Below are 56,757 nucleotides of genomic sequence, written 5' to 3'. Positions count from 1 at the left end.
ACGCCTACCCCGCCGGCTACGACCCCAACCAGGCCTACGCCCAGCAGGGGTACGACCCGAACCAGGCCTACGCCCAGCAGCCGTACGATCCGAACCAGGCCTACGCGCGCTACCCGCAGCAGGGCTACGACCCGAATCAGGCCTACGCGCAGCAGGGCTACGACCCGAACCAGGCCTATGCGCAGCAGGGCTACGACCCGAACCAGGCCTACGCGCAGCAGCAGGGGTATGATCCGAACCAGGCGTATGCGCAGCAGGGGTACGATCCGAACCAGGCCTATGCGCAGCAGCAGGGCTGGGCAGGGCAGGACCCGAGCGCCTACGCGCCGCAGCCCGCCGCCGAGCCGGAGAACCTGCACCTCAGCTCGGACGACATCGACATCCCGGCGCTGAGCGAGCCCGCGCCGTGGATGGCGCCCGCCGCGACGCCCGAGGTCAGCGCGCCCGCCTCTGACGCCACCTCTTTCGAGGACGTGCTGGAGGTCTCCGAGGCGGAGGTCGCGTCGGGGTCCGAGGCGGCGACGCCCGTGGAGGTTCCGACGAGCGCCGAGGATGACTTCAGCGCGCTGGGTGGCGCGGAGGAGCCCGCGGCCGCCGCGCAGGCGCCCGAGTCTTCGCTCGAGTCGTCCTTCGCCGACCTCTCCCTGGAGGTCGAGACGACGCCGGACATCGCCGAGACGCCGGTGCTGGAGGCGCAGCCCGTCGAGGAGTCCTCGCTCGAGTCCTCCGATGTGGAGGTTCCCTCGTCCGAGGTCGAGCTGCTCGATGCCTCGGCGGAGAGCGAGCCGGTGCTCGCGGAGGACCTCTCGTCGGCCCCCGTGGACGAGGCGTGGGCCTCGGCTCCGCTGGCGGTGGATCCACTCGAGTCCTCGCCGACGGAGGTCGCCGACGCGAACGACATCATCGATGTCGGCGCCATGGAGTCCGCCGAGCCCATCGCGCTCGACGCGGGTGATGTGGCGGAGGAGTTGGTGCTCGAGGCCTCGGAGGTGAGCGACGCGTCGTCCTCCACCGTGGAGCTCTCGGCTGGGGACGTCGATGCGGGCACGGCCGAGGAGATCTCGCTCGACGCCTCCGACGTCAGCGAGGTGTCCGCGTCCACGGATGACACGGCTGCCTCGACGCAGCCTGAGCCCACGCAGGAGGCGACGGACGCCGAGGTGTGGATGGCCTCCACGGCCACGCAGGCGACCTCGGGCGAGGACGGCACATCCGCGGGCGAGTCGCCCACGCTCGACGTCGCGGAGGTTGGAGCGGAGGCGGTCTCGACGACGCCGCTGCCCTTCAGCTCGAGCACGGTTCCCTCGTTGGAGCTTCGCTCCGTGCAGGTGGGACCCGACCTCCAGGCGGACACCATCGAGGTCGACACGGAGGCCGCGCCCGCGTCGCAGGATGCGTTCGACCTGAGCGGCAGCCCCGAGGAGGCCGTTCCCCTCGCGACCGCGGGAGACTTCCTGGAGCCCGGGCAGTTCACCGCCTCGGCGGAGCGCAGCCTGGACCTTCCGGCCTACGGCGGCGCGGAGGAGGACTGGAGCACGCAGTCGAGCGAGCTGGAGCCGCTGGCCAGCAGCGCGGGCATGGCGTCACAGACGACGGGCGGCGCGGAGTGGTCCTCCGGCGAGGCGCCGGCCGAGGGTGGTTCCGCGGAGTGGAGCGCGGAGGCGCAGGGCTCGGAGGTCATCGAGCTGCAGCCGGAATGGGCTTCGGCCAACGCCGAGGCCGCGCAGCCCACCTGGGACGCGACGGGAGAGCAGACGGCGGAGGCCGCATCGACCGAGTGGTCGACGTCCGAGGCACAGCCCGAGTGGAGCGCGACGAGCGAAGGCGCTTCGGCGGGCGAACTCGCGGCGACCACGTCATCGGAGTGGTCGACGGGTGAGGCGGGAGCAGAGGCCCCGGCGACCGACGCCGCGGCGGACGCGACCTCGGCCGCGTGGAGCGCGTCCGAGACGGAGCAGGCACACGACACGTCGGAGAACACCGCCGCGCAGTCCGAGTGGGCCGCCGCGGAAGAGCTTCCTGCTGACGCCGTGCAGACGGATGAGTCCGCGCCCGTGACGGAGTCGCCTGGAGCGCAGCCCGAATGGATGGCGGCCGAGGAGCTTCCCGCGGACACCGTGCAGTCGGAGTGGTCTGCGTCCTCCGCGCAAACGCCAGATACGCAGGCTGAGTGGGCGGCCACGCCGGAGATTGCTCCGGACGCGGTGCAGACCGACGGGTCTGCCTCATCGACGGAGACGCCTGCCGCGCAGCCCGAGTGGGCCGCCACGGAAGAGCTTCCCACCGATGCCGTGCAGGCTGAGTGGTCGGCCACGTCGACGGAGACGCCCGCCGCGCAGCCCGAGTGGGCCGCCACGGAAGAGCTTCCCGCCGACGCGGTGCAGTCCGAGTGGTCTTCGTCCACGACGGAGGCACCTGCCGCTCAGCCGGAGTGGGCTGCTACCGAAGAGCTTCCCGCCGATGCGGTGCAAGCCGAGTGGTCCGCCACCTCAACGGAGACTCCCGCCGCTCAGCCCGAGTGGGCCGCCACGGAAGAGCTTCCCGCCGATGCGGTGCAAGCCGAGTGGGCCGCCACGTCGACGGAGACGCCTGCCGCGCAGCCCGAGTGGGCCGCCACGGAAGAGCTTCCCGCCGACGCCGTGCAGTCCGAGTGGTCGGCCACGTCGACGGAGACTCCCGCTGCGCAGCCCGAGTGGGCCGCTACGGAAGAGCTTCCCGCCGATGCCGTGCAGGCTGAGTGGTCTGCCACGTCGACGGAGACGCCTGCCGCGCATCCCGAGTGGGCCACCACGGAAGAGCTTCCCGCCGACGCGGTGCAGGCCGAGTGGTCTGCCACGTCGACGGAGGCGCCTGCCGCGCATCCCGAGTGGGCCACCACGGAAGAGCTTCCCGCCGACGCCGTGCAGGCCGAGTGGTCTGCCACGTCGACGGAGACTCCCGCCGCTCAGTCCGAGTGGGCCGCTACGGAAGAGCTTCCCGCCGACGCCGTGCAGGCCGAGTGGTCTTCGTCCACGACGGAGGCACCTGCCGCTCAGCCGGAGTGGGCTGCTACCGAAGAGCTTCCCGCCGATGCGGTGCAAGCCGAGTGGTCCGCCACCTCAACGGAGACTCCCGCCGCTCAGCCCGAGTGGTCCGCCGCCGAAGAGCTTCCCGCCGATGCGGTGCAAGCCGAGTGGGCCGCCACCTCGACGGAGACGCCCGCCGCCCAGCCCGAGTGGGCCGCCACGGAAGAGCTTCCCGCCGACGCCGTGCAGGCCGAGTGGTCCGCCACGTCGACAGAGACTCCCGCCGCCCAGCCCGAATGGGCCGCCGCCGAAGAACTCCCTGCGGATGCGGTGCAGGCCGAATGGTCTTCGTCCTCGACGGAGACGCCTACCGCGCAGTCCGAGTGGGCCACCACGGAAGAGCTTCCCGCCGACGCCGTGCAGGCCGAGTGGTCCGCTTCCTCGACGGAGACTCCCGCCGCCCAGCCCGAGTGGGCCGCCACGGAAGAGCTTCCCGCCGACGCCGTGCAGTCCGAGTGGTCCGCGACAGAGGCGAGCGCTCCGCAGCCCGAGTGGGAGGCGACGCCGGAAGTTGCCCCGGACGCCGTGCAGGCAGAGTCATCCTCCTCGACAGGTGTAATTGCCGCGCAGCCCGAGTGGGCGACCACGCCGGAGATTGCCCCGGACGCCGTTCAGACGGAGTGGACTGCGTCATCAACGGAGACGCCTGCCGCGCAGACTGACTGGTCTGCCGCGGAAGAGCTTCCCGCGGACGCGGTGCAGGCCGAGTGGTCTTCGTCCACGGCGGAGCCCCCTGCGGCGCAGCCTGAATGGGCCGCCACGGAAGAGCTTCCCGCAGATGCAGTGCAAGCCGAGTGGTCCGCCACCTCGACGGAGACTCCCGCCGCTCAGCCCGAGTGGGCTGCCGCCGAAGAGCTCCCCGCGGATGCCGTACAGACTGACTGGTCCGCGACCTCCGCGGAGACTCCAGCCGCGCAGCCCGAGTGGGCGGCCACGTCGGAGCTTGCTCCAGACGCGGTGCAGACCGACTGGTCTGCCTCGTCGACCGCCCCGCAGCCCGAATGGGCCGCCACCGAAGAGCTTCCCGCGGATGCCGTGCAGTCCGATTGGTCCGAGACCTCCGCGGAAACTCCCGCCGCGCAGCCCGAGTGGGCGGCGACAGAAGAGCTTCCCGCTGACGCCGTGCAGACCGATTGGTCCGCATCCTCGACGGAGGCGCCTGCCGCGCAGCCCGAGTGGTCCGCCGCCGAAGAGCTTCCCGCGGATGCGGTGCAGCCCGAGTGGTCCGCCACGGAAGAGCTCCCTGCGGACGCCGTGCAGTCCGATTGGTCCGCAGCCTCGACGGAGGCTCCTGCCGCTCAGCCCCACTGGTCCGCCACCGAAGAGATTCCCGTGGACGCGGCGCAGCCCGAGTGGGCTTCCACGCCGGAGATTGCCCCAGATGCTGTGCAGACCAACTGGTCTGCCTCGTCAACTGCCGCGCAACCGGAGTGGGCCTCCACGACGGAAGAGCTTCCCGCGGACGCCGTCCAGGCCGAGTGGTCCGCCAACGCCACGGCGGCCCCCTCCGAACAGTCCCAGTGGTCCGCGACGCCGGAGATTGCGGCGGACGCCGTGCAGACCGATTGGTCCGCGTCGGCCGCAGAGCCCCCCACCGCTCAGCCTGAATGGGCTGCCACGGAAGAGCTCCCCGCCGACGCCGTCCTCTCTGAAGAGCCCACTGCTTCGACCGAGCCCCCCACGGCTCAGCCCGAGTGGTCCGCCACCGAAGAGCTCCCTGCCGACGCCGTCCAGGCCGAGTGGTCCTCGACCGACGCGCCCCACACGGCTCAGCCCGAGTGGTCCACCACCGAAGAGCTCCCGGCCGACGCCGTCCAGTCCGAGTGGTCCTCCGCCCAGGACTCGTCGACCTGGAACAACACCGCCACCGAGGAGCTGTCCAACGCGCAGGCCGAGTGGAGCGAGGCCCCGGTCGACGTGGAGCCGATGGTCGAGCTCTCCGCCACCGAGCAGCTCCCGGCCGAGCCCATCCAGGCCGAGGAGGTCTCCTGGGCCGAGGAGCAGCCCGCCGCGCCCGCCTCTTCATGGCAGGCCCAGAACGGCCACGCGTTCGGCGCCCCCGCGACGGACCTCTCCGCCTCCATCGAGGAGGAGGTCCCCGTCGAGCTCGAGCAGGAACAAGAGCAGGAGCTCGCCGAAATCGAGCTGGTGGAAGAGGCCCCCGAGCCCACGCCGACGCCCGCCACCGCCGTGGCCGCCGCGGCGATGAGCGCGGCCCTGCGCTCGCCCTACCCCGCGCGAGCCACGCCCTCCCTGGCCGCGAGCCCGCAGCCGCTCGCCGCCGTGAGGGAGCCGCTCTTCGCCGCCGCCGTGCCCCTGCACGCCGACTCCATCACCTCGTTCATCGAGGGCGAACACCGCGTCATCATCCACACCGTGGAAGGCCAGGTGAAGCGCGGCACCATCCGCGACGCGGACCTGCTCGACGAGGTCATCTCCCTGGAGCAGCAGAGCGGCTTCGCCCCGGAGCAGATTCCCGGCAAGCGCGTGAAGGCCATCTTCTTCATGCTCCCCGCCGGCGCGCGTCAGCCCCAGGCCGAGGGCCAGAAGATTCGCGTCACCTTCAACGACGGCCGCCAGGTCGCGGGCTTCTCCCAGGACTTCAAGAGCACCACCCCGGGCTTCTTCGTCGTCCCCGCCGACCAGCGCACCAACACCGCGCGCATCTTCATCTACCGCGCCAGCGTGCAGGCCGTCGCCGAGGGCTGAAGCCCTCCACGAAAGCCACACCCGAGGGGCCCCACCACCGTGGCGGCCCCTCTTTCATTTCCACGCGCGCGCCGACACGAAGCGCCCACGCACGAAACGAAGAAGGGCCCCCACACCGTGGAGGCCCTTCATTCACTTCAGTCGCTGTCGAGCGACCCGCGGACTACTTCTTCGCGGGGGCGGCGGCGTCCGCCTTCTTCGTCAGGGACAGGTCCAGGTTCACGGTGACTTCCTCACCCACCGCCACGCCGCCCGTCTCCAGCGCCGTGTTGTAGGTCAGGCCGAAGTCCTTGCGGTTCAGCTTCGTCGTGGCGGACACGCCCGTGCGGGTGTTGCCCCAGGGGTCCTTCGACTCCTTCGACGGGCCCGTGACGTCCAGGACGACCGGCTTGGTGACGCCGTGCATGGTCAGGTTGCCGGTGACCTTCAGCTTGCCCTCGCCCGCCTTCTCCACCTTCGTCGACTTGAAGGTGATGGTGGGGTACTTCGCCGTGTCGAAGAAGTCCGGCGCCTTCAGGTGCTCGTCACGCTTGGCGTTGCCCGTGTTCACCGTCGCCGCGTCGAGCGTGGCCTCCACGGTGGACTTGGTGATGTCCTTGTCGTCCAGGTTCACCGCGCCCTGCTTGATGTTGAACGAGCCCGTCACGTTCGACACCATCATGTGCTTCACGGTGAAGCCCGCGCTGGAGTGGGCCGGGTCCACGTCCCACGTGGCGGCAAAGGCGAGTGACGGCAGGGCCACCAGCAGGGCAATCGCGCTCTTCAGGGTCGTCTTCATAGGGGTGTGCTCCTCGAATGATGAACTGCGGGTTCAGGCGCGCAGCGCGAAGCTGCGCATGGACAAGGTTCCGTGATGGAAGCCCTCGAACACGGGGGTGATGCGGTCTTCGGGGAGGGCGGCTCCGAGGACGAAGTACAGCGGCAACAAATGCTCGGCCCTTGGATGCGCGAGCGTCGCATTGGGTGCATCCAACCATGATTGAAGCCCCGTGAAGTCGCGCGCCTCCAACTTGTTCGCGACCCACGTGTCGAACGACTGCGCCCACGGCTCCGGGGACGCATCCTTCTCTCGGAAATTCACCCGGCGCAGGTTGTGGACGATGCCACCACTGCCCATCAGCAGCACGCCTTCTTCACGCAGCGGCCGCAGCACCTCGCCCATCCTCGCGATGTCCGCCGCGCGCGCGCCCAGCGGCATCGACACCTGCACCACCGGCAACGTCGCGCGTGGAAACGTGTGGAGCAGCGGTACCCACGCGCCATGGTCCAACCCGCGCTCGCCGTCCGCGACGGCCTCGAGGCCCGCGGACTTCAGCCGGCCCACCACGTCCGTGGCCAGCGCGGGCGCTCCCGGCGCCGCGTAGCGAAGCTGGTACAGCGCGCTCGGAAAACCGTGGAAGTCATAGACGAGCGGCGGCCGCTCGCTGGCGGTGACGCGCACCTCGCCGGGCGTCTCCCAGTGCGCGGAGACGACGACGAGCGCCTTCGCCGTGGACACGCCCTCACCGAAGCTCTTGAGCGCCCGCGGGTACGCGTCCGTGTCCAGCGCCACCATCGGCGAGCCATGGGAGACGAAGAGCGCCGGGGCCTTCGCCTGCCCGCTCGCGGAGCCCGTGCCCAGGGCCCCCGCCACCCCGGCCGCCGCCATGCCCTGCAGCACTCCTCGCCTGTCCAAGCCGCCTCCCATGATGGCGCCTTCTACTGCAACCCCAGGACCAACGTCCCCGGGATTCCAACCCCCTGAAATGACTCCCACCCCACAACCTGTCGTGCAGGAAACATCTCAAAACGATAGAGAGAGGCATCACTTTGGAAGGAGCGGGACACCGTGGCGGGTCAATTCGAGCTGGGGCTGGGCGAGCTCTTGTCCTTCGAACCGGGGGGCGGGCTCATCCACTTCGCGGGGCAGCGGGTGCTGCTCATGGACCCGGTGGCGCTGGGACTGCTCCGCAAGGAGCTGGTGAACCTGATGGGCATGACGGCCGCGCGGGGCATCTTCACGCGGCTGGGCTACGCGCACGGCTGGCGCACGGCGGAGGCGATGAAGGGGGCGGTGCCCTGGACGGATGAGTCCCTGTGGCGCCGCGCGGGCGGGCGGCTGCACACGCTGCAGGGCCAGGTGCGGGTGGAGCGGATGGAGCGCAAGCCCGAGGAGGGCCCGGAGCCCTTCGCCGAGGCGCAGTGGCGCGACTCGTACGAGGCCGAGCAGCACCTGTTGCACCTGGGCCGCGCGGACCACCCGGTGTGCTGGAGCCTCACCGGCTTCGCGTCCGGGTACATGAGCTACGTCAACGGCCGGGAAATCTACTGCACGGAGCTGCGCTGCGTGGGCCAGGGGGACGCGGCGTGCCACATCGTCGGCCGCCCCTCGGAGGAGTGGACCACCGAGTGCAAGGAGGTGCTGCGCTTCTACGAGACGCAGTGCATGGAGGGCGTGCTCGCGCAGGTGACGGACGCGCTGAAGCAGGCGGAGCGCAAGCTGCGCGCCAAGCGCCAGTCGCTCGCGCGGGTGGGCGTGACGGAGGACCCGGCCGGCATGGTGGCGCGCGCGGAGGCCATGCAGCGGGTCATCAACCTGGGCCGCCGCGCGGCGAAGGTGGACTCCACGGTGCTCGTCACCGGCGAGAGCGGCGTGGGCAAGGAGAGAATCGCCCGCCTCATCCACGACGAGTCCACGCGCGCGCACAAGGCCTTCGTGGCCGTCAACTGCGCGGCCGTCACCGAGAGCCTCCTGGAGAGCGAGCTGTTCGGCCACGTGAAGGGCGCCTTCACCGGCGCGACCCACGACAGGCCGGGCCTCTTCGAGGCCGCGCACGGCGGCACCCTCTTCCTGGATGAAGTGGGCGAGGTGCCGGCCTCCATGCAGGCCAAGCTCTTGCGCGCGCTGCAGGAAAAGGAGGTGCGGCGCGTGGGAGAGAACACCAGCCGCAAGGTGGACGTGCGCGTGGTGGCCGCCACCAACCGCGACCTGAGCGAGGAGGTGAAGTCCGGTCGCTTCCGCCAGGACCTCTACTACCGCCTGCGCGTCATCGAGCTGCGCATCCCCCCCTTGCGCGAGCGGCGCGAGGACATCCTGCCCCTGGCCCGGCTGCTGCTCGCCGAGGCCGCGGAGCGGCTGGGCCGCAAGGTGTCGGGCCTGTCACCGGACGCGGCCGACCAGCTCCTGCGCTACGAGTGGCCCGGCAACGTGCGCGAGCTGGGCAACGCCCTGGAGCGCGCGGTGGCCCTGTGCGAGGGCAGCCGCGTGGAGCGCGAGGACCTGCCGGAGGAGGTCCGCGCCGCGCCGCCCAGCCTCATGCCCAGCGGCAACCCGCGCAGGCTCGAGGACATGGAGAAGGAGTACATCCTCGCGGTGCTGGCGCAGAACGCGGGCAACCGGGCGCGCACCGCCGAGCAGCTCGACATCGGCGTGGCCACGCTCTACCGCAAGCTCAAGCAGTACGGCCACCCGGAGGCGGCCCACTGAGCCCTTCGGCTCAGTTCAGGTACTGGTCGCGGTCCGGCTTGTCCTTGTTCCTGCCCACCACGTGCAGGTGCTTGGAGCGGTCCTTCAGCTGTCGCTGCAGCCGCCAGTGCTGCAGCTGCAGCATGAACCGCTTGGGGCTGGCGCCCTTGACGTAGGCGAACACCAGCAGCAGCGCGACGACGTGCGGCAGCTGGCTCAAGAAGCCCGCCGTCAGCACGCGCAGCACCACGAAGCCCGCGCCGATGCCGGCGAACGCGTTGCCCGACAGGGGGATGCCCCAGAAGTTCGTCTGCCCCTTGCCGATGACCAGGCCGTAGGCGACCCACAGCACCGAGCCCATCACCCAGCCGCCCTGGTAGCCCGCCGGCAGCGGCATGAAGAGCCCCACCACGCCCAGCACGAAGCCGGCGAGCGCCGTGCAGCCCACCGCCACCATCAACAGCCGCTTCGAGCCCCAGTAGCTCTCCAGCCACCCGCCGATGGACCACAAGAGCAGCGCGCCGAAGAGGATGCTGAACGGCTCGCTCTCGATGAAGGCGTAGGTGAAGGGCTGCCAGAGGAAGAGGTTGCCGAAGACGGTATTGGGCGACAGCAGCAGGAGCAGGCTGTTGCCCGCGCCCTGGTAGCGCAGCACCAGGAAGAGCACGGAGCCCGCCACCAGGCCCACCGCCAGCTTGGACGCCGTGGTCTCCAGGCCGGGGACCCCACCACCGCCACCCCGGCCGCCGAAGCTGCGCATCGGTCGCATTCATTCCTCCACTACGGGCTCGACAAGTCGACCAAAGGTGGTGGAACCCCGCCGGCTTCGCAACCCCAAACGACGAAGGGCGCCCCACCCGGTCCCGGGAGAGCGCCCTCGTACGTCGACGTCCAGCGTCGAGAACCGCCGAATCAGGCCGTCTTCGCGCGGTAGAAAATCGTGATGGTCAGACAGTGGAACTCCTTGTCCGAGGACTGGGTCACCACCTTGTCCACCACCTCGATGTTGACCAGATTCTCCTTGAGCCACTTGGTGATGTTCTCACCCATGTTCTCGCGATCACGCGCGAGCGTGGTGGAGAACACCTTGACTCCCGTGAAGCTCGTAACGCCCATTCCGACCCTCGTCTCAAGCTGAGATTCTGGACGTTTACCCCGAGACGATTCCGCTATCAAGAAACGGGCCCGATTTACCGGCCTTGAGCGGTCCTGGCGGCCCCACCCCGCCCCCGCGTGGCGCCAGGGCTCCCACCGTCACGCAGTCGACAACGGGTGGCGGCGCTGCGGGCGAGGGCCTCGCGCGGGTGGACGCCCCGCCAGGCCCCGTGTCGGGTCACGGGCGCGAGGCGGCGGCCCGGCGGTTCTGGCAGGAGACCTCGTCCTTGCAGGCCGGGCCGATGCCCTCCGGGTGGGCGGTGAGGGGCGTCTTGTCGCTCTCCTCCACGCCGCACACGACGCACTTGCGCTTGCGGTTGCGGCGCTCCGCCCGACGCTGCTCGGCGATGGCCTTGGCCCGCTCGCGGGCCGTCTTCGCATCCACCTCGTTCGTCATCTCGCGTCCCGGTTGGAAGTCGTGTTCGGGCATCAGAGCGCCTCGACCAACACGGCGATGCCCTGACCGCCCCCGATGCAGGCGGAGCCGATACCATAGCGTCCACCGCGACGCTTGAGCTCATAGACGAGCGTCGTGGTGATGCGCGCGCCGGACGCGCCCAGCGGGTGGCCCACCGCGATGGCGCCGCCGTTGACGTTGGTCTGCTCGCGCGGCAGCCCCAGCTCCTTCTCCACCGCCAGGTACTGGGGCGCGAAGGCCTCGTTCACCTCGAACAGGTCCACATCGGAGAGCTTCGCCTGCGCGCGCTCCAGCAATTGGCGGATGGCGGGCGCCGGGCCGATGCCCATCACCTTCGGGTCACACCCGGACACGCCCCAGTTCACCAGCCGGGCGATGGGCTTCAGGCCGTGCTTCTGCACGAAGCTGCCCGTCGCCATCACCATGCTGCCGGCGCCGTCGCAGATGCCGCTGGCCGCGCCCGCGTGCACCACGCCGTCCTTCTTGAAGACCTTGGGCAGCTTGCGCAGGCCCTCCACCGTGGTCTCCGGGCGGTTGTGCTCGTCCTTGGAGACGACGACGTCGCCCTTCTTCCCCTTGAGGGTGATGGGCGCGATTTCATCCTGGAAGCGGCCCGCCTCCTGCGCGGCGGCGAAGCGCTTCTGCGTGAGCACCGCGTACTCGTCCACCTGGTCCTGGGTGAGCGCGTAGTCCACCGCGAGCTGCTCGGCGGTGAGCGCCATGGGCTGGCCGGTGTAGCTGTCCGTCAGCGCCGTCCACAGCATGTCCTCCAGGCTGCCCTTGCCCAGCGGCAGGCCCCAGCGCGCGCCGCGGATGACGTGGGGCGCCTGGCTCATGGACTCGGTGCCGCCGGCCAGCACGCAGCTCGCCTGCTCGGTGAGCATCAGCTCCGCCGCGGTGACGAACGCCTGGAAGCCGGAGCCGCACAGGCGGTTGACGCCCAGGGCCGGCACGGGGACGGGCACGCCCGTCTTCAGGCCCACGTGGCGGGGCAGGTAGATGGCATCCGCGCTCGTCTGCACCACGTTGCCGTACACGACGTGCTGCACCAGCTCCGGGGACACCTTCGACTGGGCGAAAGCGGCCTTCGCGGACTCCACGGCCAGGTCGGTGGCGCTCAGGTCCTTCAGGCTGCCGCCATAGGTGCCGAACGGGGTGCGCTTGCCGGAAAGAAAGAAGATTTCCTCGGTCTTGGACACGCTCTTCATGGTGCTCGTCTACCTACTCCCAAGGGGCGCGCGGTGCACGCGCGCAGTGATGGTCCTGGCGGGGTTTCAGGCCGCGCGCCGTCCCAGGAAGGCGCTGGCGACGATGGCAAGCGCCATCACCGTCCACAACAGCCCTTGCAGGTTCTGCCGGCGGATCTCCTTCCGGCCGAGCCCGCGATACCAGGAACGTCCGGCCTCCACCCGACCTTCCCACGAGAAGTCGCTGGCGGGCGTCAGGCCCTCCATGCGGCGCAGGTGGGCGCGCAGCAGACGCTCCGGTGGAGCGTCCTCCAGTGAACCGCTCCGGTAGACGCCGGGCACATCCAGGGCGGGCCGGCGATAACCGGCGGTGATGACGAAGCCTTCCGGGGCCAGGGGGGTGAGGAAGTAGAGCCGGGGCTCGCCGTCCGCCGTCTGGTACACGGTGGCGAAGACGCGCTCGGTGGGGTGGGCCCAGTCGTAGGAGCGCGTGGCCTTCTGGAGCGGCGGCTTCTCCTCGTGGCTGCCGAGCGCCACGAAGCCCAGGGCCTGCAGGTGGATGGAGACCTGCGCCAGCTCCAGGGGCAGGTCCATCTGGTCGGCGGGCGCCTCGGGCTCCACGCGGACCGTGTGGGGGAAGAGGAACAGCACGGCGCGCCAGAAGTTGAGCGCCAGGAGGACGATGGCGAGCACGAGACCCGCGACGACGATGCCCAGCTCGGCGAGGACGTTCATTCGGTGAGCACCTGGAGACGTGGCCCGCCCCTGGGGCTTGGGCCAGCGGGGCACCCTAGCCCAAACTCCAGGTGCTTTCGCACCACCCGCGTTCAGCGTCGGGAGGCGGTCGACGGCAGGGAGCGCCAGCGCTCCAGGTCCACGCCCTTGAGCGGATCCTTGCCCTCGAGGAAGCGCTCCAGGTGGCCCAGCGAGTCGACGCCGAAGAACAGCTCACCGTCGACCCACACAGTGGGCACACCGAAGGCGCCGACTGCAATGGCCTCCTCCGTGTTGCGGCGCAGGCGGTACTTGATGTCCTGGCGGCCGGCGGCCTCGAGCAGCGCGGGGGCATCCAGGCCCGCGGCGCGGAGGGCCACGGTGACCTGCTCGGGCGACTCCACGCCCTTCCCGCCGCCCCAGGCCTCCGCGTAGAGGGCCGACACCAGCCGGGCGCGGGCCTCCAGGTCATCCACGGCGGCCGTCACGCGCAACGGGAGCAGCGGGACGAAGGGATGCGAGGGAGGGGGGCCGAAGGGCACGCCCAGCTCGTGGGCGATGCGGAAGGTGTGCTTGAAGATATAGCCGCGCTTGGCGGGGACCTCGGCGGGGCCGATGTTGCCGGTGGCGTTGAGCACGCCCGCGAGCAGCACGGGGACGGGCTCCAGCACGCGGCCATGGCGCGCGGCGAGGGCGGGCATGCGCGTCCACGCGAGGTAGGCGTAGGGGGAGAGATAGTCGAAACAGAAGCGCAGGGGCGGGAGGGCCATGCCGCGCACTCTACCCTCCTGGCGCCGGCTGTTCGCCGTGACACCTGCGCGTGACGTGAGGCGGCGTACCTTCCGGCTCCCGCGCAGCGCGGCACCACACCCCTCCAAGAGAGCATCGCGTCCCGTGCGTTGCCAGAGCGCGCAGTGCTCCCTCAGCGGTGCTGCGTTTCACGTGGGCTCGCGCGCCCGCACGTTGCCGGAGCGTTCCGTCCATGATGCGGTCACTTCACGCGAGCCGTCTCAAGCGCTCCGTCGGGACTCCGCGCTGCGCTGGAGCGCGCCACGCAGCGACGTCGCCTGGGCCAGCAGGTTCGACGCCCGCGCCTCGGTGAAGGCCGTCTCCGCCGCCGTCAGCTCCGCCACCGCCGCGTCCATCGTCATCGCCCGCTCCGCGAGCGCCAGGCGCACGTGCCCCACCTGCAACACGTTGCCCGTCAGCTCCGCCAGCGCGAGCGCGCGCTTGAGGTGCGTCAGCCCGTCCTCGCCCGGCAGCAGCGCGGCCATCGCCCGGCGCGCCAGCACCTCGTCCCAGGGATTGGCCAGCACCGGGTCCATCGACCGCGACAGCGCCGTCTGCGCCGCCTCGCGCGCCGCCTCCAGGTGGCCCTGCTCGCGCTCGAAGCGCGACTGGTAGACACGCAAGAGCGTCTCCATCCGGAGGCCACTCTCACGCGCCGCCGCCAGCGCCCGGGGCAGCGACTGGCGCACCGCCGCCGCGTCCTCGAACAGCACGTCCCGGCACGCCTGGTACGTCTGCACGTGGCACTGCAACCAGCGGTCCTCCGGCAGCACCCGCGCCAGCGCCTCGCCGCGCGCCACCACCGCCGCCACGTGCTCGTGCTCGCCGCGCTCCAGATAGTAGGGCGGCGTGAAGATGGCCAGGTTGCGCTCCATCAACCGGGGGTTGCCCAGCCGGCGCACCAGGTCACTCTTCTCCGTGAACGCCGGCACGAAGGCCGCCGCATCCCCCGTGAACGCCGCGCGCGTCACCACCGTGAACAGGTGGAAGGCCCGCACGTCCGTGAAGCCGTGCGCCTCCGCCACCGCGTAGCCATCCCGCGTCGCCTGCGCGTCCAGCGGCTCGCCGCGCAGCGCCAGGTTCATGTTCATCATGTAGCCACCCATCCCCAACGCCCACGCCAGGCGCCGAGGCAGCCGGCCCATCACCTCGCGCAGCCCGCGCAGCCGCGTGAGCTGCTCGAACTGCGCCTCCACCACCCCCGCCGAGCGGCCCGTGTACGCGCTGAGCACCGCCGGCGCCAACAACGTCGCGGCCCGGTACGGCGACACCTCCGGCTGCTCGCGCCGCACCCGCTCCAGCAACGCGTCCAAATCCTTCGTGCGCCCGACGATGGCCAGCGCCATCGCCTGGAGGATGCGCAGCTCCGCCTGCTTCCAGAAGATGTCCGCCGGCGCCACCTGCGCGTCCGCCTCGCGCTCGCGGAACAATTCCCTCAGGCGTGCCGGCCGCTCGTCCTCGGGCGCCGAGCACGCCCCGTCGAGCTGCGCGAGCGCAACCCGCCGCCCCTCCTCCAGGTCCACCGTCGACGCCCAGTGCGCGAAGAGCTTCTCCGCGAAGGCCAGCGAGCTGGGCGGGTCACTCGCGTAGCCCACCTCCACCAGCGTCACCCAGATGCGCAACAGCAGCCTGTCGCGCCCCGGGAAGTCCGGCGCGGACTCCAGCAGCGTGGAGGCCTCCTTCAAGAGCAGCGTCGCCTCCAGCAACGCCTGCGCCTCCATCGCCGCGCGCCCCGCGTCCAGCAACGGACCGATCGCCAGCTCCGGCTCCGACGAGCGCAGGTAGTGCCACCCCACCGTGCGCGTCAGGTCCGGCCGCTGCGAGTAGAGCGTCTGCAGCGCCAGCGCCACCCGCGCGTGCGCCGCGCGCCGCTCGTCCTCCGACATGCTGTCGTAGACGGCCTGGTGCACGGTGTCGTGCGTGAAGACGTACCGGCCCTCCTCCTCCTGGAGGAACTGCCGCTCCACGATTCCATCCAGCACCGCGAACAGCTCCGACTCCGGCAGGTCCGCCAGCGCCCGCACCATGGGCAGCTCCAGGCTGCGCCCCGCCGGCGCCAGCCGCCTCAAGAGCGACACCTGCTCCACCGGCGCGGAGGACAGGCGCTCGAGCACCGCCGCCTGGATGCTCGCGGGCAAGGGCCGCGTGTCCAGCCCCTCCTCCGCCGTCCAGCGTCCACCCACGCGCGTCAGCGCGCCCTCCTCCACCAGCGCGCGCAGACACTCCGTGGCGAAGAACGCGTTGCCCCCCGTCGTCTCGTGCAGCCGCGCGACGAAGCTCTCCGGCACCTCCAGGCCCGGCAGCGCCAGCCCCACCAACGTGCCCACGTGCTCGGCCCCGAGCGGCTCCAGATCCATGCGCCAGGTGAGCTTCTCGTCCACCGTCTGGAACGCCAGGCTCAGCCGGCTCAGCTCCCCCGAGCGGAACGTGCACACCACCATGCCGCGCGTGCCGTGCAGCGCGCGGATGAGCACGTTGAGCACCTCCAGCGACGCGGTGTCCGCCCAGTGCAGGTCCTCGAAGCACAGGACGAACGTCATCCGCTTGCCCAGCCCCTGCACCCACTCCGCCAGCGCGCCGAAGAACCCCAGCTTCTCCTCGCCCGGCACCTGCGCGACGCCCGAGCCCTCCGCCGACATCGCGGGCAGGAGCCTCGAGAGCCTCGGCGACAGCCGCTCCATCACCTCCGTGGGCGTGTGCGGAATCAGCGCGCGCAGCGCCTGCGCGATGGGCGTCAGCGGCGCCTGCCCCTCCGCGCGACACTGCCCCCGTCCGAACGGCAGCTCCGCCAGCTTCGCCTGCAGCTCGAACTCCTGCAGCAGCCGCGTCTTGCCCACGCCCGCCGGAGCGCCCAGCAGCACCGCGCGCGACTGGCCCCAGTCCGCCTCGGCCAGCCCGTTCATCAGCGACTCCAGCTCCGCCGCGCGCCCCACCACCTCCGGCACGTGCAGGTAGCTGGAGCGCGCCGACAGGGGCTCCTCCGGCATCGGCTCGCCGCTGGCGTGGCACAGCGCCTCCATCAGCTCGGCGGCGTCCTGGAAGCGCTCGCGCGGGTCCTTCGCCAACAGCAGGAGGATGATCTCCTCCAGCTGCGGGTCCACCGGCCCCAGCGAGGACGGCTTGGGCGGCGGCCGCGTCAGGTGCTCGGCGAGCAGCGCCGCGGGCGTGTTGCGCTTGAAGGGCAGCTTCCCCGTCACCAGGTAGTACGCCATCACCCCCAGCGAGTAGAGGTCGGCGCGCCCGTCGATGCTCGCGCCACGCTGCCACTCGGGGGCCAGGTACTCCAGCGTGCCCTTGAGCTTGCCGGGGCTCGGGGTGCCCAGCTGGTGCATCACCCCGAAGTCCATCAGCTTCACCGCGCCGGAGCGGGTGATGCGCACGTTGCTCGCCTTGATGTCGCAGTGCACGTACAGGCGCGAGTGGATGAACGCCAGCACCTGCGCCATCTGGAGGAGCACCCGGTACAGCGTGCGCGTGTCCAGCGGGGACTCGCGCGCCAGGGTGCTCAGGTCCTGCCCGTCCACCACCTCCATGGTGATGAAGCGGTTGCCGGCCTCCGTCATCCCCCAGTCGAACACCTTCAGCGTGCCGGGGTGCTGCAGCTTCTTCATCGCGAAGAACTCGTGCCGGAACATCAGCACCAGCTCCTCCGTCTTCGCCGCCGTCAGCCCCGCGGGGACCTGCATCTCCTTGAGCGCGACCTTGCGCCGCTCGTGCAGGTCCTCCGCCAGCCAGATGCGGCCCATGCCGCCCTCGCCCAAGAGGCCCTCCACCCGGTAGCGGCCCGTCACCACCATTCCGAGCTCCAACGAGCGTCGCACGCCCGCGGCGTCCCCCGGCAGGGTGACGGGCGTGCGGATGCGCTCCCCCCACGTGCTGCTCGGAGGACGGCTGCGCTCGTCCAGGACGGTTGTCTTCTCTTCGTCGCTCACGAAGGCGGGACCGGAAGGTCGGCAGAATCCAGAAGTCGATGGAATATCACGTTTCCATGTATCGGGACACGCTCCGACGACACGGAAGAAACCCCTGCCCCCCACCGCCCAGGCAGGCGGCCTGATATCCGCCAGCACTTGTCCCGCGCATCGGGACTTCGGAGGTTGAGTCGGGCAGGCGACACCCACATCCAGGCAGGTGCAACATGGCGGGCATTCCTCGAGGACCCAACGACACGCGGCCGACGCGCGGGGACTTCCAGCCGAGGAATCGCGGCGAGGTGGAGGACGCGCAGGATGAGGGCGCGCGCGACGTGAGCCGTCGGCTCGCGGACGAAGACGCCGGGGACGTGGACCCCACGCGTGACACGGACTGGGAGGCCCGCGTGGAGCGCGGGGAGGAGTGGACAAACGAGCAGGTCCCCGAGCGCGAGGCCCGCGGCGACGAGGAGCCCGACTCGGAGGTGTCCCGGCGCGGCCTGGAGAATCCCCCGCCCGAGGAGTAGGCCTCCCACGCCCGCTCGGCCTTGTACCTCCGTCCAGGGGTGGGAGCAGACCCCTTGCGACGGCGGGCGCGGTGCGGTGATGCTCGTGGTTTCGGACGGTCGTCGCCCCACGGCGCGCCGCCGGCACCGGAGGAGCCCGAGCACCGTGAAGCCCAAGGTCCTCATCGTCGAGAACTCGTGGACGATGCGCGAGACACTGCGCCTGCTGTTGTCCGGGGACTTCGACTGCACGGCGGCGTCGAGCGGCGAGGAGGGCCTGGAGAAGGCCCTGGCCCAGCCGCCAGACCTGCTCCTGTCCGACGTGAACATGGAGGGCATGGACGGGTACGAGCTGTGCCGCCGCTTCCGTCAGGAGCCCTCGCTCCAGCACATCCCCGTCGTCTTCGTCAGCGGCTTCGCGCCCCGCTCGGACAGCGACGCGAGCCTGCCCGTGCCGGATGCCTACCTGGTCAAGCCCGTGAAGCCCGCGCTGCTCATCGCCGAAATCCACGCGCTGCTGCAGCGGGGGAGCGCGCCCGTGTCGGCGGCGGCCCCCACCGCGCAGGTCGTCACCAAGGCCTGAGGTCAGCTCCCCCGGTAGGTGGAGTAGCCGAAGGGGCTGAGCAACAGCGGTACGTGGTAGTGCTCGTCGGGCGCCCCCAGCTCGAAGACGACGGACACCGACGGGTAGAAGCCCTTCACACCGAGCGAGCGGAAGTACGCGCCCGTGTCGAAGGACATCCGGTAGACGCCTGTCTCCACGCGGGCGCCCGCGGGCAGGAAGTCGCGCACGCGCCCGTCGTCGTTGGTGACGCCCCGGGCCAGCTCCTTCCAGTCGCCGTGGGCCCCCTGCAGCTCCAGGGTGATGGGAACACCGGAGGCCGGGCGGCCGCGGTGCGTGTCGAGGACATGGGTGGACAGGGTGCTCATGACGCCAGCAGCTTCTCCAATCGGATGCGGGTGATTTTCGCCTGCTCCCCGGCGGCGATGCGCAGCTCCTCGTCCGGGGCGTTGCCCAGGCGCGCGCGCAGCAGGCCGAGCATCTCCTGGGCGCTCTTGCCCGTCGCGCACACGAGGAAGATGAAGCCGAAGCGCTCCTCGTAGGCCTGGTTGCCATCGGCCAGGCCCTGGAGCACCTCCTCTCCCGCGCCGCTCACCCCGCCCTGCTCCTGCGAGGACCAATTGGCGGTGGCGGCGAACTTCGCGCGCAGCGAGGCCACGTCGCCGATGCGCGGGTGGTGCGTGAAGGCCTCTCGCCAGTCCTCCGGGCCCGTGCGGCTCCACTGCTGGGAGGCCTCGGAGAACAGGTGCTCGGCGTCGCGGAAGGGCCGCGCCTTCGTCATCGCCTCCGCCCAACGCGAGGCGCCGCAGCAGCGCTTCAGCTCCGCGCGAGCCTCGTCGGTGGACAGCGTGTTGAGTCGCTCGAGCGCGCTCACGCCGGACGTCCGTGGACGAGCAGCCGGCTGACCCCGCCGTCGGGGAAGATCTTGAGGCGCACGTGGGTGAAGGGCCCCTTCGCCTTCAGCTCGGCCTCGAAGTGGTGACGGTGGTCCGCCTGGAGCTTCGTGCGCGGCAGCAGCTCCGTCCACGCCAGGTCGTGCGCGTTGGCGAAGTCCACCAGCGGCTCGCGCAGGTAGATGCCCTCGAGTGACGCGCTCTCCGGGAAGTTGCCCTTGTAGAAGGCGGTGTCCACCTCCACACGCTCGATGGTGCCGGGCACCGCCAGCTTCACCACAATCCAGTCGAAGCCCGGCAGCAGGCGCTTGCGGCGCGTCTCCCAGCCCTCGCCCATGTTGGCCGCGCGGCCGGGCAGGATGAGGTTGTCCTTGGTGCCGAAGAACGCGTCGTTGCACGCCACCACCGTGCCGCCGTTCTCCGCCGCCGCCAGGTCCACCGCGCCCTTCTCGCGCGTCAGCCGCGCCAGGTCCGGCCGCACCTCGCCGTGCACGCGGAAGCGCGCCACGCCGCCGTCCGGGTAGATGTTGAGGCGCAGGTGCGTCCAGCGCCGCTCGTCGGCAATGGCGAAGAGGTTGCGCGTGCCGCCCTGCAGCTTGAGCTGCGGGAGGATGCGCGTCCACGCCGCGTCCACCAGCGACTCGGGGGACGGCGAGCCCTCCACCTCCAGCGCGTCCACGGAGGCGTACTCGGGGAAGTTGCCCAGGAAGTGGTTCGTGTCGATGTCCACGCCGCGAATCACGCCGGGCAGGCCGAGCTTCAGGATGCACCAGTCGTGGCCGGGCACGCGCTTGCGGCGCGACTCCCAGCCGTCCATCCACTTGCCCTGCTCGGTGTACTTGTCCGGGATGAAGACGCCTCGGCCGGGCTTGAGCAGGTTCTCCTTGCCGGCGAAGAACTCGTCACTGGCCAGCAGGGCCTGTCCGCCGACCTTCTCCGCGGCCAGGTCGATGAGCTCTGTGAAGCCGACGCGCAGCTTCCCCTCTTCGGGTGCATGCATTTTCGTGTGTTCTCCCGATGGAATGATGTCAGGCGGCGATGCGCGCCGAGGACGGACGGCGCACCCAGCTTCCCGTGGGGCGCGGGAAGGGCTGCCCGCGCTCGTAGATGGTCTCTCCGCGCAGCAGCGTGCGCTCCACCACGCCCGCGAGCGTCCTGCCCGCGTATGGCGTCAACGGATGGCGGTGCTGGAGCCGCGACGGCTCGACGGTGAAGGTGGCCTCGGGGTCGAACACCACCAGGTCCGCGTCCGCGCCCGGCACGAGCGAGCCCTTCGTCCCGCTCAGGCCCACCAGCCCGGCCGGCGCCTCGCACATCCATCGCACGAGCGACTCCAGGCCGTGGCCCCGCCTGCGCGCCTCGGTCCACACCGCCGACAGGCTGAGCTGCAGCGACGCGATGCCGCCCCAGGCCGCGCCGAAGTCACCGCGCTCCAGCAGCTTGAGCGCGGGCGTGCAGGGCGAGTGGTCCGACACCACCAGCTCGATGTCTCCGCGCGCGAGCCCCTCCCACAGCCGCTCGCGGTTCTCCGCCTCGCGGATGGGCGGCGCGCACTTGAAGTGGGTCGCGCCGTCCTCAATCTCCTCGGCGGTGAAGCTCAGGTAGTGCGGACACGTCTCCACCGAGACATCCAACCCCTCGCGCCGCGCGTCGATGAGCAAGGGCAGCGCGTCCGCCGAGGAGAGGTGGACGATGTGCACGCGGCAGCGGTGCTTTCGCGCCAGGTCCATCATCATCCGGATGGCGTCCTGCTCCCAGCTGCGCGGCCGGGACTCCAGATAGGCGCGGTACGTGCGAGCCCCCTCGGCGCGGACCTCCGGCAGCGGCGACTCCAGCTCCGCGTGCACGATGAGCGGCACGCCGCGCCGGGCGAGAATCGGCATGGCCACGTCGAGCACCGCGCGGTCCGCGGGCGGGAACTCATCCACCCCCGAGGGGCACAGGAAGCACTTGAAGCCCGCGATGCCCGCGTCGATGAGCGCCTCCAGCTCGCCCGCGTTGCCGGGAATCACACCGCCCCAGAAGCCATGGTCCACCTGGCTCGCGCCCCGGGCCGCGTCCGCCTTGAGCTTCAGCGCGTCGAGCGTGGTGGTGGGTGGCAGCGAGTTGAGCGGCATGTCCACCACGGTGGTGATGCCTCCGGCCGCCGCCGCGCGCGTGGCGGTCTCGAAGCCCTCCCACTCGGTGCGGCCGGGCTCGTTGATGTGCGCGTGGCAGTCCACCACGCCGGGCATCACCACGTGGTGGCCCACGTCCGTCACCGACAGCGCGCCGAGCGCCTCGGAGGGCCCGGCGACCTTCTCCACCTGTCCGTCCTTCACCACCACCACCGCCTCGCGCAGCCCACCGCCCGCCAACACCCGGCGGCTGCGCAGCCCGAACTCACCCCTGCTCATGGCTCGAATTCCCTCTCGTCGAAGCATTCCAGGGAGCGGAAGAACGCCTCCCGGTCATCCAGGTAGAGCTGCCGCGTCACGCCCGCCGTCAGCTTGGGCAGGCTGTACTTCATGCCGGAGATGCTCGCCCCGCCGAAGCCTAGCGAGAGCAGGCACCCGAAGGTGTAGTTGAAGATGGAGCGGAGGTACGGCGCGCGGCCCGGCTGCTTCTCCTGCAGCTCGAAGCCCGGCCCCAGGTACGGGTGGCGCAGCAGGTCCGCGTGCGACTGGCCCTCGGGCGGCGTGAAGCGGTCCTTCCAGAGCGCGATGTCCGCGTGCACGTTCGCCAGCTCCGGCCGCAGCGACAGGTCCGTCACCGTGCCGCTGCCGACGATGAGCTTGTCGAAGGTGTACTGGCCCTGCGGGGTGGTGATGCGGGCCTGCCCGTCCACCACCTCGGCGTCCAGCCACGGGCTCTGGGCGTGCAGGTGGAACTGGGGGAAGGCGCACGCGCGGCGGTACGTGTCCGCCGGGGGCAGCTGTCCCATCTCGAAGATGCGGTGGATGAAGCGCCACTTGTCCGCGTCCGGCAGGTCCGCGTGGTGCTTGAGGAAGCCGACGAACTCCGCCCATCGGTACGGGTTGATGCACGGCAGCGACTTGCGCCGGTAGAACAGGTGCACCTCGCCCGCGCCGTGCTCCAGCGCGACGGAGGCGTTGTCGAACGCGGACGCCCCCGCGCCGAGCACGCCCACCTTGCTGCCCCGCAGGGCCTCGAAGTCGATGTCCTCGCGCGTCTGCGCGTACAGCTCGCGCGGCAGGTTCGCCACGATGGATGGGACTTCCCAGCGCCCCGAGCCGTCGATGCCCGTGGCGAGCACCACCTTGCGCACGAAGAGGACCTCGGTGGCGCCGGTGCGCAGGTCCTCGATGGGCACGTGGAAGCAGTCGTCCTCCGCGCTCCAGGTCAGCGCTCCGGCGCGCGAGCGGCAGCGCACGGGGATGTTCAGCGTGCGCCGGTACCAGCCGAGGAAGTCCGCCCACAGCTCCTTGGGGATGCGCTCCAGCGACGTCCAGGCGGCCTCGCCGTACTGGGCCTCGAACCAGGACTGGAAGCTGAGGTTGGGCAGGTTGTGGTCCGGCCCGGTGAGGTGCTTGGGCGTGCGCAGCGTGTGCATGCGCGCGAAGGTCTTCCACGGCCCCGCGAGGTCCTGCTCGCCGTCGTCCACCACGAGCAGGTTCGTCACCTTCTCGCGCAAGAGCCCGAAGGCGGCGGTGAGGCCGCTCTGCCCGCCGCCGATGATGAGCACGTCCAGCACGGGCCTGCCGTCATGGGTGTGTCGCGGGAGCACCCAGGAGCGCTTCGGGTACGCCAGCCGCTCGAGGTCCTTGCGGAGCGCGTCCTCCAGGGCGGAGAGGCCGGGAGGAGGCGGCATCGCGGGGCTCGGAGGCGGGATGCGCATGGCTCCATCGTAACCGCGCGCTATGTCGCCCGGTCAATGTGCCCCCCTCCCTGGGTGTGGGCTGACGAGGGGCTCCGGAGGGAAATAGCCGGGCGCGTCAGGGGTTGACAGCGGGTGTCCAAGCGCTGACGACGGCCCGCTTCGACGCTTCCCCGGAGGAGCCGGTTGGTTATGCTCCCCCGCCCTTTTCGCTCCGTCCCGAGGTCATTCGCGTGATCAACGCCTTCCCCCGCGTCCCGGCTCCCCGCAACGAGCCCATCCTCCCCTACTCGCCCGGTTCGCCCGAGCGCCGCGAGCTCCAGGCGACGCTCAAGCGCATGAGCGGCGAGCAGATCGACATCCCGCTCATCATCGGCGGCAAGCAGGTGCGCAGCGGCAAGACGGACACGGTGCGCATGCCCCACCGGCACTCGCACGTGCTGGCCACCCTGCACGAGGCGGACGCGAGCCACGTGGAGCAGGCCATCCAGGCGGGCCTCGCGGTGAAGGAGGACTGGGCGCGGATGCCGTTCGCCTCGCGCGCGGCCATCTTCCTGCGCGCAGCCGAGCTGCTCGCCACGCGCTACCGCCCCATCATCAACGCGTCCACCATGCTGGGGCAGTCGAAGACGGCCCACCAGGCGGAGATCGACGCCGCGTGTGAGGCCATCGACTTCCTGCGCTACAACGTCCACTTCGCCGAGCAGATTCTCGCCATCCAGCCGGAGTCCTCGCCGCAGACGTGGAACATGTTGGACTACCGCCCGCTGGACGGCTTCGTGTTCGCGGTGGCTCCGTTCAACTTCACGTCCATCGCGATGAACCTGTGCACGGCGCCCGCGCTGATGGGCAACGTGGTGCTGTTCAAGCCGTCGTCCACGTCGGCGCTGAGCGCCTGGTACTTCATGGAGATGCTGCGCGAGGCGGGCCTGCCCGACGGCGTCATCAACATGCTCAACGGCGATGGGCCCACGGTGGGCAACCCCACGCTGGCCAGCCCCCATCTGGGCGGCATCCACTTCACCGGCTCCACGCCGACGTTCAACACCATGTGGAAGACGGTGGGAGAGAACATCGGCAAGTACAAGCAGTACCCCCGGCTGGTGGGTGAGACGGGTGGCAAGGACTTCATCGTGGCGCACGCGTCCGCGGCGGACGACGTGGAGGCGCTCGCGGTGGCCATCGTGCGCGGTGGCTACGAGTACCAGGGGCAGAAGTGCTCGGCGGCCAGCCGCGTGTACGTGCCCGAGTCGCTGTGGACGAAGCTCAAGCCCCGGTTGCAGGCGCTCATCGGCGACATCCGCATGGGCGACGTGACGGACTTCCGCAACTTCATGGGCGCCGTCATCGACGAGAAGTCCTTCAAGAAGGTCTCCTCGTACATCGAGCTGGCGAAGCAGGACAAGGACGCGAGCATCGTCGCGGGTGGCGAGACGGACCGGAAGGAGGGCTGGTTCGTGAAGCCCACGCTGGTGCAGTTGCAGGACCCGCGTCACCGCATCATGCGCGAGGAGGTCTTCGCGCCGCTGGTGGGCGTGCACGTGTATCCGGATTCGAAGTACGTGGAGACGCTGCGCGAGGTGGACCAGAGCGCGACGTATGCGCTGACGGGGGCCATCTTCGGGCGGGACCGGAAGGCCATCGACACGGCGATGAGCGAGCTGCGGCACGCGGCGGGCAACATCTACATCAACGACAAGCCCACGGGCGCGGTGGTGGGACAGCAGCCCTTCGGTGGCTCGCGTGCGTCGGGGACGAACGACAAGGCGGGCTCGCTGCTCAACCTCATCCGCTGGACGAGTCCTCGGACGGTGAAGGAGAACTTCGCGCCGCCGACGAAGGTGCCGTATCCGTTCATGGACAGCGACCCCCACGATGGGGGTATCTAGGCTCGCATGAGCCGAGCATTCCCGGGCATCGCGGGGCTGGAGACGTATTCGCTGAAGGGTGACGACTGCTGCGTGGAGGTCATCCCTTCACGCGGCGCGCTCGTCACGAGCTTCAAGGTGGGGGACGAGGACATCCTCTACCTCGATGAGGCCACCGTGGCGGACCCGACGAAGAACGTGCGCGGGGGAATCCCCGTGCTGTTCCCCAACGCGGGTCCGCTGCCTGGGGACACGTATCCGGCGCATGGCAAGTCCTTCAGCCTGTCGCAGCACGGCTTCGCCCGGAAGATGGCGTGGGCGGTGCGGCAGGCGGAGGACTCGTTGTTGGTGCTGGGGCTGAAGTCCAACGAGGAGACGCTGCGGGTCTATCCGTGGGAGTTCGACGCGCAGCTCACATTCTCGCTCGTGGGACGGCGGCTGACCATCGACTTCGACCTCCAGAATCCCGGGATGGAGCCCTTGCCGGTGCATCTGGGGTTCCATCCGTACTTCCGGGTGCCGGATGGGGCGAAGTCGGTGACGACGGTGGAGACGGACGCGACGCACGGCTGGGACAACCGGACGAAGCGCGAGGTGCCGTTCACCGGGTTGGATTTGACGGCGGACGAGGTGGACCTGCACCTGCGGGACCACTCGAAGCAGGAGACCCGGCTGTCGCGCGGGCCGGGCCTGCGCCCCATCCACCTGTCGTGGAGCCCTGAGTTCAAGGTGATGGTGGTGTGGACGCTGAAGGGGAAGGACTTCGTCTGCGTGGAGCCGTGGACCGCCGCGGCGGGTGCGCTCGCGACGGGCGAGGGGCTGCTGCACGTGCAGCCCGATGAGCGGCTGTCGCTCGCGTTCGATATCGAGGTGTGAGCCTTGGGGTGGCGCACTTCGGTCAGGGCAATCGGCTCCTGAACTGGAGCCAGTCCTTCAGCTCGGGGTGTTTTTCCACCACTCCGGACTCAGAGATGTGCGCCAGCGTATTGAGCGCGCTCTTCATGTACCGCAGCTTGAGAAGTGTCTGCGTCGGGATGGTGCGCCAGTCTGGGGTGGCCAGGAGCTTGGCCGCCTCGTCCATCGACATGACGATGAGGCCCTGAAACCAGCTGTAGATGACGTCCGGGTCCAGGACGGCGTCTCCCGCCCGTGAACCGAGTTCTCGAATCATCCACGCTCGCAGGCTCATCTCCGAGAGTCGGACGGAGTGGGCGTTGTCACCAGCCTCAAGTCCCGCGAGGACGCCATAGATGTGCAGGGCGACGTGAGCCCAGTCCAGGCTCCGCTCTTCCCTGGCCCGAGCAGCAGCAGTGAACGCGAAGCCCACCCAGTTGAAGCTCTCGCCCTGCACTGGCGCGCCGATGACCAGCCCGTCGAGCCATGTCCGAACCTGGGGAAGCGGCCAGCCCAGGACGGTTTGAAGTTGGGAGGTCTTCGGTTCCATGGTCGTCCTCACGGGGGGAATGTAATCCCGTGCCGCGCAAATGCCCTCCGTCCGATTTCGAGGGCGCTGTCACTCACGGCCTTCGACACCCCGTTCAGGAAATGCCCGCTCAAGGGCTCAATCCGGATCCCGAAACGGGTCGTGCCATGGACCGCGAGTTCGGCTTCGCCGGCAGCCAACACGGGCCGCCCACCACTCGCGACAGCATGCGAGATTTCGACGCCCTGCCATCTGTACGGGATGACCTGGAGCTGATTGTCCGCAGTGACCACCCACTTGATGCGCTCCTCGCTCGCGTAGCGCATGAAGTCTGGAGAATCGACGCGGACAGGCCGGACACCCAATTGCTCGGCCATCTCCAGTTCCGAGGCGAGCAGTTCTGGCATCTGATTCTCATGGAGCGGTTCCTGGGACGACCTGCCAGAACTCGTTTCGTCCTGGCCACCCTGTGTCCGAGCAGACATCGCGACCGCGTTGGGGGCGAGCCCCACCGTCAGGACGCCCTCCGCGACAGCAATGGAGCGGACTCCCCCAGACATCACCGCGGACCACTGGAAACCCGCATTGACCTCCGTCGCCAGCACCGCACGTGCGAAGCCAGGAAGCAGGGGGCCTTTCGATGCCAGGTTCGCCGCACCGCCGCCCAAAGCCGCGGTGAGGGCCATGATGAGGACACGTGCGCCATTCGCGCCCATCACCTCTCCAAAATCACGCCCTGCATCCTCCAGTCCCCGAAAAGACGTCGCACGCGCTGAATCGGCGGACAACCGCTGCCAGCCCATCACGAGGTTCGTGAATGCGTCCAAGCCGATGTACGCGATGACATAGGTCGTCAAGGCGAGGGCCACGAGCTTCGTCACCGGCTCGGGCGCCACAACAAGGAGCATGTAGGCAGCCATGGCCGAGGTGATCATCGCCTTGAGCACCAGTGGGTTGACAACCTCCTGCACTGCCTGCTGAACCCCATCCCAGACCCCGTCCCAGGCAAAGGACAAAGCCATCTTCCGGCGCACATCGGCATCCAGGAAGGTAAAGCCGTCCTCCAACAACGTGAGGCATTCGCCAGGATCATCCTGACGAGAGCACCAGGCACCGTAGTCCCTTCCACGCGAGGGGGATTCCGCCGCCCACGTAGCCCGCTGGAGTCGTGAACGGCTCGCTTCTTCGGGACGTACCGAGAAGCGCATCTCCAGGACGAGGCGGGTCATCGCACGCTGGAAGTCGCCAGGGTCTACATCAATGGGACTGACCCGCTCAGGAGGTGCGTAGAGGAGGGGCTCACCCTCCCCTGTATCCAAGCGAACCACTCGAGAGGTCGCACAGCCGAACGAGAGGCACGCCAGCAACACCGAGACCCAACGCAGCATCTTCTCGCTCCCGCAATCGAGTTCTCACGACAAGAGCAGGGGGAGAACTAGCAGCAGGGTCCGACAACCCCAGCGAAGCAGCTTGGGGGTGTCACTGGCGCGGAGTCATCCTCGGCACCCATTCTCGCATCGCAGAGGCCACGGCTTCCGGACGTTCAATCCAGGGGAAGTGCGCGGCTCCTGCCACGGTCCTGTGGAGGATGTGCGGTCCCTGGAAAGCGGCCCGTGACCACGGTGTCTGCTGGACGATGCGGTCCTCGGCGCCGCTGATGATGAGCGTGGGCAGCGTGCGCGGCCACCACGTGTGGACATACGTCTCGTCGAAGTTCCGGTCCGACCAGTCCACCGCCGCGCGGTTGTAGGGCATCCGTCGCAGCAGCTCTCGCCCCTCCGTCACGCCCTCCGGCGTGAAGTTCCACTCCGCCGACGCCACCGCGATGTCTCGCAGCCGCTCATCCGTGCGCTCGGATTCGTAGCGCCGGGTCGCCGCGTCGACCTCGGGCAGCGGATGCCGCTGGGTCATCTCGAAGAACGGCGCACGCCAGCCCGCGTCCGGCGCCGTGCTCACGAGCACGAGCCCCACCAGGAGCGACTCCAGCTCCGGCACGGACAGCAGATACATGCCTCCCGTGGAGTGCCCCAGATAGACACAGTTCGGAAGCGCCTGGGCAGCCTCGATGAGCACCCTGGGCCACACGTCATGGGGATTCGCTGGAGCCCCCGGAGGCGAGACATTGGACCCGTCTCCTGGCAGGTCCACCATCCAGCACGTCCCCGGGACATCCAGCGCGTCCGCCAGTCCGAACAGGCTCTCCACGCCAATCCCTGGCCCGCCCGGGAGGAACAGCCAGTTGAAGGCCCCCGGACGGGCACCTCGTCGCCGGAGCCGAACGCCTGATGCCGTGAAGAACTGTTCCATCGTGCTGCCTGGAGACATTGCCCGCCCCCTCCATCAGCGCGTCATCGATGCAAGAACCGTCGGACATCCGCCTCCGCGACCCCAAAGCCCGCACCCACGGCAGCGTCCTCCGACGAGTGAACCTGCGTACAATATCCCGCCGATGCGACTGCGACGATCCTCTCTTCACTCGCGCAGGGAGGAATCACCATGTCGAATCGCATGTCGTGGTTGGCTGGAGTGGGCGCATTGCTGCTCGCGATGGGCTGCGGTCCCATCGAGGATGAACGCGCCGAGATGCCCGTCCTGGACGACGCCCCCGTCGCGGACGGAACCGTCCACGCGACCGGGCTGGTGAACTGCACCAATGAATGTCGAGAAGAGTCCATCCAGTGCATCGCGGACTGCAAGCTCACGCTGACCGACCCACTCCCACTCATGATCTGTCTCAATGCCTGCGTGGGCGAGCTCGCGGACTGCAACCTGGACTGCGTGAACTGAAGAAGCCTTCATCTCCATCACACGCCGCGCCGCGGCCCCATCAACACCTTCGCCAGGGCTTGAAGCTCCGAGCGCAACCACTGACTCCGAGGCTCGCTGTCCTCGGAGCGGTGCCAGTACAAATGCAGCTCCAGTCGCGGCAGCGCGAGCGGCATGGGCAACAGGTGCAGGTCATCATCCAGCACCCCGTTGATCTCCTCCGCTCTGCGCCGCGGCATCGTCAGCAACAGGTCCGAGCCCGATACGATGCGGCACGCCGTCTCGTAGTGCCGACAACGCACCGTGACCTCCCGCTGATACCCCAGCCGGCTGAGCACCAGGTCCTCCACCGCCAGCCCCGTGCGGCGCGAGGACACCGTGACGTGCTTCGCCGCCATGTACGCCGCCACGTCCAGCCGCCTGCGCTTGCGACTCACCACGCAGAACGCATCCCGCGTGAAGGCCGTATGCCGCAGCTCCGCGCTCGTCGGCTGCTCCACGTCGATGGCCAGGTCCAACCGCCCCGAAGCCAGGTCCCGCTCCAGCCGCGTCCGCTCCAACCGCACGCTGCTGATGCGCGCCTCCGGACTCCGCTCCTGAAGCCGCGCCACCAGTCGGGGCACGATCGACGGCTCCAGCATGTCGCTCATCGCCAGGGTGAAGGTCCCCACGTCCCGCGCCGGCTCGAAACCTCGCGTGTGGTGCACCGCCTGCTGGAGCAGCGCCAGCGCCTCCCGAATCTCCGGCGCCACCCGCTCCGCCAACGGCGTCGGCGCCACGCCCCTCCCCTGCCGGACGAACAGGGGCGCCCCCAACTGCTCGCGCAGCCTCGCCAGCGCGTGGCTCACCGCGGACTGACTGAGGAACAGCACCTCCGCCGCGCGCGTCAGATTCCGCTCCCGATAGACCACGTCGAACACCCGGAAGAGGTTGAGGTCCGGGGGCCCGGGGCGCCGGGTGGAATCCTGAACTGGGCTCATGACGACACATGACCAACATTCAGTGGATTCAACAAGGGCCGGGTGCCAAGGATGAGCGCCTCTCGTGAGAGGAGGCAGCACCGTGGACTTCGAGCCGAGCGCCAGAGGCAAGGACTACCTGGAGCGCGTGAAGCAGTTCATGCGCGAGCACATCGAGCCCAACGAGGCCCGCTACTACCAGGAGGTCATGGAGGCCTCGCGCGGCGGTGACTGGAAGACCTGGCCCGTGTCCTCCGTCATGGAGGACCTCAAGGCCAAGGCCCGCGCGGCCGGCCTCTGGAACCTCTTCCTCCCCGATGAGAAGCTCGCCCCGGGCCTGTCCACGCTCGAGTACGCCCCCATCGCCGAGGAGACCGGGCGCAGCCTCATGGCCCCCGAGGTCTTCAACTGCAACGCCCCCGACACCGGCAACATGGAGGTGCTCTGGAAGTACGGCACCCCCGCCCAGCAGAAGCAGTGGCTCACCCCGCTGCTCGCCGGCGAAATCCGCTCCGTCTTCTGCATGACCGAGCCCGGCGTCGCCTCCTCCGACGCCACCAACATGGAGGCCACCGCCGTCGTCGAGAAGGACGAGGTCATCCTCAACGGCTCCAAGTGGTGGACCACCGGCCTGGGCCACCCCAAGGCGAAGATCGCCATCTTCATGGCGCGCACGCCCGACACCGGCGGAGACCGCCACCACCAGCACTCCATGGTGCTCGTGCCCCTGGACTCGCCGGGCGTGTCCATCAAGCGCATGCTCCCCGTCTTCGGCGAGTACGACGCCCCCCACGGCCACGGCGAGGTGCACTTCACCAACGTCCGCGTCCCCGTCTCCAACATCATCGGCGGCCCCGGCATGGGCTTCGAGATTGCCCAGGGCCGGCTGGGCCCCGGCCGCATCCACCACTGCATGCGCTGCATCGGCGCCTCCGAGCGGGCGCTGGAGCTGATGATTGACCGCGGGATGAACCGCACCGCCTTCGGCAAGCCCCTGCTCAACCTGGGCGGCAACCGCGAGCGCGTGGCCGAGGCCCGCATCGCCATCGACCAGGCCCGCCTGCTCACGCTCTACGCGGCGTGGAAGATGGACCAGGTGGGCGCCCTCGGCGCGATGACCGAAATCTCCGCCATCAAGGTCGTGGCCCCCAGCGTGCTCCAGCGCATCGTCGACGACGCCATCCAGATTCACGGCGGCGCGGGCGTGTCCAACGACACGGTGCTCGCGGGCTTCTTCGGCCAGGCGCGCACGCTGCGGCTCGCGGACGGCCCGGACGAGGTGCACAAGGGCGTCATCGCCCGCATCGAGCTGGCCAAGCGCGGCTTCTCCAAGAGGTGACGCACCATGGCCACCCACGCCGCCCCGAAATCCACCCTGGATTCACCCAGCTCCGTCCGCGCCGGTGAGGAGCTGAACGTCCCCGCCGTCGATGCCTGGCTCAAGAAGCAGGTACCGACGCTCGAGGGCCTGCCCACCGTGACGCAGTTCTCCGGCGGCGCGTCCAACTGGACCTACCGGCTCAAGTACCCCAAGCGCGACCTCATCCTCCGCCGCCCTCCCGCGGGCACCAAGGCGAAGTCCGCGCACGACATGTCGCGCGAGTACCGCGTGCAGAAGGCGCTCCGGCCCGCCTACCCGTTCGTGCCGGAGATGGTGGCGCTGTGCCAGGACGCGTCCGTCATCGGCGCGGACTTCTACGTCATGGAGCGCATCGAGGGCATCATCCCCCGCGCCAACATGCCGCGCGGGATGAACCTGAGCGCCGGCGAGACGCGCAAGCTGTGCGTCAACGTCATCGACAAGCTGCTGGAGCTGCACGCGGTGGATGCCCAGGCCGTCGGCCTGTCATCGCTCGGCAAGGGCGCGGGCTATCCCCGCCGCCAGGTGGAGGGCTGGTCGGACCGCTACGAGAAGGCGCGCACGTGGAACGTGCCGAGCTTCAAGTACGTGCGCGACTGGCTCAAGGACCACATCCCCGACGACATCGCCACCTGCGTCATCCACAACGACTGGCGCTTCGACAACGTGGTGCTGGACCCGGGCGAGCCCACGCAGGTCATCGGTGTGCTCGACTGGGAGATGGCCACGCTGGGCGACCCGCTGATGGATTTGGGCAGCGCGCTCGCGTACTGGGTCGAGTCGGATGACGACTTCTTCATGCGCGCCACGCGCCGTCAGCCCACGCACATGCCGGGCATGATGAGCCGCCGGGAGGTCGTCGACTACTACCTCCAGCGCTCCGGCCTGAAGCCCGCCAGCTGGACCTTCTACGAGGTCTTCGGAATCTTCCGGCTCGCCGGCATCATCCAGCAGATCTACTACCGCTATCACCACAAGCAGACGCGCAACCCGGCGTTCAAGAACTTCTGGACGCTGGTGACGTACTACGACTGGCGCTGCAAGCGGCTCATCAAGAAGGGAGGGCGGTGATGGGCGTCGTGTACCTCATCCGCCATGGACAGGCGTCCTTCGGCGCGGAGGACTACGACCAGCTCTCCGAGACCGGCTTCGTGCAGGCCCGAGTGCTCGGCGAGGCGCTCAAGACGCGGCTGCCGCGTCTCGACGCGGTGGTGGCCGGCACGCTCACCCGTCACCGGCAGACGGCGGAGACATGCCTCTCGGCCATGGGCGTGGACCTGATGCCCACGCGCAGCCCCGGCTTCAACGAGTTCGACCACGACGAGCTGGTCGTCCGCCACACGCCCCGCTACGCCAACCACGCCGCGCTGGCCGAGGACCTCGCCTCGACGCCGGAGCCGCGCCGCGCGTTCCAGGCGCTCTTCACCGAGGCCGTGGCCCGCTGGGTCGCCGGCAAGCACGACGCCGAGTACACCGAGCCCTGGCCCGTGTTCCGCGAGCGCTGCCTGCGCGCGCTCGATTCGCTCATCCACGGGCTGGGGCCATCCAAGACGGCGCTGGTGTTCACCTCGGGCGGCCCCGTCACCGCCATCTGTCAGCAGCTGCTCCAGATTCCCGACGAGCACGCGTTCCGGCTCAACTGGACGCTGGCCAACTGCGGCGTGACGAAGGTCATCTACAGTGAGCGCGGGCGCTACCTGTCCTCGCTCAACGAGCACACGCACTTCGAGGGGCCGAACCAGGCCCTCATCACCTACCGCTGAGGGAGCTTCGGGCCATGCGAAGGAACATCCTGATTACGGGCGCGAGCTCCGGACTGGGTGAGGGCATGGCCCGCGAGTTCGCGGCGCGGGGACGCAACCTCGCGCTGTGCGCTCGACGGACGGACCGGCTGGAGGCGCTGCGCGCGGAGCTGCTCTCGAAGCACCCCGGCATCCAGGTCTCCGTGCGGGAGCTGGATGTGAACGAGCACGAGCGGGTGTTCGAGGTCTTCGAGGCGTTCGCCCAGGACCTCGGCGGGCTGGACCGCATCATCATCAACGCGGGCATCGGCGTGGGGAAGCGCATCGGCACGGGCCACTTCGCCACCAACGCGAAGACGGCCCAGACGAACTTCGTGGCCGCCGTGGCCCAGTGCGAGGCGGCCGTGGGCATCCTCCGCAAGCAGGGCCACGGACACCTGGTCACCATCTCCTCGATGAGCGCCATGCGCGGGCTGCCCCGTCACCTCACCGTGTACGCGGCGACGAAGGCCGGGCTGGCCACGCTGACCGAGGGCATCCGCGCGGAGCTGCTCGGCACGCCCATCAAGGTCTCCACGATTTATCCCGGCTACATCCACACGGAGCTGAACGCGGGGGCGAAGAACCTGCCCTTCGCGGTGGACTCGGAGCGGGGCTCGCGCGCGCTGGTGAAGGCCATCGAGAAGGAGCCGTCGAGCGCCTACGTTCCCGGATGGCCGTGGGGCGTCGTCGGCTTCTTCCTGCGCAACCTGCCGCTGAAGCTCGTCGCGAAGATGTCCTGAGTCCGAGCAGGCGGCTCACCGGGGCCCGGCGTCCACGAAGACCTCGTCGAGGAACGCGCGCATCGCGGCCCAGGTCCGCCGGGCCGCGTCGGGGTGGTACTGGAGCCCGGCCTCGGGGTTGTGGAGCCCTGGGTAGGTGAAGGCGTGCATCGCGTGGCCGTGCGCGTGGAGCTGCCAGTCCGCGCCCGCCTCCGTCAGCTCGCGCGCCACCGCGAGCACGTCCTCCTTCGAGCTGGTGGGGTCCTCCCAGCCGTGCAGGATGAGGACCTTGGCCGTGATGGAGGGCTGAGGCCCGAGCCTCGGCGGCACGAGGACTCCGTGGAAGCTCACGGCGGCCTTCAGGCCCGGTACGGCGCTGCGCGCGAGGTCCAATGCGCAGAGGCCACCGAAGCAGTAGCCGATGACGACGATGCGCTCCGGGTCGACCCGCGGATGGCGCAGCGCGGCCTCGAAGCCAGCGACCAGCCGGCGACGCAGCATCGCTCGGTCCTCCATGAAGGGACCCATCAGGCGCGAGTTGTCGTCCGCGACGCCGCCTCGCACGCCCTTGCCGTACACATCCACCGCGAAGCACAGGTAGCCCAACGCGGCGAACTCCTCCGCCTTCGCGCGGATGGGCGCGTTGAGTCCATCCCAGGCATGCGCCAGGAGCACGCAGGGACGACGGCGGTCTTCCCGACGGTCCCAGGCCACGTATCCCTCACAGAGGGTCTCTCCCTCGCGATACTCCACGGGCTCTCCGTGGATGACTGCCTCCTGCCGTCCCGACATCACCGTGTCTCCTCGCTGCCTGCGAAGCGACAATCTGGAGCCGGGCGCGGCGCGGGTCTTGAACGAATGCGACATGCCCGTGGGCCCTCCGCTCACGCGAGCGGCGCCCTTGTCGCGATGATTCGCCTCCATTCCTCGCCGCGGCCCTGCCGTCGCGGGGAGGCGCGCTGGTGCGGCGCCGTGCCCGCCGGCGACGCATGGGGTCGACGTTCTTCAGGGCGCAGGCGCGCGAGCCCGCCCTTCAGAAGAAGTGCGCGAGTCCGTCGGGCGCGGCGTCTCGCGCCTGGGCGAAGTACTCGGCGAGGATGGACCACTTCCTCCGCTCGTACCGTCCCGGCGTCACGCCGAGGTAGCGACGCCACTGGCGAATCTGGTGGGCCTGGTCGCTGAACCCGTGCAGCGGGTCACCCTGCCCCGTCTGCGTCGCATGGAGGCTCGCCTGGACGCGGTCGAGCCCGAGCAGTTGCTTGGGCGTACAACCCACGTGCGCCCGGAACCACCTCTCCAGCTGTCGCGTCGACACCCCCATTCCTCGCGCCGTCGTGCTCACGCGAGAGGTCCTCGCCAACGTCGCCCAGGCCCTCTCGAGCCGCTCCAGTTCACCGCCCATCCGCATCCGCTGGAGCAGCCACGCATCCAGCCGGTCCGCGACCCGCCTGGGAGTCCCCGCCGCCGCGAGGTCGTCACAGAGCCTTCGCGCGGGCCCGTCCCCCAGCAGCCCGCCCAGCTCGATGAGGTCGTCACGGCTCTCCAACCCCGTCGAGGGAAACAGCCGCGCCAATCCCGGCGGCCGCAACATCACCATGACGAAGGAGCACCCCTCCCCGGAGCTCCAGCTGCGCGGACGACTCTGGACGCCCAGCAACGAGGCGCGCGGCGCTCCGGCCGAGAACTCACTCCCACACGGTCGGCCAAAGTTGAGCGTCAGCACCGCCGCCGCGGTGGGCGTGGTGCGGATGGGCTTGCCCTCGTACGAACCCTCCAGGTCCTCAATGAACCAATAACCGAGGACCTGCGGCGAGAGCGTGGTGTGCGGAGCCAGGGCGAGGAAGGCCATGTGACGAATCCCGGGACGACCCTACACAATGGCAGACGCGTCTCGAAGGTCGTCGACGACCCGTGTGGACTCCACCCTACGCACCGCCGACGTTGACGCCGGCGTTCGAGCCCACGCTAGACTCCCCGGCTTACGGGCTTCGCGTGACTCCGCGAGCCTTTCGAGGGGGAACACCACATGGGACTCAAGCAAGCCATCGAGAAGCTCAACACGGCGGTCGACGACCTCGTCACGTTGGAGGTCATCACCTACACCGGTCAGGTGAAGCACATCATCAACACCACCGGCGGCAAGCCCACCATCGACTGGGACAACCTGACGACGAGCTCCGTGGGAAGCGCGACGACCCAGGCCACCATCAAGCTCGTCGCCGCGACGCAGGTGAAGTTCGATGGCGACATGAAGCTCTTCCAGACCGATGAGCAGGACATCCCCCGGCTGCAGGAGCTGCTCGACCTGCATCGCAAGTCGGTGGAGACCAGCATCGCCGCGCGCAAGTCCGTCGTGGACTTCTTCGGCGACCTGCTCAAGGACATCGTCAAGAAGGGCTGAGCGACGATGCCGTCCTCTCCCGAGTCGGTCCGCATCGCGGCGCTGTTCGACGCGCCGACACGGCTCCCCGCGGCGCGAGGCGTGCCGCTGAAGGGCCGTGGGCTCGACCCGTTGGAGACCGCCATGAACCTGGAGGAGAACCTCCAGGTCCTGGAGCAGCACGCGGGGCTGGTGCCTCTGTCGGAGCTGACGCCCTCGTCGCAGGGCGCCAACTATGAGCGCTACAAGCTGGTGGTGCGCGCCGTCCGCCTGCGCCTGAGTCACCTGGGCTACGACGTGGGGGACCCCACCAGCGACAAGATGGACGCGGCGCTGCTCAAGGGCCTCAACCCGTTCCGCGTGGACATCGGGCTCGCGCCCAGCGGCGCCACCATCGAGCAGGCGACGTGGGATGCGCTCCAGGAGCTCGTCACGTTGGAGGACCCGCTCGACATCGACCGGTGGTACCCCGCCCATGGCGTGGCGAAGCCCGTGCTCCTGCGCGCCGCGCAGCTGCGGCTGACGACGCTGGGCCTGCGCGACAACGTCAAGGTCGACCCGAGCGACACGAACAACCTGCGCATCCAGCTGGCGCGCTTCCGGGCCGTGATGTTCGAGCTGGGCCTGACCGCATCCTCGAGCATCACCGAGCGGGAGACGCTGCGGCTGCTGATGTCTCACGATGAGCTGCTGGAGAAGGTGGCCCAGGGCACGCCCGAGCTGCGGAGCTTCCTCCCCGAGCGGGAGCTGGAGGAGAAGAAGCTGCCCACCGCGTCGCGGCGCTTCCTCCTGCGGCTCGCGCGCAACGAGCTGTGGCTGAACGGCTACCCGATGGGAGACATCCGCGAGCCCGTCACCGCGTCGAAGCTGCGCAAGGCGCTGGACCAGTACTGGAGGAACAGCCCGGCGCGGCCCACGTTCGAGGCGCTGGTGCTGCTGCACACCACGCAGGTGACGCCCGCGCTCTTCGAGGACTTCGTGCGCCAGCAGCGCGAGGAGGACGTGTCCCGCGACGACCTCGTGAAGTTCGTCGAGAACAACCAGGCCGAGCTCCAGGACTACTGGACGAGCGAGGTCGACAACTCGGACTTCTTCCTCTGGGACGGCATCAAGCGCACCTTCAAGTGGCTCAAGCGCCAGGTGCAGCGGCTCGGTGAGACGGTGGTGAGCATCTTCCGGTCCGTCGGGGAGTTCTTCAAGACGCTGGCGCGCAACGTGTTCCGCTCCCTCTTCCAGGTCGCCAACGACGTGCTGGGCGCGATTGGCCGCGCGGCCACCGCGTTCGCGGATGGCGTGGGCATCTTCCTGGGCGGACAGCTGCTGCCTCCCGCGCCCCGGCTGGACATGGGCTGCCGGCTCAACATGGACTGCGACACGGTGCTGTTCATCGACGCGCAGGCATCGGTGGCGGACGCGCGACAGCTGCTCGGGCGCCTGGAGCGGGTGTCGGCGGCCATCGGGCTCGCCGGGACCGTGCTGTCACTCGTCATCCGGCTGGTCAGTCGCGCCGTCTCGGGGGTCATCGGTTGGCTGCTGCTGATCGCCACCCTGGTGCAGGCCGCGCCGGAGATCATCGCCAAGGTGTCGGCGCTCGCCGCGCTGGGCTGAGCCGCGTCACGCCAGTCCGGACTGGAGGGCCTCGCCGTCCCCGTCCTCGTTGTCGGCCTCGCGGCGCAGCGTCTCCCACGCGAGCATCACCTGCTTGCGTGAGCTGCCCCACCGGTAGTCGCCGATGACGCCCGTCTTGCGCAGCACGCGGTGGCAGGGAATCAGCAACGCCACCGAGTTGTCCCCCACCGCGGAGCCCACGGCGCGCACCGCCTTGGGCCTGCCGATGGCCTTCGCCAGGTCCTCGTACGTCGCCACGTCGCCCGGCGCCACGCGCAGCAGCGCCTGCCATACCTGCACCTGGAACGGCGTCCCCTTCACCAGCACCGACAGCGGCGTGCGCTCACGCGGCGGCGTCTGGGGGAAGATGCGTCCGGCCCACGGCGCCGTCAGCTTCGTGGATTCGATGAAGCTCGCCTTCGGCCACTGCTCGCGCAGGGACTCCAGCGCCTCGACCTCCGACTCGCCCGTCAGGAAGTGCAGTCCGCAGATGCCGCGCTCGCAGACGGCGATGAGGCAGTCACCAAAGGGCGACGCGTGCACGCCATGGTGAATCGTCAGGCCGTCCCCCGCGAGCTTGAACTCCCCGGGCGTCATCGCCGTCAGCGTCACGAACAGCTCGTGCAGCCGCCCGCCTCCGGACAGCCCCACGGCGAAGGACGTGTCGAGCACGCTGCGCCGCTCGGCCAGCAGCCGGCGCGCCGAGCTGAGCGTGTGAATCTGGAGGAAGCGCTTGGGGCTGATTCCCGCCCAGCGGGTGAACAGGCGCTGGAAGTGGAAGGGACTCAGGCCCACGTGCGCGGCGACGTCGTCCAGGGAGGGCTGCTCACGCGCGTGCGCATCGAGATAGAGAATCGCCTGCTCGATTCGGGCGTAGTCGCTGTTGGCCATGTCCCGGCTCCCAATAGGTGTGTCCATCCCTGGGTATGGCCCCAGGGCCCGCGCCCTTCAACCCGGTTCTTGCGGCCATCCCCCTCCGGCGCGCAGCAAGGACCGGGTCGTCCGCCCGCTGGTGGGCGACTTACAGTGCCCCCATGCGTCTCTACGACTGCGCGGCCTCCGCCAATGGCTACAAGCTGCGCCACCTGTTGTCCTGGCTCGGCCGGCCCTATGAGCTCGTCCCCGTGGACATCTTCGCGGGCGAGAGCCACACCCCCGACTTCCTGCGCCACAAGAACCCCGCCGGACGCATCCCCGTGCTGGAGCCGGAGCCCGGACGCTTCCTCGCCGAGTCCAACGCCATCCTCCTGTTCCTCGCCGAGGACACGCCGCTGCTGCCTCGCGACGCCTTCGAGCGCGCCCAGGTCCACCAGTGGCTCTTCTTCGAACAGAACTGCGTCGAGCCCAACATCGGCACCGCGCGCTTCTGGGTGCTCACCGGGCGCGCTCGCCTGCACCCTCCCGAGGTCCTCCGCGTGCGCGTCGAGGCCGGCCGCGCCGCCCTCACCACGTTGGAGCGACACCTCCAACACGAGGACTTCCTCGTCGGCGGGCGCCCCACGGTCGCCGACATCGGGCTGTATGCCTATGCGCATCTCGCGCCCGACATGGGCCTGTCCCTGGAGGACTTCCCCGCGGTGTCCCGGTGGCTCGCGCGGGTGAAGGCCCAGCCCGGGCACATCGGTGCGCTCGCCCCGTATCCGGCGAACGCGATGGTCACCGCGCCGTGACGCGCGAGCCCGCACGGAGAATCACGCGTCGTCGCGGAATCCCATGTCGGAGGTGTGCCACATGGGGCACTCGTCCGTGGGTCGACTTGACTCGCGAGGGGTGAGCGTTTATCCGTGAGGGCCATGACGTCCTTCTTCGCCATGCGTCGAATGTCGATGACCGGTGGGCTCGCGCCCGCCTGTGTCGGCTGACGTCGCGTCCGACCCTGGCGAGCCACCGAGCCCACCCACCCGCGAGGGTCGGTGGGCTTCGTCGTTCCTGGCCCTCCCGTAGCGCCCTCGCATCACCCGCAGGAGCGCAGCGAAGCCAGCCCCGCCGTCCGTTCACTTCACACCCCACTTCCACTTCCCTCACGGGCGCACGCTCGCGCCCGCGCAGCCCCCCGTCTGTCCGGAGACATCCCTTGGCTCCCCTCACTCGCGCGACCTCGCCGCGCCTCTTCGAAGTCACCGCGCCAGAGCTGACGTTGGAAGCCGGCGCCCGCATCACCCCGCACCTGGTGCGTGGTTGGTGGTGGGGCCCGGAGGACGACCTGTCCTGGCTCCACTCCCGTGCGCACCTCCTCTCGGAGGAGGAGTCCCAGGCCACCACGCCGCGCCTCGTGCGCCGCACGCGAGAGGAGCTGCTCCACGCCGCCGAGCGTGCCCGTCATCACGGCGGAGCGCGGGCCTCGACGCGCGTCCCCACCGTGCTCCTGGTGCACGCGCTCACGGGCGACATGCGCGCGGGTGGCGAGGGCGGTTGGTGGGAGCCGCTCATCGACGCGGGCCGCGTGCTGGACCCGACGCGCATGCGGCTGCTGTGCTTCAACAACCTGGGCTCGTGCTACGGCACCACCGGTCCCGCGGATGAGGGGTTCCCCCGACGCACCGACGACTCGCGCTTCGGCCCCGCGCCCGTGCTGGCCAAGGGCGACCTGCGCCAGGACGAGCAACACCTGCCCGCCACGCTCACGCCGTGGGACCAGGCGCGAAGCATCCTCCTCGCGCTCGACGCCTTGGGCATCCAGGAGGTGGAGCTCGTCACCGGTGGCTCGCTGGGCGGGATGATTGTGCTCTGCCTCGCCGCGCTCGCGCCCGAGCGCTTCGCTCGCATGGCCCCCATCGCCGCCGCGGAGTCGGCCTCCGCGTGGGTGGTGGGACTCAACCACGTGGCCCGGCAGGCGTTGCTGCTGGACCCGGGGTTCCCCGAGTCGTCACACCGGGGCCTCGAGCTGGCGCGGCAGCTCGCCATGCTGACGTATCGCGCGGAGCCGGGATTGGACACGAACCAGCCGCGTCCCGCGACGTGGTCCTCGCGCGCGCTGCACCCGGTGCAGAGCTACCTGGAGCACCAGGGCCGCAAGCTGGAGGCGCGCTTCGACGGGCGCGCGTACCTGGCGCAGCTGGGGGCCATGGACCACCACGACCTTTCGAGAGCGCCACACGGAGGACTGGAGCGCATCCGCGCGAGCGCCCTGTGCGTGGGCATCGACCAGGACCTGCTCTTCTTCCCGCAGCACATGGAGGCGCTGGCCCAGCGACTGCGTGCCCAGGGCGTCCACGCCGAGCACGCGGAGCTGTCCAGCCCACACGGCCACGATGGCTTCCTCATCGAATGGGCGCCCCTTGCGGCACTGCTTGCCCGGGCCCTCACCCTGCCCTCGGGGCTCGCGCTCGCGCGCTCCGCGCTCATGGCTCGAGTCGCGGATGAGGACACTCGATGTACTCGCGCGTCATGAATCGAGCGGCCTCGCGCGCCGTGTCAGGGACGCCGTCCGCGCCCGGGTGATTCGCGGGCCCCGCGGACTCAGCCCGCCTTGCGCGGCCACACCGGGCCAATCTGGTCCTGGTGCGCGAAGATGGGCGGGTCCGCCTCGTTGGTGAAGGCGCGCAGGCGGCAGTACTCCGGATACGACGCCTGCACCGTCAGCACGTCCCCCGCGCGCATGACCTCGTCCCCCACCGGGTGGAGCTGCTCGTGGCCGTCGCGCAGGAGCGACAACGCCAGCCCACCGAAGCGATCTCGAATGGCGGAGATGTTCAGCCCCGGCAGGCCCTCGCGCGCCTCGAAGAGCGACACCACCATCAGGTGCTTTCCCAGATGGAACGAGTGGATGATGCGCGGGTCCATCGCCGCCAGCGCCATGGCGGGCGCGGCGAGCGACGAACTGGACAGGGCCTCCGCCTTGAACGTGTCGCGCACCTTGCCGCTCAAGTCCTCGTCGAACAGGCGGATGACCACGCGGATGTTCGGGTTCAACTTCCGCGCATCCAGCGCGATGTTGAGGTTCGCCAGGTCGTCGTCCGTGGCGCACACAATCGCGGAGGCGTGCTTCACGTTGGTGCGTGGCAGGCACAGCGGGCTGCGCGTGTCGTCGATGAGCAACGGCACGTTCTCATCCCGCAGCGCGGAGACGAAGGCCGCGTCCTCGCGCTTCTCCACGACCACCACGTCCTTGTCCATCTCCTTCAACTGCGTCACCACGCGGTAGCCCACCCGCCCCGCCCCGCACACCACGACGTGGCCCTTCATCGTCTCGGTGACCACTTCGATCCACTCCTTGTCGTTCTTGTGTCGGGCGAAGTAGAGGTAGGCGAAGCGCACCACGCCGTCCGCCACCAGGGCGATGCCCGCCGGCGGAATCACCACGTTGAGCGCCTCGATGGCCCAGTCATGCACGTACGGCAGCGACGGCTGCCCGTAGAGCAGGAAGTAGACGTGGTGCAGCGCCTCTCCGAAGGAGATGGGCACCCCGTCCGGGCCGATGTAGCGCCAGTGGAACAAGAGCGGCCCCAGCACGAACAGCCCCGCCGCCAGCACCAGCGTGGTGCGGAAGCGGCGCAGCAACGCGCGCAGGTAGCGCAGGTTGGCTCTCAGGTGTCTTCGGGAGCCGAACATGGCCTGCCGCCCCTCCTCAGGACACCGGGGTGATGCCCGTCTCCGCCGCGTTGCGCGCCCGGCGCCGCTCCACCAGCCACACCAGGAAGACGCCCAGCTCGTAGCACATCAGCATGGGGCCAGCCATCAGCGACAGGTTCACCACGTCACCGGTGGGCGTGATGATGGCCGCGGCGATGAGGCAGAAGACGAACGCGTGCCGCTGATACTTGAACAGCCAGCGCGACTGCACCACGCCCACGATGCCCAACAGCGCCATCACCAGCGGCAGCTCGAAGATGATGCCGAAGGCCAGGATGAGCAGCAGCACCAGCGACAACTGCTCGTGCATCGTCAGCATGGGCCGCGTCCACCGCTCCGCCTCGTGCCGCGCCTCGCCCGCCGACAGCTCCTTCTCCAGCTTCCACAGCCCCGACAGCTCCTCGCTGCGCGTGGGAGCCACGCCCGCCAAGAGGCTCGCCGCCTCGTCCATGGCCACCGACGCCGCCACGTAGTCCTGCTTGCCGTAGGCCGTCACCGCCGCGACCTTCTTCTCCACCGCCTGCCGCAACACCGCGCGCGACTGGACACCGTAGCCGTCCGCCGCCGCGTCCAGCAGCTTGCCCAGGCCATCCAGCCGCGACTTCAGCTCCACCGCCTGCGACGGCGAGCGCGCGGGCTCGGTCAGCTGCCCCTCACCTTCCGCGCGCAGCGACGCGCTGGTCTCCTTCGCGAGCACCCCCGCCCGCTCCGCGTCGCCCACGCGCAGGAAGCGCAGGGCGTCATCCGCGCGCAGCCTCGCCGTGTCCAGCCGCTGCTCCAGCGCGAGCGTCTCCTCCTCGTTGAGGAGGAACTTGAACATGGAGGGCAGCACCGCGAAGTAGCAGAAGCACGCGCCCAGGATGAACGCGAGCGAGCCGAACAGGACGAACGGCGCCGCGTACTTGCGCTCCTCCGGGAAGAGCCCCGGCGAGACGAAGCCCCAGATCTGCCAGAGGATGACGGGCGTGGTGAGGAACACGCCGCAGTACACGCCCACCTTCATGAGGACGTTCAGCTCCTCGATGCCGGACGTGTAGATGAGGGCGCGGTTGCCCTCCGGCAGCGCGTCCAGCACGGGCCGCATCAGCACGCCGAAGATGGGCTTGGCGAACAGCAGCGACACCAGGCCCAGCCCGAGCACGGCCAGGGTGCACTTGAGCAGCCGCGAGCGGAGCTCCGACAGGTGCTCCATCAAGCTCATCCGCAGCTCGGAGTCGGCGAGAGGCTGGGGACTCAGGGGTCAGCTCCGTTTCGGCGCGTTGCGCGCCACCGTTCCAGGCAGCGGCGCGAGTCGAGGCAGGCCATCCGCGCCCACGCTCTCGGCGGCGGCGGACGGGGAGGAAGAAGAAGCCGGCTCGGCGGGCTGCGGCTCGGGCGGCTGGAGGCCCGGCTGCGCTTCTGCGACGGGCTCGGGGACCATGGGGTGCTCGTCACCGTCCAGCCCCAGCGGGGCGCGGGCGCGAGGCGCCTCCACGGAAGGCGGCTCGGCGCCGGGCTCCCCGGGCGCGGCGGCCTGGTGCAGCCCCTCGGGCGGCAGCGCCTGGGGCGCGGGCGAGGGCGGGAAGACGGGCGTGGGACGCACCGGAGGCGGAGGCTCGCGATTCAGGTCCTGGTCCATCGTGTAGAACTCGCGCTCCACCACGTTGCGGACCTCGTCCGTCTGGCGACGGAACTCCCGCATGAACTTGCCGATGGCACGCGCCAGCTCGGGCAACCGCTGCGGCCCGAGGATGAGCAGCGCGGCCACCGCGATGAGCACCATTTCGCCTGCGCCGATGTTGAACATGTCCTGACGGCTCTCCCCGAAGCAGCCCGGTTTATCGCGCCCCAGGCCCCCTGGCGCAACCGCTCGACGCTTCCGGACGTCCGCCCGACACCGTGGCCGGGGGACGGCCGGGCCCTTTCCAAGGGCCTGAGACTACTGGTGTGGGTGCGCCTGGGGAGACAGGGGGACGGCCAGCCCCTGGGAAGCAGGCACCGCCAGGGCGCGCGCCTGCTCCCGGGAGCGCACCTGCCGCTCCACCACCCACAACATCGGCGGCAGCGCCACCGTCAGGCCCATGCACACCCAGGCCACGCGCGTCATGCCGCCCAGGGTGCCGTCCGGCAGGTCCGTCAGGAGCTGCGCGCTGAGGAAGGCCCCCACCGCGGAGGCCATGTGCTGGATGGCGGACTGGAGCGACATGAAGCGCGCGCGCACCGGGTTGTCCGGCACGCGCGAGGTCAGCGTGTTGTAGGACACGTTGCGCACGCCCATGGCCGTCATGAAGAGCACGAAGAGCAGCGGAATCGGCAGCCAGCGCGGGTAGTCCACGAAGCCCACGTAGGTCGCCACCAGCAGCAGCACCGAGCCCGCCGTCCCCAGCCTGAAGGCGCCGTAGCGGTCCACCAGCGGCCCCGCCAGCCGCAGCGTGACGAAGCTGACGATGCCGCCCACGAAGTACGGGAACCAGAGCAGGTCACGCGGGTAGCCCAGGTTCTGCTGGAGGTAGGCGGAGATGTTGGGGATGAGCACGAAGCCCGCCATCATCACCACCGCCGTCATGAGGTAGGACAGCTGCACCTCGCGGCGGCCGAGCAGCTCCAGCACGCCCACGCTCGGGGCCCGTCCGGTGGCACCCGTCAGGTGTCCGCGCATCGGCGGCAGGAAGAAGATGGCGCCCACCACCACGAGCAGGCCCAGCGCCGCGACGACGAAGAACGGCAGGCGCCAGCCGCCGTGCTCCGCCAGCTTCAGCGCCATGGGCACGCCCGCGACGGAGGCCACGGAGAACGCGCCCATCACCGCGCCCAGCGCGCGTCCGCGCCGCTCCACCGGAATCAGGTCCGCGATGATGGACAAGGACAGCGACGTGGCGGGCCCGCCGAAGATGCCCGCGGCCACCCGGGCGAGCATCAGCGTGGACAGCCCCGTGGCCAGCCCTCCCGCCGCCGTGGCCACCACCAGCCCCAGCATGGACACCGCCAGCGCCCGGCGCCGGTCATACCGGTCCAGGAAGTAGCCGCCCAACAGCCCCGCGACGCTGGCCGCCGCCGTGTACGCGCCGCCGATGGTGCCGATGTGCGACGAGGCGATGCCCAGGCCCTTGGCGAAGTCGGGCCCCAGCGGCATCACCATCACGAAGTCCAGGATGTTGACGAACTGGACCGCGCCAATCAGGAAGACCACCCAGCGCTCGGACACCTGTCGCTCTGTCGGCATGTCCTCCTGTCCTTAAGCCATTCGCGGGCCGCGCGCACGGCTAGACACGGAAACGGCGCACCTCGCCCCGGAGGATCTCCGCCTGCCGCTGGAGGTTGTCGATGGCCTCCTCCAGCTGCTTGACGGAGCGTGTCTGGTGCTCGGAGACGCCCTTGATGGTCTCCACCGCCTTGAGCACCTGCTCGCTGCCCTTGGTCTGCTCCTTCTGGGCGCGGTTCAGGTGGGTCACCATCTCGTTGATGCTCTCGATGGAGCGGGTGATCTGCTTGCTGCCGTGCGCCTGCTCCTGGCTGCTGCGCTGCACGTGGGCGGTGAGCGTCTTCATCTTCTCCGCGCTCTTCATGATCTGCTCGCCGCCCTTGGCCTGCTCGTTGGAGGCCTTCGAAATCTGCTGCACCGTCTCGCTGATGCGGTGGATGGAGGCCGTGACCTGCTTGCTGCCGCGGGCCTGCTCCACGGTGGCACGGGCGATGGCCTTCACCATCTGCGTGGACTTCTGGGTGCTGTCGTTGATCTTCCGCAGCGCCCCTTCCGCCTCGCGGCCCAGCTGCACGCCCTCCTCCACGTTGCGCGCGCCCTGGTTCATCACCACCACGGCGTTGCGGCTCTCCTCCTGGATGCTGCGGATGAGCTCGGCGATCTCCTTGGTGGACGCGCCGGTGCGCTCGGCCAGGTCCTTGATCTCCTCCGCCACCACCGCGAAGCCCTTGCCGTGGTCGCCGGCCTGCGCGGCGATGATGGCCGCGTTGAGGGCGAGCAGGTTGGTCTGCTCGGCCACGTCGTCGATGACGTTGAGGATGTTGCCAATCTCGGAGATGCGCCGGCCCAGGCTGTCGATGACGTCCGCGGCGGCGCGGCTGGAGCCCTTGATGCGGTCGATGCCGGTGAGCGTCTTGCGCAGCGCCTCCACGCCCGTCTGCGCGTCGTCGAAGACCTGCTCGGACAGGCGCGCGGTCTCCTTGGCGTTGGCCTCCACCTGACCGATGGCCGCGTCCATCTGGCTGATGGCCGAGGACGTCTCCTCCGTGGAGGCGGACAGCTCCTGGATGTTCTTGGCGACCTCCTTGATGGAGAAGGTCATCTCTTCAATCGCGCTGGTGGTCTCCTCCACGCTGGCGGCCATGGCGGTGACGTTCTCCGCCACCTCGTCGTTGGTGGCCGCCATCTCCATGATGGAGGAGCTGCTCTCCTCGGCGCTCTGGTAGAGGACCTCCACGTTCTCCGCGATGCCGCGCAAGGACGCCATCATCTCCACCATGGAGGAGGACGTCTCCTCCACGCGGGCCTGGACGGTGCTGGCGCCGGAGGACACGGTGGTGCCGGTGCGGTGGATCTGCTCGATGACGCCGGCCACCACGTCCGACACGCCGCGCACCCGGCCCAGCGTGTCGCGCCAGCTCTGGGCGATGCGGTTGAGCGCCTCGGCGAGCAGGCCCAGCTCGTCGCGCGAGCCCACGTCCACGCGGCCCGTCAGGTCCGCCTCCGCGAGCCTTCGCGCCATGGTCATCATCGCGTCCAGCGGCACCAGGATGAACGCACGCGAGATGAAGAAGGCCACCACCAGGAAGAGCGCCAGGCCGATGCCGAACGCCAGCAGCACCACGTGCCGCAGCGAGGTGACGACCTCCTCCAGCGAGCTGAAGTTCACCGCCACCAGCACGTGGGCAGGCCCCTCGTGCAGGGACACCGGACGGACGCTGGCCTTGTTGCCGTTCTCGAAGACGGCGCCGTCCAGCGTGGCGGGGTCCTTCGACGGCTGCTCGCGCAGGTTGTTGAGCAGCCACCCCTCCGCGCTGGGGGGATGCACGGCCTGCACGCGGCCATCCGGGGTGATGAGGGCGATGAGCGCGAAGTCGTCGTCGCCGCCGTGGAGCGTCTCCAGGAGGGGCGGCAGGATGGTGAGGGAGAGGTTGGCCAGGTCACGCGACGCCTGGAGCGCCTTGTCGTCGCCGTGCTTCGTCAGGCGCGTCTCCAGGAAGTCCTCCACCCGGGACGGGACGACGAAGTAGAGCGTCCCGAGGATGAGGGCGAGCACCACGGCGAAGGAGCCGAGCAGGATGCTGCGCAGGCCGGGTTTCTTGAAGCGCGGAGCCAAGGCGGGCCACTGTAGGAATGGAAACACCGGCAGGGCAAGAACCGGGGTCAGGCCCCTCGGCCGCCCCTCCCCCCGGCGGGAGCCTGACATCCCCGCGCTTGGATGCGTAAGGTCCTACCCTGATGAAGCCCACCCTGCTCCTGACCGACCCCCTCTTCCTCAAGCACGACCCGGGAGAGGGCCACCCCGAGTCCCCCGCGCGCCTGCAGCGCATCCTCGGGGTGCTCGCGAGCACCCCCGTGCGGGGCACGGTGATGGGCTCGCCGCGCTCCGCGACGAACGAGGAGCTGTTGGCGGTGCACACCCCCGCCCTGCTCGAGCGCCTGCGCCAGCTCAACGGACACACCGCGCGCATCGACGCGGACACCGTCGTGTCCCCGGACAGCGTGGACGCGGCGAGGCTGGCGGCAGGCGCGGCGGTGCAGTCCGTGGAGGCGGTGATGGCGGGCCAGGCGCGCAACGCCTTCGCGCTGGTGCGTCCGCCGGGGCACCACGCGGAGCCGGACCGCGCCATGGGCTTCTGCCTCTTCAACAACGCGGCCATCGCCGCGGAGGCCGGTCGGCGGCTGGGCGCCGAGCGGGTGCTGGTGCTCGACTGGGACGTGCACCACGGCAACGGCACGCAGGCGGCGTTCTGGGGCCGGCGTGACGTGATGTACCAGTCGGTGCACCAGTTCCCCTACTACCCGGGCACCGGCGCTTCCCCCGAGGTGGGCCAGGGCGCCGGCGAGGGCTACACCGTCAACGTGGGCCTGCCGGGCGGCAACTCGGACGCGGACTACGGGATGCTCTTCGAGGAGCTGCTGCTCCCCGTGGCCGAGGCCTTCCGTCCCCAGCTGGTGGTGGTATCCGCGGGGTTCGACCCGCATCAGCACGACCCGATTGGCGGCATGGACGTCACCGAGCGTGGCTTCGCGGCCATGTGCTCCTCGCTGCGCTCGCTCGCCGAGCAGGTCTGCGATGGCAGGCTCGTGCTGCTGCTCGAGGGCGGCTACTCGCTGGAGGGGCTGTCGCAGTCCGTGCACGCCTGCGTCGAGGTGCTCGCCGGCCGCTCCGACAGCTTCCCCACCGGCGACACGCACACCGACGCGCGGGAGGCGCTGCGTGAGAGCCGACAGGCGCTCAAGCCGTACTGGAGCGCGCTGTCCTAGTTCGCCTCGGCGGGTCTCCGGAGTCCTCCGCCTCGCGGCCCCGAGGGCTCCGGCGGCTTCGTCCGCGCCGGACGCTCACCCCGCTCCTCCGCCGAAGCGCGGGCGTCGTGGGACAGGCCGAGCATGAAGGCGAACATCAGGCCCAGCACCAGTTGCAGCGCGACCAGGAGGATGTCGAACACGCGCGCGTCGTCCCCCTGCCCCGGCACGCCGAGCAGCGCGAGGATGGCCCGCGTCCCGATGAACCCGGGCGCGAGCTGCAACAGGCCGGGCATGATGAGCGTGGATGAGAGCCGCTCGGGCATCCGTCCGTAGAGCTGACCCGCGATGCCCAGGATGAACGCGGAGACGAGTGGGCTGCCCCGGTCTCCCAGCACGCCCTTGGTGAGCTCCTGGATGCCCCACGCGAGCAGCACCGCGCCCACAATCCACGGCGTGTCGCGACGGCGCGCGGACATGCACACCGTGAGGGCCAGGCCGCCCACCGCGATGATGGGCAGCACCGCCGTGTGTGGCAGTGACTGCGCGCGGAGCTGGAGTGGCAGCGGCCCGAAGAAGCGCCACAGCGTGGCCGCGGCCATGATTCCCACCGCCAGCATCAAGAAGCGCAACAGGCCATAGGTGAGCCGTGACAGTCCCGCCTCCACGGACTCTCCCACCAGCTCCGCCGAGCCCAGCGTCACCACCATCGCGGGCACCAGCAGCGTGATGCCCCCGAAGAGCGCCCGCGCCGCGTCGAACGACGGCAGGACGAACGTCAGCCCGAACGCGAGCAGCGTGCCGAGGAACGCGCCGAGGAAGCTCTTCTGCAGGTCCACGCGCATGGAGCGCAGCGTGCCGAAGTGGATGGCTCCCGCGAGCACGCCCACGACGAGCCCCGCCACCAGCTCCCAGAGGCCGCCTCCCACGCGCACGGCCACGGCGCCGCCGTACACGCCATAGGCGAGCAGCACGAGCCACTCGGGGTGGGCGGGATGCGGCGTCATGATGCGGTCCAGTTCGGCGCGCGCGCCCGGCACGTCGAGCCGCCCGCGGGCAATCGACTCCGACAGGAGCAGGAGCCCGGCGGCCCGGCGCAGGTTCCAGTGGGGATTGAAGGGCAGCCGCTGGATGTCCACCCGGCGGGCCGCGCCGGAGCGCACCTCCGTCACCGCGAGCGTCTGCAGCGTGAAGACCTCCACCTCCAGCCCCCACGCCCTCGCCGCGCGACGCACGCGCTGCTCCACGCCGAAGGCCGGCACGTACGACAGGTGCAGCGCCCGCGCGAGGTCCAGGAGCACCGCCACCGTGGCGTCCTCGCTCGAGGGCATGTCGTCGGTTCGAGCGTCAGTCATGCGGGCACGGCCTCCCCTGGCATCGAACCATCGTCGCGGAGCGCACGCGTGCGAGGACTCCGACACCTGCCACTCGAGGTGAGCGCCCTCGCGCTGGACGAACACCCCGCCCTCCAGGGTGACTCGACGGCTCGCTCGCCGCGACGCCCTCGGGCAGGCGGAGGACTCGCGACGGCCTGAGTCCAAGGGCATCGACGCCTGGGGCGAGCCCTTCACCGTCCGCCGGGCCCCGCTCGCGTTCGACCTGCGCGCCGACCCGCTGGTGCGCTCCGAGGACGCCGTCGGCTACCAGGCCTGGCTCATCGACCACGCGTTCTACTGCGTGCCCGCGCAGCAGGCCGTGGCCCGCTTCCTCTCGATGTTCCGCGAGTTCCCTCGCGCCAGCGCCCGTCGAGCTTCTCCGTGGACCAGGTGATGGAGAAGCTGGAGCAGGCCCCGTCCGGCCTGCACTGAGGAAGTGACGAGAAGGGCCCGCGCGCTCGACCTGGCGCGGGCCCGGTTCCTCATGCGTGCGGCGAGTCCCCTTCGGCAGAGGCCGCGAAGCGGGACACGGCCCCCAGCAGTCGCTCCACGTCCACGGGCTTGCGCAGGTAGTCGTCCACGCCGAGCGCAATCACCTCGCGCGCGCTCACGCCCTGGCCGGAGATGACCACCACGGGGATGGAGGCGAGCGAGGCATCGGCGAGCTGCCGGTCCCGGAACTCCCAGCCGTTGCCGTCAGGCATCATCAGGTCCAACAGGATCACGTCCGGTCGCTCGCCTCGCCCGAGCAGCTCCAGCGCCTCGCGGCCTCCTCGGGCCAGCAGCACGCGGTGCCCCTCCAGCTCGAGCACGTCCTTGAAGGCCATCAGGATGTCCGGGTCGTCATCGACCGCCAGCACGCAGTTGAGCATGGTCGAGCCCCTCCTCCTGACTCAAGGTGAGGACGCGCGGCGCACACGTCATCACCCCCCACGCCCGGGCCTCCCCCAAAGGCCGCCGCGCGTCGGCGTGACGACACCTCGCGCCAGCCATTCCCACCAGCCGGGCGAGGCGGCGCTCCAGCGTCCGTGGACTTCTGGCGGTTCCACCGGGCGACTTGGATTTGTGTCCCCCCTTCCTCTTCAACCATGCGAGAAGCACCCTCGCGGCCACCTCACGAGGAGACACCATGGCGGAGATGAGCTACCGGACGGCGCTGGTGACGGGCGCCTCGAGCGGATTGGGACGCGGACTGGCGCTCTGGCTGGCCCGGCGGGGCCTGCGCGTCTTCGCGGCGGGCCGGCGCGTCCCCCAGTTGCAGGCCCTGGCCGCCGAGGCCCAGGCCGCGGGCGCCACGGTGGAGCCCGTGGAGCTGGACGTCTCGCGCGCGGAGCCGCTCATGGAGAAGCTGCGCGAGCTCGACTCGGAGTGCGGCGGGCTGGACCTGGTCATCGCCAACGCGGGCGTCGGCGGCGTCACGCACGGCAAGCGGCTGGAGTGGGACAAGGTCCGCTCCATCATCGACACCAACGTCACGGGCGCGGTCGCCACGCTGACGGCGGTGTTGCCGAGCATGGTGGAGCGCCGGCGCGGTCACGTGGTGGGCATCTCCAGCCTCGCGGCGCACCGGGGGCTGGCGGGACACGCGGCCTACTCGGCGTCGAAGGCGTTCCTCGCCACGTTCATGGAGAGCCTGCGCGTGGACCTGGCGGGCACCGGCGTGTGCGTCACCTGCATCTTCCCGGGCTTCGTGAAGAGCGAGATGACCGCCGCCAACCACTTCCCCATGCCCTTCCTGATGGAGACGGACGCGGCCGTGGAGCTGATGGGCTCGGCCATCCTCCGCGGTGAGACGGAGGTCTCCTTCCCGTGGCAGCTGGCCATCCCGTCCAGGCTGGCGAAGGTGCTGCCCAACCCCCTCTTCGACGCGGCCGCCCGCCGGCTGCGCTGAGGTCCCATGTCCTCGACGACTCCTCCGTCCTTCGCCCAGCGCTTCGCCCGGCTCGCCGACGAGCGCTCGCCGTTCTGCCTCGGGGTCGACCCGTCGCGGGACCTGCTCAACCGCTGGGGACTGCCCGACACCGCGCAGGGCCTGTCCGACTTCTGCGAGCGCATCGCGGAGGCCGCCGGTGACAGCGTGGCGGTGGTGAAGCCGCAGAGCGCCTTCTTCGAGCGCCACGGCCCCGCGGGCCTCCAGGTGCTCCAGAAGCTGATGAAGCGCTTCCAGGCCGCGGGCTCGCTCGCGCTGCTGGACGTGAAGCGCGGCGACATCGGCTCCACGATGGACGCGTATGCCGAGTCGGTGTTCGGCCCGGACAGCGCCTACCAGGCGGACGCGGCCACGTTCACCGCGTACCTGGGGCTGGGCGCGCTGGTGAAGACGATTGAGCGGGCGCGGGCGTCCGGCGCCTGCGCGTTCCTCGTCGTGCGCTCGTCCAACCCGGAGGGCACCTCGCTCCAGAAGTCGAAGGGCGAGGATGGACGCACGGTGGCCGAGGCGCTGGCGGACGGCCTGCGCGAGCTGAACGAGAAGGCGGGCCCGGGCGTGCTGCCCGCGGGCGCGGTGATGGGCGCCACCCTGCCCGACTCGGACCGGAGCGTCATCGAGCGGCTGGGCGGCGCGCTCCTGTTGACGCCGGGCATCGGCGCGCAGGGTGCGGGCTTCGACGACCTGAAGCGGCTGTTCGCGGGTCGCGAGGCGCAGGTCATCCCCACCGCCACGCGCTCGGTGCTCGAGGCGGGGCCGGAGGTCGGTGCGCTGCGCGCCGCGATTCTCCGCCACGTGGAGCCCGCGCGCCGCTTCCGCCGGGGCGCCTGAAACGACTCGGGCCCCGCGTCCTCCCGGAGGAGGCGCACGGGGCCCAAAGACTCGCGCGGCGGGGACGGGCGCTACTGCGCGCCCATCATGAACTGGTCCACGTCGACGGTGTTCTTGTCGGGCACGGCGTCCTTCGGCTCGGTGCCCTTCTTGAAGAACATCAGCTCGGAGTTCTTCGAGCCCGCGGGGGCGATCTTCCCCGTCTTCTTGTCGATGTGCAGCCGGACCAGGTCCATGGACTGCCACGGGTAGAACTCCGACTGCGGCCGGCCCTCCAGCGCGCGCTTCATGTAGTTGAGCCAGATGGGCAGCGCCGCGCGGCCACCCGTCTCGTAGCGGCCGAGCGGATGCGGGTTCAAGTCGTACCCCACCCACGCCACCGTCACGAGGTCGCGGGTGTACGCCGCGAACCACGCGTCGAACGAGTCGTTCGTCGTGCCCGTCTTGCCGGCCGCGGGCTTGCCCAGCCGCGTCGCCGGGCCACCGGTGCCCTGGAGCACCACGCCACGCAGGAGGTGCGTCAGGATGAAGCCCACCTCCGGGCTCATCACCTGCTCACCGGGCTCGAACAGGCGCGCGTAGCCGGCGGCCACGCGGTCCTGCAGGGGCGCCCACGCGTCGTCGAACGCGGTGTGGTCCTCCAGCGTGCGGCCCCAGCGGTCCTCCACCTTGCGCACGAAGTACGTGGGCTTCTTGCGGCCGTAGCGGTTGAACGTCGCGTACGCGTTGGCCAGGTCCACCGGATACACGCACGACGAGCCGAGCGCCGCGGAGAAGTCCATGTTCATGGGCGTGGTGATGCCGAGCTTCGTGCTCCACGCCGCCATGTTCTTCACGCCCACCGCGCCGAAGGTCTTCACCGCGGGGATGTTCATCGAGTTCACCAGCGCCGTGCGCAAGAGCACGTCCCCCACGAACTCCTCGCTGTAGTTGGCCGGCTTCCAGGACACCTTGTTGTCCGGGTCGTGCTCGACGATGGGCGAGTCGACGATGACGGTGGCCTCCGTCCAGTTGAGCTGCTCGAGCGCCGCCGAGTACACGAACGGCTTGAACGAGGAGCCCGGCTGACGGCACGCCTGGAAGGCGCGGTTGAACTCGTTGTCGTCGAAGTCGTAGCCGCCCACCATCGCCGTGAGGTACTGGCGGTGGGGGTCCACGGACACGAGCGCGCTCTGGGCCTCGGGCGTCTGCTCCAGCCGGAAGAGCTTCACGCCCTCGGCGGGGATGTCCTCGGCCAGCTTCTTGTCCCACTGCTCCTTGTCGTCGGTGAGGTCCTTCTTCGTCACGTGGCGCACCACCACGAGGTCGCCCACCGCGATGGCCTTCTTCACCGACGAAATCATCATCGCCGGGTAGTAGCCCTCCGGGTTCACCTTGCGCGCCCAGCGCATGCCCAGGAGCGGCAGCCGCGCCGTGTGGGGCCCCACCTGGATGTCCGCGCCCTTGCCGTCGTCATCAATCTTCGTGACGGCCGCCACGTACAGCCGCCCCTCCACGAGCTCGTCCTGGCCCATGGCCTTGCGCGACTTGTCGAGGAAGACCTTGAGCTCGTCGGCCGTCAGCTGCTTCACCGGCCCGCGCCAGCCCTGGCGCTTGTCGACGGACAACAGGCCCTCCATCACCGCGTCCTGCGCGGCGCGCTGACGCTCGCTGTCCATGGTGGTGAAGATCTTCAGGCCCTCCTTGAGGAGCACCGGGTTGCCGTAGCGGTCCACCACGTCCTTGCGGACCTGCTCGACGAAGTACGGGGCGAACTCGTGGAAGACGTCCTCCACGGGGAACACCTTCACCGCCTCCGCGTTGGCCGTGTCGTGCTCGGCCTGCGAAATCATGCCCTCGTTCAGCATGCGGCGCAGCACGTAGGCGCGGCGCTTCCTGGCCGCCTCCGGGCGCAGGAACGGCGAGTAGCGGCTGGGCGCCTGGGGCAGGCCCGCGATGAGCGTCATCTCCCCGAGCGTCAGGTCGCGCACGTCCTTGCGGTAGTAGTTCTCCGCCGCGCTCTGCACGCCGTAGCTGTGGTGCCCGAGGAAGACGTTGTTCAGGTAGAGGTAGAGGATCTCCTCCTTGGTCAGCGACTGCTCCAGCCGGAGCGCGAGGATGGCCTCGCGAATCTTGCGGGTGAGCGTCTTGGCCGTGGCGGACTTGTAGCCCTCGGCGGAGATGAGCACCGCCTTGGCGGTCTGCTGCGTCAGGGTGGAGCCACCCTGGATGCCGCCGGAGCGCAGGCCCAGCTTGGAGCCGATGGTCTTGAACGCCGCGCGCGAGGTGCCCAGCACGTCCACGCCGAAGTGGTCGAAGAAGCTGGAGTCCTCGCTGGCGATGAAGGCCTGGACCAGGCGCTTCGGGATGCGCTCGTAGGGCACCACCTTGCGCCGCTCGTTGTAGAACTCGCCGGCCAGCACCGCGTCGTCGGTGTAGACCTCCGTGACGATGGGCGGCCAGTACTCGTCCACCTTGGGGATGGCAGGCAGTCCGTCCGCGTACACGTAGTAGATGGCGACCAGGCCCACCGCGCCCGCCGTCGCGCCCGTCAGCGCCAGCCACCCACCCAGCTTCAGCAGCACCTTCCACCAGCGGCCCGGGGGGACCCCCTTCAGCACCAGCTTCGAGCGGCTGCGGTCAGTCGTCTTGGAGTCGGACATACGTGTTTCGAAACCTCGCGGGCTTCCAATGCCTCAGGGCAGCAGTGCGGCCCGCTTGAGCACGTCTCGGAGCTCGGGTGGGAGGGGGGCCTCCACGGCCACCTTGCCACCGCCCTCCGGGTGGGGAAATTCGATGCGCTCGGCGTGCAGGAACAACCGCTTGAGCCCCCAGCGCGCCTGCACGTCGCGGTTGAAGGCGAAGTCGCCGTACTTCTTGTCGCCGACCACGGGGTGCCCGATGGCCGCCAGGTGCCTTCTTATCTGATGGGTGCGCCCGGTCTCGATGGCGCAGGACAGGAGCGCCACCTCGCCAGACTGCTTGACGACCTTCCACCGGGTGAGGGCCTCCTGCATGTTCACCCCGCGGCGGGCCTTGGACTCGGCCGTCTGCTGGTGCTCCGACAGGGGCAGGTCGATGACGCCGGACTCCTTGGGCATCTTCCCCTTCACCAGGGTGAGGTAGCGCTTCTTGGAGAGCCCGTGGGTGAAGACCTCCGTGAAGTGCACCATCGCCGGGCGCCGCTTGGCGACCAGGATGACGCCGGAGGTCTCCCGGTCCAGCCGGTGGGCGGGGGAGGCGGTGAAGTCGTTGCGGACGGCCTTGGGCCCCAGGTAGGCGCGCACGTAGTCCACCAGCGTGCCCCCGGTGATTCCGGAGCCGGTATGGACGGCCATCCCGCTGGGCTTGTCCACCGCCATCAGCCAATCGTCCTCTCTGAGAATCACCAGCCGGCTGGGGTCCACCGGCGGGGGCGGACGGTCCACTTTCGGACGGTCCTCCCCCTTGAGCGTCTGCTCGTCGCCCCGGATGGTGAGCACGTCTCCTTCGGCGAGCAACTGCTCGGGCTGGGCGCGCTTCCCGTTCACCCGCACCTTCTTGGTGCGAATCATCTTGAACAGGTGGCTGACGGGAACGGTGGGAAGGCGCTTGCGCAGGTGCTTGT

Annotated in this window: 49 protein-coding genes (2 of these 49 cut by a window edge); 19 read left to right on the top strand and 30 right to left on the bottom strand. The window is 69.9% G+C overall.

Annotation, left to right across the window (positions count from 1 at the left end; all coding sequences use genetic code 11):
• Positions 1–5,774 carry the 3' portion of a hypothetical protein gene (locus K8625_RS02150; protein WP_223781697.1) on the top strand. 328 nt of this gene lie to the left of the window's left edge, so 5,774 of the gene's 6,102 nt are visible here — the last part of the coding sequence; the start codon falls outside the window, past its left edge; its stop codon occupies positions 5,772–5,774.
• Positions 5,775–5,937: 163 nt separating this feature from the next.
• Here the strand turns inward: K8625_RS02150 and K8625_RS02145 are convergent, their stop codons facing one another.
• Both K8625_RS02145 and K8625_RS02140 read right to left on the bottom strand, forming a co-directional pair.
• Positions 5,938–6,552 carry a YceI family protein gene (locus K8625_RS02145; RefSeq protein WP_223748544.1) on the bottom strand — a complete coding sequence of 205 codons (615 nt, stop codon included), beginning with the start codon at positions 6,550–6,552 and terminating at the stop codon, positions 5,938–5,940.
• A 33-nt stretch (positions 6,553–6,585) separates the two neighbouring features.
• Complete coding sequence (locus tag K8625_RS02140) at positions 6,586–7,461, bottom strand: dioxygenase (protein ID WP_223748543.1); 876 nt, start codon at positions 7,459–7,461, stop codon at positions 6,586–6,588.
• 141 nt (positions 7,462–7,602) lie between these two features.
• On the opposite strand from K8625_RS02140, the gene K8625_RS02135 reads away from it, so the two are divergent.
• Positions 7,603–9,240, top strand: coding sequence for a sigma-54-dependent Fis family transcriptional regulator (locus tag K8625_RS02135; RefSeq protein ID WP_141323539.1), 1,638 nt, complete (start codon positions 7,603–7,605; stop codon positions 9,238–9,240).
• Between the two features lie 10 nt (positions 9,241–9,250).
• Here the strand turns inward: K8625_RS02135 and K8625_RS02130 are convergent, their stop codons facing one another.
• The 7 genes from K8625_RS02130 to K8625_RS02100 all read right to left on the bottom strand — a co-directional run bounded on the left by K8625_RS02130 (position 9,251) and on the right by K8625_RS02100 (position 17,279).
• Positions 9,251–9,988: a DUF1751 domain-containing protein gene (locus K8625_RS02130; RefSeq protein ID WP_223748542.1), complete on the bottom strand. Its 738-nt coding sequence runs from the start codon at positions 9,986–9,988 to the stop codon at positions 9,251–9,253.
• Between the two features lie 143 nt (positions 9,989–10,131).
• Positions 10,132–10,335 carry a hypothetical protein gene (locus K8625_RS02125; RefSeq protein WP_046715756.1) on the bottom strand — a complete coding sequence of 68 codons (204 nt, stop codon included), beginning with the start codon at positions 10,333–10,335 and terminating at the stop codon, positions 10,132–10,134.
• Between the two features lie 217 nt (positions 10,336–10,552).
• Complete coding sequence (locus K8625_RS02120; protein ID WP_141323581.1) at positions 10,553–10,771, bottom strand: hypothetical protein; 219 nt, start codon at positions 10,769–10,771, stop codon at positions 10,553–10,555.
• A 32-nt stretch (positions 10,772–10,803) separates the two neighbouring features.
• Positions 10,804–12,000: an acetyl-CoA C-acetyltransferase gene (locus K8625_RS02115; protein ID WP_223748541.1), complete on the bottom strand. Its 1,197-nt coding sequence runs from the start codon at positions 11,998–12,000 to the stop codon at positions 10,804–10,806.
• Positions 12,001–12,066: 66 nt separating this feature from the next.
• Entirely contained in the window at positions 12,067–12,714 is a 648-nt protein-coding gene (locus K8625_RS02110; protein ID WP_223781696.1) for a hypothetical protein, read from the bottom strand.
• Positions 12,715–12,806: 92 nt separating this feature from the next.
• Positions 12,807–13,463, bottom strand: a complete 657-nt coding sequence (locus K8625_RS02105) for a 2-hydroxychromene-2-carboxylate isomerase (RefSeq protein WP_223781695.1) — start codon at positions 13,461–13,463, stop codon at positions 12,807–12,809.
• Positions 13,464–13,703: 240 nt separating this feature from the next.
• Entirely contained in the window at positions 13,704–17,279 is a 3,576-nt protein-coding gene (locus K8625_RS02100) for a protein kinase (protein WP_223782049.1), read from the bottom strand.
• Between the two features lie 341 nt (positions 17,280–17,620).
• On the opposite strand from K8625_RS02100, the gene K8625_RS02095 reads away from it, so the two are divergent.
• Both K8625_RS02095 and K8625_RS02090 read left to right on the top strand, forming a co-directional pair.
• A complete protein-coding gene (locus tag K8625_RS02095; RefSeq protein ID WP_223781694.1) occupies positions 17,621–17,920 on the top strand; it encodes a hypothetical protein in 300 nt (99 codons plus the stop codon).
• A gap of 145 nt (positions 17,921–18,065) precedes the next feature.
• A complete protein-coding gene (locus K8625_RS02090; protein WP_223748537.1) occupies positions 18,066–18,482 on the top strand; it encodes a response regulator in 417 nt (138 codons plus the stop codon).
• 2 nt (positions 18,483–18,484) lie between these two features.
• Here the strand turns inward: K8625_RS02090 and uraH are convergent, their stop codons facing one another.
• The 5 genes from uraH to K8625_RS02065 are packed head-to-tail and all read right to left on the bottom strand — an operon-like array spanning position 18,485 to position 23,192.
• A complete protein-coding gene (uraH, locus tag K8625_RS02085; protein ID WP_223748536.1) occupies positions 18,485–18,829 on the bottom strand; it encodes a hydroxyisourate hydrolase in 345 nt (114 codons plus the stop codon).
• Complete coding sequence (gene uraD / locus K8625_RS02080; RefSeq protein ID WP_223781693.1) at positions 18,826–19,335, bottom strand: 2-oxo-4-hydroxy-4-carboxy-5-ureidoimidazoline decarboxylase; 510 nt, start codon at positions 19,333–19,335, stop codon at positions 18,826–18,828. Before uraD ends, uraH begins: the two co-directional genes overlap by 4 nt.
• Complete coding sequence (gene alc / locus K8625_RS02075; protein ID WP_223781692.1) at positions 19,332–20,354, bottom strand: allantoicase; 1,023 nt, start codon at positions 20,352–20,354, stop codon at positions 19,332–19,334. Before alc ends, uraD begins: the two co-directional genes overlap by 4 nt.
• 28 nt (positions 20,355–20,382) lie before the next feature.
• The gene (gene allB, locus K8625_RS02070) at positions 20,383–21,750 is read right to left on the bottom strand and encodes an allantoinase AllB (RefSeq protein WP_223781691.1); all 1,368 of its coding nucleotides are present in this window, start codon (positions 21,748–21,750) and stop codon (positions 20,383–20,385) included.
• Positions 21,747–23,192, bottom strand: a complete 1,446-nt coding sequence (locus K8625_RS02065) for an FAD/NAD(P)-binding protein (protein ID WP_223781690.1) — start codon at positions 23,190–23,192, stop codon at positions 21,747–21,749. The genes allB and K8625_RS02065 overlap by 4 nt, the downstream gene beginning before the upstream one ends.
• A 212-nt stretch (positions 23,193–23,404) precedes the next feature.
• Here K8625_RS02065 and pruA point away from each other — a divergent pair, with 212 nt between their 5' ends.
• Both pruA and K8625_RS02055 read left to right on the top strand, forming a co-directional pair.
• Positions 23,405–25,060, top strand: coding sequence for an L-glutamate gamma-semialdehyde dehydrogenase (pruA, locus tag K8625_RS02060; protein ID WP_223781689.1), 1,656 nt, complete (start codon positions 23,405–23,407; stop codon positions 25,058–25,060).
• Between the two features lie 6 nt (positions 25,061–25,066).
• On the top strand, positions 25,067–25,915 hold the full coding sequence (locus tag K8625_RS02055; protein ID WP_223748530.1) for an aldose epimerase: 849 nt from the start codon (positions 25,067–25,069) through the stop codon (positions 25,913–25,915).
• Positions 25,916–25,937: 22 nt separating this feature from the next.
• Here K8625_RS02055 and K8625_RS02050 read toward each other — a convergent pair whose 3' ends face one another.
• The 3 genes from K8625_RS02050 to K8625_RS02040 all read right to left on the bottom strand — a co-directional run bounded on the left by K8625_RS02050 (position 25,938) and on the right by K8625_RS02040 (position 28,787).
• On the bottom strand, positions 25,938–26,483 hold the full coding sequence (locus K8625_RS02050) for a hypothetical protein (RefSeq protein WP_223781688.1): 546 nt from the start codon (positions 26,481–26,483) through the stop codon (positions 25,938–25,940).
• Positions 26,484–26,491: 8 nt separating this feature from the next.
• Positions 26,492–27,850, bottom strand: coding sequence for a hypothetical protein (locus K8625_RS02045; protein ID WP_223781687.1), 1,359 nt, complete (start codon positions 27,848–27,850; stop codon positions 26,492–26,494).
• Between the two features lie 91 nt (positions 27,851–27,941).
• On the bottom strand, positions 27,942–28,787 hold the full coding sequence (locus K8625_RS02040) for an alpha/beta fold hydrolase (protein WP_223781686.1): 846 nt from the start codon (positions 28,785–28,787) through the stop codon (positions 27,942–27,944).
• Positions 28,788–28,958: 171 nt separating this feature from the next.
• Between K8625_RS02040 and K8625_RS02035 the strand changes: the two genes are divergently transcribed.
• Positions 28,959–29,249, top strand: coding sequence for a hypothetical protein (locus K8625_RS02035; protein WP_223781685.1), 291 nt, complete (start codon positions 28,959–28,961; stop codon positions 29,247–29,249).
• Positions 29,250–29,266: 17 nt separating this feature from the next.
• Here K8625_RS02035 and K8625_RS02030 read toward each other — a convergent pair whose 3' ends face one another.
• Complete coding sequence (locus K8625_RS02030) at positions 29,267–30,208, bottom strand: LysR family transcriptional regulator (RefSeq protein ID WP_223781684.1); 942 nt, start codon at positions 30,206–30,208, stop codon at positions 29,267–29,269.
• A gap of 82 nt (positions 30,209–30,290) precedes the next feature.
• Between K8625_RS02030 and K8625_RS02025 the strand changes: the two genes are divergently transcribed.
• The 4 genes from K8625_RS02025 to K8625_RS02010 are packed head-to-tail and all read left to right on the top strand — an operon-like array spanning position 30,291 to position 34,071.
• A complete protein-coding gene (locus K8625_RS02025; RefSeq protein ID WP_223748524.1) occupies positions 30,291–31,526 on the top strand; it encodes an acyl-CoA dehydrogenase family protein in 1,236 nt (411 codons plus the stop codon).
• A gap of 6 nt (positions 31,527–31,532) precedes the next feature.
• Entirely contained in the window at positions 31,533–32,618 is a 1,086-nt protein-coding gene (locus K8625_RS02020; protein WP_141323568.1) for a phosphotransferase family protein, read from the top strand.
• Positions 32,618–33,310, top strand: coding sequence for a histidine phosphatase family protein (locus tag K8625_RS02015; RefSeq protein ID WP_223781683.1), 693 nt, complete (start codon positions 32,618–32,620; stop codon positions 33,308–33,310). The genes K8625_RS02020 and K8625_RS02015 overlap by 1 nt, the downstream gene beginning before the upstream one ends.
• A gap of 14 nt (positions 33,311–33,324) precedes the next feature.
• Positions 33,325–34,071 carry an SDR family oxidoreductase gene (locus K8625_RS02010; RefSeq protein WP_223781682.1) on the top strand — a complete coding sequence of 249 codons (747 nt, stop codon included), beginning with the start codon at positions 33,325–33,327 and terminating at the stop codon, positions 34,069–34,071.
• Between the two features lie 15 nt (positions 34,072–34,086).
• Here K8625_RS02010 and K8625_RS02005 read toward each other — a convergent pair whose 3' ends face one another.
• Positions 34,087–34,842, bottom strand: coding sequence for a dienelactone hydrolase family protein (locus K8625_RS02005; protein WP_223781681.1), 756 nt, complete (start codon positions 34,840–34,842; stop codon positions 34,087–34,089).
• Between the two features lie 241 nt (positions 34,843–35,083).
• Positions 35,084–35,899 carry a helix-turn-helix domain-containing protein gene (locus K8625_RS02000; RefSeq protein WP_223748520.1) on the bottom strand — a complete coding sequence of 272 codons (816 nt, stop codon included), beginning with the start codon at positions 35,897–35,899 and terminating at the stop codon, positions 35,084–35,086.
• 177 nt (positions 35,900–36,076) lie between these two features.
• Here K8625_RS02000 and K8625_RS01995 point away from each other — a divergent pair, with 177 nt between their 5' ends.
• Both K8625_RS01995 and K8625_RS01990 read left to right on the top strand, forming a co-directional pair.
• On the top strand, positions 36,077–36,451 hold the full coding sequence (locus K8625_RS01995; RefSeq protein WP_223748519.1) for a hypothetical protein: 375 nt from the start codon (positions 36,077–36,079) through the stop codon (positions 36,449–36,451).
• Positions 36,452–36,457: 6 nt separating this feature from the next.
• Entirely contained in the window at positions 36,458–38,038 is a 1,581-nt protein-coding gene (locus tag K8625_RS01990) for a hypothetical protein (protein WP_223748518.1), read from the top strand.
• A 6-nt stretch (positions 38,039–38,044) separates the two neighbouring features.
• On the opposite strand, the gene K8625_RS01985 is transcribed toward K8625_RS01990, so the two are convergent.
• Positions 38,045–38,929, bottom strand: coding sequence for a bifunctional transcriptional activator/DNA repair enzyme AdaA (locus K8625_RS01985; protein WP_223748517.1), 885 nt, complete (start codon positions 38,927–38,929; stop codon positions 38,045–38,047).
• 143 nt (positions 38,930–39,072) lie between these two features.
• Between K8625_RS01985 and K8625_RS01980 the strand changes: the two genes are divergently transcribed.
• Positions 39,073–39,708 (top strand): glutathione S-transferase family protein, encoded by a 636-nt coding sequence (locus K8625_RS01980; protein WP_255653251.1) that lies wholly within the window; start codon positions 39,073–39,075, stop codon positions 39,706–39,708.
• Positions 39,709–40,112: 404 nt separating this feature from the next.
• Positions 40,113–41,429, top strand: a complete 1,317-nt coding sequence (locus tag K8625_RS01975; protein WP_223781680.1) for an alpha/beta fold hydrolase — start codon at positions 40,113–40,115, stop codon at positions 41,427–41,429.
• Positions 41,430–41,497: 68 nt separating this feature from the next.
• Here K8625_RS01975 and K8625_RS01970 read toward each other — a convergent pair whose 3' ends face one another.
• From K8625_RS01970 to K8625_RS01950, 5 genes are all read right to left on the bottom strand, one after another.
• Positions 41,498–42,589 (bottom strand): TrkA family potassium uptake protein, encoded by a 1,092-nt coding sequence (locus K8625_RS01970; RefSeq protein WP_223748514.1) that lies wholly within the window; start codon positions 42,587–42,589, stop codon positions 41,498–41,500.
• Positions 42,590–42,605: 16 nt separating this feature from the next.
• Positions 42,606–43,811 carry a twin-arginine translocase subunit TatC gene (locus K8625_RS01965; protein ID WP_223748513.1) on the bottom strand — a complete coding sequence of 402 codons (1,206 nt, stop codon included), beginning with the start codon at positions 43,809–43,811 and terminating at the stop codon, positions 42,606–42,608.
• Between the two features lie 39 nt (positions 43,812–43,850).
• On the bottom strand, positions 43,851–44,396 hold the full coding sequence (gene tatB, locus K8625_RS01960) for a Sec-independent protein translocase protein TatB (protein ID WP_223748512.1): 546 nt from the start codon (positions 44,394–44,396) through the stop codon (positions 43,851–43,853).
• 132 nt (positions 44,397–44,528) lie between these two features.
• Complete coding sequence (locus K8625_RS01955) at positions 44,529–45,812, bottom strand: MFS transporter (protein ID WP_223748511.1); 1,284 nt, start codon at positions 45,810–45,812, stop codon at positions 44,529–44,531.
• Between the two features lie 40 nt (positions 45,813–45,852).
• Positions 45,853–47,907, bottom strand: a complete 2,055-nt coding sequence (locus K8625_RS01950) for a HAMP domain-containing methyl-accepting chemotaxis protein (RefSeq protein ID WP_223781679.1) — start codon at positions 47,905–47,907, stop codon at positions 45,853–45,855.
• A gap of 122 nt (positions 47,908–48,029) precedes the next feature.
• Between K8625_RS01950 and K8625_RS01945 the strand changes: the two genes are divergently transcribed.
• Complete coding sequence (locus tag K8625_RS01945) at positions 48,030–49,058, top strand: histone deacetylase (RefSeq protein ID WP_223781678.1); 1,029 nt, start codon at positions 48,030–48,032, stop codon at positions 49,056–49,058.
• On the opposite strand, the gene K8625_RS01940 is transcribed toward K8625_RS01945, so the two are convergent.
• Positions 49,055–50,392 carry a threonine/serine exporter ThrE family protein gene (locus K8625_RS01940; RefSeq protein WP_223781677.1) on the bottom strand — a complete coding sequence of 446 codons (1,338 nt, stop codon included), beginning with the start codon at positions 50,390–50,392 and terminating at the stop codon, positions 49,055–49,057. The two genes, K8625_RS01945 and K8625_RS01940, sit on opposite strands and share 4 nt — an antisense overlap.
• A gap of 118 nt (positions 50,393–50,510) precedes the next feature.
• On the opposite strand from K8625_RS01940, the gene K8625_RS01935 reads away from it, so the two are divergent.
• Positions 50,511–50,807, top strand: coding sequence for a hypothetical protein (locus tag K8625_RS01935; protein WP_223781676.1), 297 nt, complete (start codon positions 50,511–50,513; stop codon positions 50,805–50,807).
• A gap of 88 nt (positions 50,808–50,895) precedes the next feature.
• On the opposite strand, the gene K8625_RS01930 is transcribed toward K8625_RS01935, so the two are convergent.
• The gene (locus K8625_RS01930; protein ID WP_223748506.1) at positions 50,896–51,285 is read right to left on the bottom strand and encodes a response regulator; all 390 of its coding nucleotides are present in this window, start codon (positions 51,283–51,285) and stop codon (positions 50,896–50,898) included.
• A gap of 257 nt (positions 51,286–51,542) precedes the next feature.
• Between K8625_RS01930 and K8625_RS01925 the strand changes: the two genes are divergently transcribed.
• Entirely contained in the window at positions 51,543–52,304 is a 762-nt protein-coding gene (locus K8625_RS01925) for an SDR family NAD(P)-dependent oxidoreductase (protein ID WP_223748505.1), read from the top strand.
• 6 nt (positions 52,305–52,310) lie between these two features.
• Positions 52,311–53,171 carry an orotidine-5'-phosphate decarboxylase gene (gene pyrF / locus K8625_RS01920; protein ID WP_223748504.1) on the top strand — a complete coding sequence of 287 codons (861 nt, stop codon included), beginning with the start codon at positions 52,311–52,313 and terminating at the stop codon, positions 53,169–53,171.
• Positions 53,172–53,242: 71 nt separating this feature from the next.
• Here the strand turns inward: pyrF and K8625_RS01915 are convergent, their stop codons facing one another.
• Both K8625_RS01915 and K8625_RS01910 read right to left on the bottom strand, forming a co-directional pair.
• Positions 53,243–55,813 (bottom strand): penicillin-binding protein 1A, encoded by a 2,571-nt coding sequence (locus K8625_RS01915; RefSeq protein WP_223781675.1) that lies wholly within the window; start codon positions 55,811–55,813, stop codon positions 53,243–53,245.
• A 33-nt stretch (positions 55,814–55,846) separates the two neighbouring features.
• Positions 55,847–56,757, bottom strand: partial view of an RluA family pseudouridine synthase gene (locus K8625_RS01910; RefSeq protein ID WP_074950880.1) — the 3' portion only. Its footprint extends 46 nt past the window's final position; the window shows 911 of its 957 coding nt (coding positions 47–957); its start codon lies beyond the right edge, outside the window; its stop codon occupies positions 55,847–55,849.

It is taken from the genome of Myxococcus sp. AS-1-15, assembly GCF_020037055.1.
Lineage (GTDB): Bacteria > Myxococcota > Myxococcia > Myxococcales > Myxococcaceae > Myxococcus > Myxococcus fulvus.
Note: the sequence above shows the minus strand (reverse complement) of the source record. Positions and strands in the feature narration are given on the sequence as shown.

Bases quoted from the DNA above. Each gene is read 5' to 3' on its own strand.
- K8625_RS02145 (WP_223748544.1), bottom strand. From the start codon at position 6,552: ATGAAGACGACCCTGAAGAGCGCGATTGCCCTGCTGGTGGCCCTGCCG.
- K8625_RS02140 (WP_223748543.1), bottom strand. From the start codon at position 7,461: ATGGGAGGCGGCTTGGACAGGCGAGGAGTGCTGCAGGGCATGGCGGCG.
- K8625_RS02130 (WP_223748542.1), bottom strand. From the start codon at position 9,988: ATGCGACCGATGCGCAGCTTCGGCGGCCGGGGTGGCGGTGGTGGGGTC.
- K8625_RS02125 (WP_046715756.1), bottom strand. From the start codon at position 10,335: ATGGGCGTTACGAGCTTCACGGGAGTCAAGGTGTTCTCCACCACGCTC.
- K8625_RS02120 (WP_141323581.1), bottom strand. From the start codon at position 10,771: ATGACGAACGAGGTGGATGCGAAGACGGCCCGCGAGCGGGCCAAGGCC.
- K8625_RS02115 (WP_223748541.1), bottom strand. From the start codon at position 12,000: ATGAAGAGCGTGTCCAAGACCGAGGAAATCTTCTTTCTTTCCGGCAAG.
- K8625_RS02110 (WP_223781696.1), bottom strand. From the start codon at position 12,714: ATGAACGTCCTCGCCGAGCTGGGCATCGTCGTCGCGGGTCTCGTGCTC.
- K8625_RS02105 (WP_223781695.1), bottom strand. From the start codon at position 13,463: ATGGCCCTCCCGCCCCTGCGCTTCTGTTTCGACTATCTCTCCCCCTAC.
- K8625_RS02100 (WP_223782049.1), bottom strand. From the start codon at position 17,279: ATGGTGGTGACGGGCCGCTACCGGGTGGAGGGCCTCTTGGGCGAGGGC.
- K8625_RS02095 (WP_223781694.1), top strand. From the start codon at position 17,621: ATGGCGGGCATTCCTCGAGGACCCAACGACACGCGGCCGACGCGCGGG.
- uraH (WP_223748536.1), bottom strand. From the start codon at position 18,829: ATGAGCACCCTGTCCACCCATGTCCTCGACACGCACCGCGGCCGCCCG.
- alc (WP_223781692.1), bottom strand. From the start codon at position 20,354: ATGCATGCACCCGAAGAGGGGAAGCTGCGCGTCGGCTTCACAGAGCTC.
- allB (WP_223781691.1), bottom strand. From the start codon at position 21,750: ATGAGCAGGGGTGAGTTCGGGCTGCGCAGCCGCCGGGTGTTGGCGGGC.
- K8625_RS02065 (WP_223781690.1), bottom strand. From the start codon at position 23,192: ATGCGCATCCCGCCTCCGAGCCCCGCGATGCCGCCTCCTCCCGGCCTC.
- K8625_RS02055 (WP_223748530.1), top strand. From the start codon at position 25,067: ATGAGCCGAGCATTCCCGGGCATCGCGGGGCTGGAGACGTATTCGCTG.
- K8625_RS02050 (WP_223781688.1), bottom strand. From the start codon at position 26,483: ATGGAACCGAAGACCTCCCAACTTCAAACCGTCCTGGGCTGGCCGCTT.
- K8625_RS02045 (WP_223781687.1), bottom strand. From the start codon at position 27,850: ATGCTGCGTTGGGTCTCGGTGTTGCTGGCGTGCCTCTCGTTCGGCTGT.
- K8625_RS02040 (WP_223781686.1), bottom strand. From the start codon at position 28,787: ATGTCTCCAGGCAGCACGATGGAACAGTTCTTCACGGCATCAGGCGTT.
- K8625_RS02035 (WP_223781685.1), top strand. From the start codon at position 28,959: ATGTCGAATCGCATGTCGTGGTTGGCTGGAGTGGGCGCATTGCTGCTC.
- K8625_RS02030 (WP_223781684.1), bottom strand. From the start codon at position 30,208: ATGAGCCCAGTTCAGGATTCCACCCGGCGCCCCGGGCCCCCGGACCTC.
- K8625_RS02020 (WP_141323568.1), top strand. From the start codon at position 31,533: ATGGCCACCCACGCCGCCCCGAAATCCACCCTGGATTCACCCAGCTCC.
- K8625_RS02015 (WP_223781683.1), top strand. From the start codon at position 32,618: ATGGGCGTCGTGTACCTCATCCGCCATGGACAGGCGTCCTTCGGCGCG.
- K8625_RS02010 (WP_223781682.1), top strand. From the start codon at position 33,325: ATGCGAAGGAACATCCTGATTACGGGCGCGAGCTCCGGACTGGGTGAG.
- K8625_RS02005 (WP_223781681.1), bottom strand. From the start codon at position 34,842: ATGTCGGGACGGCAGGAGGCAGTCATCCACGGAGAGCCCGTGGAGTAT.
- K8625_RS02000 (WP_223748520.1), bottom strand. From the start codon at position 35,899: ATGGCCTTCCTCGCCCTGGCTCCGCACACCACGCTCTCGCCGCAGGTC.
- K8625_RS01995 (WP_223748519.1), top strand. From the start codon at position 36,077: ATGGGACTCAAGCAAGCCATCGAGAAGCTCAACACGGCGGTCGACGAC.
- K8625_RS01990 (WP_223748518.1), top strand. From the start codon at position 36,458: ATGCCGTCCTCTCCCGAGTCGGTCCGCATCGCGGCGCTGTTCGACGCG.
- K8625_RS01985 (WP_223748517.1), bottom strand. From the start codon at position 38,929: ATGGCCAACAGCGACTACGCCCGAATCGAGCAGGCGATTCTCTATCTC.
- K8625_RS01980 (WP_255653251.1), top strand. From the start codon at position 39,073: ATGCGTCTCTACGACTGCGCGGCCTCCGCCAATGGCTACAAGCTGCGC.
- K8625_RS01970 (WP_223748514.1), bottom strand. From the start codon at position 42,589: ATGTTCGGCTCCCGAAGACACCTGAGAGCCAACCTGCGCTACCTGCGC.
- K8625_RS01965 (WP_223748513.1), bottom strand. From the start codon at position 43,811: ATGAGCTTGATGGAGCACCTGTCGGAGCTCCGCTCGCGGCTGCTCAAG.
- tatB (WP_223748512.1), bottom strand. From the start codon at position 44,396: ATGTTCAACATCGGCGCAGGCGAAATGGTGCTCATCGCGGTGGCCGCG.
- K8625_RS01955 (WP_223748511.1), bottom strand. From the start codon at position 45,812: ATGCCGACAGAGCGACAGGTGTCCGAGCGCTGGGTGGTCTTCCTGATT.
- K8625_RS01945 (WP_223781678.1), top strand. From the start codon at position 48,030: ATGAAGCCCACCCTGCTCCTGACCGACCCCCTCTTCCTCAAGCACGAC.
- K8625_RS01940 (WP_223781677.1), bottom strand. From the start codon at position 50,392: ATGACTGACGCTCGAACCGACGACATGCCCTCGAGCGAGGACGCCACG.
- K8625_RS01930 (WP_223748506.1), bottom strand. From the start codon at position 51,285: ATGCTCAACTGCGTGCTGGCGGTCGATGACGACCCGGACATCCTGATG.
- K8625_RS01925 (WP_223748505.1), top strand. From the start codon at position 51,543: ATGGCGGAGATGAGCTACCGGACGGCGCTGGTGACGGGCGCCTCGAGC.
- pyrF (WP_223748504.1), top strand. From the start codon at position 52,311: ATGTCCTCGACGACTCCTCCGTCCTTCGCCCAGCGCTTCGCCCGGCTC.
- K8625_RS01915 (WP_223781675.1), bottom strand. From the start codon at position 55,813: ATGTCCGACTCCAAGACGACTGACCGCAGCCGCTCGAAGCTGGTGCTG.